The sequence below is a fragment of the Methylorubrum rhodesianum genome, assembly GCF_014199985.1.
Lineage (GTDB): Bacteria > Pseudomonadota > Alphaproteobacteria > Rhizobiales > Beijerinckiaceae > Methylobacterium > Methylobacterium rhodesianum.
In genome coordinates this window covers 56,831-112,997 of record NZ_JACHOS010000019.1, presented here as the reverse complement: position 1 = coordinate 112,997, position 56,167 = coordinate 56,831, and the positions used below count along the sequence as shown (strand labels likewise).

52 protein-coding genes (2 of these 52 cut by a window edge) are annotated in these 56,167 nt (G+C 70.8%); 26 read left to right on the top strand and 26 right to left on the bottom strand.

Going from position 1 to position 56,167, the window contains the following annotated elements; all coding sequences use genetic code 11:
* The 3 genes from HNR01_RS23040 to HNR01_RS23030 all read right to left on the bottom strand — a co-directional run.
* On the bottom strand, positions 1–937 hold the 5' portion of the coding sequence (locus HNR01_RS23040) for a lipid A biosynthesis lauroyl acyltransferase (RefSeq protein ID WP_183670112.1). 38 nt of this gene lie to the left of the window's left edge; 937 of the gene's 975 nt are visible here — the first part of the coding sequence; the start codon lies at positions 935–937; its stop codon lies beyond the left edge, outside the window.
* A 256-nt stretch (positions 938–1,193) separates the two neighbouring features.
* Positions 1,194–1,922, bottom strand: a complete 729-nt coding sequence (gene phbB / locus HNR01_RS23035) for an acetoacetyl-CoA reductase (RefSeq protein ID WP_012455532.1) — start codon at positions 1,920–1,922, stop codon at positions 1,194–1,196.
* Positions 1,923–2,189: 267 nt separating this feature from the next.
* Positions 2,190–3,374: an acetyl-CoA C-acetyltransferase gene (locus HNR01_RS23030; RefSeq protein ID WP_183670100.1), complete on the bottom strand. Its 1,185-nt coding sequence runs from the start codon at positions 3,372–3,374 to the stop codon at positions 2,190–2,192.
* Between the two features lie 323 nt (positions 3,375–3,697).
* On the opposite strand from HNR01_RS23030, the gene phaR reads away from it, so the two are divergent.
* Together phaR and HNR01_RS23020 are read left to right on the top strand one after the other, a co-directional pair.
* Positions 3,698–4,306 (top strand): polyhydroxyalkanoate synthesis repressor PhaR, encoded by a 609-nt coding sequence (gene phaR / locus HNR01_RS23025; protein WP_183670098.1) that lies wholly within the window; start codon positions 3,698–3,700, stop codon positions 4,304–4,306.
* A gap of 231 nt (positions 4,307–4,537) precedes the next feature.
* Positions 4,538–4,786, top strand: a complete 249-nt coding sequence (locus tag HNR01_RS23020; RefSeq protein ID WP_017487515.1) for a hypothetical protein — start codon at positions 4,538–4,540, stop codon at positions 4,784–4,786.
* Positions 4,787–4,829: 43 nt separating this feature from the next.
* Here the strand turns inward: HNR01_RS23020 and rpmF are convergent, their stop codons facing one another.
* From rpmF to HNR01_RS23000, 4 genes are all read right to left on the bottom strand, one after another.
* The gene (gene rpmF, locus HNR01_RS23015) at positions 4,830–5,018 is read right to left on the bottom strand and encodes a 50S ribosomal protein L32 (RefSeq protein WP_003601373.1); all 189 of its coding nucleotides are present in this window, start codon (positions 5,016–5,018) and stop codon (positions 4,830–4,832) included.
* Positions 5,019–5,189: 171 nt separating this feature from the next.
* The gene (locus HNR01_RS23010) at positions 5,190–6,110 is read right to left on the bottom strand and encodes a transglycosylase SLT domain-containing protein (RefSeq protein ID WP_183670096.1); all 921 of its coding nucleotides are present in this window, start codon (positions 6,108–6,110) and stop codon (positions 5,190–5,192) included.
* A gap of 248 nt (positions 6,111–6,358) precedes the next feature.
* Entirely contained in the window at positions 6,359–7,162 is an 804-nt protein-coding gene (locus HNR01_RS23005; RefSeq protein WP_183670094.1) for a Cof-type HAD-IIB family hydrolase, read from the bottom strand.
* A 20-nt stretch (positions 7,163–7,182) separates the two neighbouring features.
* Positions 7,183–7,725 (bottom strand): gluconokinase, encoded by a 543-nt coding sequence (locus HNR01_RS23000; protein WP_183670092.1) that lies wholly within the window; start codon positions 7,723–7,725, stop codon positions 7,183–7,185.
* A 358-nt stretch (positions 7,726–8,083) separates the two neighbouring features.
* On the opposite strand from HNR01_RS23000, the gene HNR01_RS22995 reads away from it, so the two are divergent.
* Both HNR01_RS22995 and HNR01_RS22990 read left to right on the top strand, forming a co-directional pair.
* Entirely contained in the window at positions 8,084–9,250 is a 1,167-nt protein-coding gene (locus HNR01_RS22995; RefSeq protein ID WP_183670090.1) for a polysaccharide biosynthesis/export family protein, read from the top strand.
* A gap of 32 nt (positions 9,251–9,282) precedes the next feature.
* Entirely contained in the window at positions 9,283–9,960 is a 678-nt protein-coding gene (locus tag HNR01_RS22990) for a phosphorylase (RefSeq protein WP_183670088.1), read from the top strand.
* A gap of 98 nt (positions 9,961–10,058) precedes the next feature.
* Here HNR01_RS22990 and hpnH read toward each other — a convergent pair whose 3' ends face one another.
* Positions 10,059–11,222 (bottom strand): adenosyl-hopene transferase HpnH, encoded by a 1,164-nt coding sequence (gene hpnH, locus HNR01_RS22985; RefSeq protein ID WP_153875460.1) that lies wholly within the window; start codon positions 11,220–11,222, stop codon positions 10,059–10,061.
* A gap of 788 nt (positions 11,223–12,010) precedes the next feature.
* Here hpnH and HNR01_RS22980 point away from each other — a divergent pair.
* The gene (locus HNR01_RS22980) at positions 12,011–14,659 is read left to right on the top strand and encodes an MMPL family transporter (RefSeq protein WP_017486660.1); all 2,649 of its coding nucleotides are present in this window, start codon (positions 12,011–12,013) and stop codon (positions 14,657–14,659) included.
* A gap of 16 nt (positions 14,660–14,675) precedes the next feature.
* Here the strand turns inward: HNR01_RS22980 and HNR01_RS27710 are convergent, their stop codons facing one another.
* The 6 genes from HNR01_RS27710 to HNR01_RS22950 form a co-directional block, all read right to left on the bottom strand.
* Positions 14,676–14,939, bottom strand: coding sequence for a hypothetical protein (locus HNR01_RS27710; protein ID WP_246417613.1), 264 nt, complete (start codon positions 14,937–14,939; stop codon positions 14,676–14,678).
* A gap of 533 nt (positions 14,940–15,472) precedes the next feature.
* Positions 15,473–16,315, bottom strand: coding sequence for a hopanoid biosynthesis-associated protein HpnK (gene hpnK, locus HNR01_RS22970; protein ID WP_026105844.1), 843 nt, complete (start codon positions 16,313–16,315; stop codon positions 15,473–15,475).
* 125 nt (positions 16,316–16,440) lie between these two features.
* Positions 16,441–17,865 carry a hopanoid biosynthesis associated radical SAM protein HpnJ gene (gene hpnJ, locus HNR01_RS22965; protein ID WP_183670086.1) on the bottom strand — a complete coding sequence of 475 codons (1,425 nt, stop codon included), beginning with the start codon at positions 17,863–17,865 and terminating at the stop codon, positions 16,441–16,443.
* Between the two features lie 52 nt (positions 17,866–17,917).
* On the bottom strand, positions 17,918–19,114 hold the full coding sequence (gene hpnI / locus HNR01_RS22960) for a bacteriohopanetetrol glucosamine biosynthesis glycosyltransferase HpnI (RefSeq protein WP_183670084.1): 1,197 nt from the start codon (positions 19,112–19,114) through the stop codon (positions 17,918–17,920).
* A gap of 176 nt (positions 19,115–19,290) precedes the next feature.
* Complete coding sequence (locus HNR01_RS22955) at positions 19,291–19,914, bottom strand: MlaC/ttg2D family ABC transporter substrate-binding protein (RefSeq protein WP_183670082.1); 624 nt, start codon at positions 19,912–19,914, stop codon at positions 19,291–19,293.
* Positions 19,905–21,038 (bottom strand): HpnL family protein, encoded by a 1,134-nt coding sequence (locus HNR01_RS22950; RefSeq protein WP_183670080.1) that lies wholly within the window; start codon positions 21,036–21,038, stop codon positions 19,905–19,907. The genes HNR01_RS22955 and HNR01_RS22950 overlap by 10 nt, the downstream gene beginning before the upstream one ends.
* A gap of 211 nt (positions 21,039–21,249) precedes the next feature.
* Here HNR01_RS22950 and HNR01_RS22945 point away from each other — a divergent pair, with 211 nt between their 5' ends.
* Positions 21,250–22,443, top strand: a complete 1,194-nt coding sequence (locus HNR01_RS22945) for an amidinotransferase (RefSeq protein WP_183670079.1) — start codon at positions 21,250–21,252, stop codon at positions 22,441–22,443.
* A 215-nt stretch (positions 22,444–22,658) separates the two neighbouring features.
* On the opposite strand, the gene HNR01_RS22940 is transcribed toward HNR01_RS22945, so the two are convergent.
* From HNR01_RS22940 to HNR01_RS22915, 6 genes are all read right to left on the bottom strand, one after another.
* Positions 22,659–22,871 (bottom strand): hypothetical protein, encoded by a 213-nt coding sequence (locus HNR01_RS22940; protein ID WP_183670077.1) that lies wholly within the window; start codon positions 22,869–22,871, stop codon positions 22,659–22,661.
* A 67-nt stretch (positions 22,872–22,938) separates the two neighbouring features.
* Positions 22,939–23,550 carry a glutathione S-transferase gene (locus tag HNR01_RS22935; RefSeq protein WP_183670075.1) on the bottom strand — a complete coding sequence of 204 codons (612 nt, stop codon included), beginning with the start codon at positions 23,548–23,550 and terminating at the stop codon, positions 22,939–22,941.
* A gap of 42 nt (positions 23,551–23,592) precedes the next feature.
* Positions 23,593–24,735 carry a dienelactone hydrolase family protein gene (locus HNR01_RS22930; protein ID WP_017486649.1) on the bottom strand — a complete coding sequence of 381 codons (1,143 nt, stop codon included), beginning with the start codon at positions 24,733–24,735 and terminating at the stop codon, positions 23,593–23,595.
* A gap of 136 nt (positions 24,736–24,871) precedes the next feature.
* Positions 24,872–25,093: a hypothetical protein gene (locus HNR01_RS22925; RefSeq protein ID WP_017486648.1), complete on the bottom strand. Its 222-nt coding sequence runs from the start codon at positions 25,091–25,093 to the stop codon at positions 24,872–24,874.
* 93 nt (positions 25,094–25,186) lie between these two features.
* Entirely contained in the window at positions 25,187–26,035 is an 849-nt protein-coding gene (locus HNR01_RS22920) for a metallophosphoesterase (RefSeq protein ID WP_183670073.1), read from the bottom strand.
* A 32-nt stretch (positions 26,036–26,067) separates the two neighbouring features.
* Complete coding sequence (locus tag HNR01_RS22915; protein WP_183670071.1) at positions 26,068–26,688, bottom strand: cation efflux transmembrane domain-containing protein; 621 nt, start codon at positions 26,686–26,688, stop codon at positions 26,068–26,070.
* A gap of 201 nt (positions 26,689–26,889) precedes the next feature.
* Here HNR01_RS22915 and croR point away from each other — a divergent pair, with 201 nt between their 5' ends.
* From croR to HNR01_RS22845, 14 genes are all read left to right on the top strand, one after another.
* Positions 26,890–27,363, top strand: coding sequence for a 3-hydroxybutyryl-CoA dehydratase (gene croR / locus HNR01_RS22910; RefSeq protein WP_017486645.1), 474 nt, complete (start codon positions 26,890–26,892; stop codon positions 27,361–27,363).
* 147 nt (positions 27,364–27,510) lie between these two features.
* Complete coding sequence (locus HNR01_RS22905) at positions 27,511–28,320, top strand: TrmH family RNA methyltransferase (RefSeq protein WP_183670069.1); 810 nt, start codon at positions 27,511–27,513, stop codon at positions 28,318–28,320.
* Between the two features lie 112 nt (positions 28,321–28,432).
* Complete coding sequence (locus tag HNR01_RS22900) at positions 28,433–29,935, top strand: helicase HerA domain-containing protein (protein ID WP_096486307.1); 1,503 nt, start codon at positions 28,433–28,435, stop codon at positions 29,933–29,935.
* A 172-nt stretch (positions 29,936–30,107) separates the two neighbouring features.
* Complete coding sequence (crtI, locus tag HNR01_RS22895; protein ID WP_183670067.1) at positions 30,108–31,700, top strand: phytoene desaturase family protein; 1,593 nt, start codon at positions 30,108–30,110, stop codon at positions 31,698–31,700.
* Entirely contained in the window at positions 31,700–32,128 is a 429-nt protein-coding gene (locus HNR01_RS22890) for a DUF2141 domain-containing protein (protein WP_017486641.1), read from the top strand. The genes crtI and HNR01_RS22890 overlap by 1 nt, the downstream gene beginning before the upstream one ends.
* 7 nt (positions 32,129–32,135) lie before the next feature.
* The gene (locus HNR01_RS22885) at positions 32,136–33,104 is read left to right on the top strand and encodes an ABC transporter ATP-binding protein (RefSeq protein WP_183670065.1); all 969 of its coding nucleotides are present in this window, start codon (positions 32,136–32,138) and stop codon (positions 33,102–33,104) included.
* Positions 33,101–34,312: an ABC transporter permease gene (locus HNR01_RS22880; protein ID WP_183670063.1), complete on the top strand. Its 1,212-nt coding sequence runs from the start codon at positions 33,101–33,103 to the stop codon at positions 34,310–34,312. Before HNR01_RS22885 ends, HNR01_RS22880 begins: the two co-directional genes overlap by 4 nt.
* A gap of 99 nt (positions 34,313–34,411) precedes the next feature.
* Entirely contained in the window at positions 34,412–35,254 is an 843-nt protein-coding gene (locus HNR01_RS22875; RefSeq protein WP_183670061.1) for a type 1 glutamine amidotransferase, read from the top strand.
* 144 nt (positions 35,255–35,398) lie between these two features.
* On the top strand, positions 35,399–36,937 hold the full coding sequence (locus tag HNR01_RS22870) for a phytoene desaturase family protein (protein ID WP_183670059.1): 1,539 nt from the start codon (positions 35,399–35,401) through the stop codon (positions 36,935–36,937).
* A gap of 12 nt (positions 36,938–36,949) precedes the next feature.
* Positions 36,950–37,762 (top strand): lysophospholipid acyltransferase family protein, encoded by an 813-nt coding sequence (locus HNR01_RS22865; protein WP_183670057.1) that lies wholly within the window; start codon positions 36,950–36,952, stop codon positions 37,760–37,762.
* Positions 37,759–38,967 carry a glycosyltransferase family 2 protein gene (locus tag HNR01_RS22860; protein ID WP_183670055.1) on the top strand — a complete coding sequence of 403 codons (1,209 nt, stop codon included), beginning with the start codon at positions 37,759–37,761 and terminating at the stop codon, positions 38,965–38,967. Before HNR01_RS22865 ends, HNR01_RS22860 begins: the two co-directional genes overlap by 4 nt.
* 147 nt (positions 38,968–39,114) lie before the next feature.
* Positions 39,115–40,242, top strand: a complete 1,128-nt coding sequence (locus HNR01_RS22855) for a Ppx/GppA phosphatase family protein (protein ID WP_183670054.1) — start codon at positions 39,115–39,117, stop codon at positions 40,240–40,242.
* A 120-nt stretch (positions 40,243–40,362) separates the two neighbouring features.
* Positions 40,363–41,079, top strand: coding sequence for an RlmE family RNA methyltransferase (locus HNR01_RS22850; RefSeq protein WP_183670052.1), 717 nt, complete (start codon positions 40,363–40,365; stop codon positions 41,077–41,079).
* A gap of 195 nt (positions 41,080–41,274) precedes the next feature.
* Positions 41,275–43,080 (top strand): adenine deaminase C-terminal domain-containing protein, encoded by a 1,806-nt coding sequence (locus HNR01_RS22845; RefSeq protein ID WP_183670050.1) that lies wholly within the window; start codon positions 41,275–41,277, stop codon positions 43,078–43,080.
* Between the two features lie 78 nt (positions 43,081–43,158).
* Here HNR01_RS22845 and HNR01_RS22840 read toward each other — a convergent pair whose 3' ends face one another.
* Complete coding sequence (locus HNR01_RS22840; protein WP_183670048.1) at positions 43,159–44,046, bottom strand: DUF3313 domain-containing protein; 888 nt, start codon at positions 44,044–44,046, stop codon at positions 43,159–43,161.
* A gap of 287 nt (positions 44,047–44,333) precedes the next feature.
* Between HNR01_RS22840 and HNR01_RS22835 the strand changes: the two genes are divergently transcribed.
* Entirely contained in the window at positions 44,334–45,818 is a 1,485-nt protein-coding gene (locus HNR01_RS22835; RefSeq protein WP_183670046.1) for an MFS transporter, read from the top strand.
* Here the strand turns inward: HNR01_RS22835 and HNR01_RS22830 are convergent.
* Positions 45,772–46,296 (bottom strand): DoxX family protein, encoded by a 525-nt coding sequence (locus tag HNR01_RS22830; protein ID WP_183670043.1) that lies wholly within the window; start codon positions 46,294–46,296, stop codon positions 45,772–45,774. The two genes, HNR01_RS22835 and HNR01_RS22830, sit on opposite strands and share 47 nt — an antisense overlap.
* A gap of 231 nt (positions 46,297–46,527) precedes the next feature.
* Between HNR01_RS22830 and HNR01_RS22825 the strand changes: the two genes are divergently transcribed.
* From HNR01_RS22825 to HNR01_RS22815, 3 genes are read left to right on the top strand one after another with little or no spacing between them, the layout of a single operon-like run.
* The gene (locus HNR01_RS22825) at positions 46,528–46,779 is read left to right on the top strand and encodes an acyl carrier protein (protein WP_017486628.1); all 252 of its coding nucleotides are present in this window, start codon (positions 46,528–46,530) and stop codon (positions 46,777–46,779) included.
* A 19-nt stretch (positions 46,780–46,798) separates the two neighbouring features.
* The gene (locus HNR01_RS22820) at positions 46,799–48,334 is read left to right on the top strand and encodes an AMP-binding protein (RefSeq protein ID WP_183670041.1); all 1,536 of its coding nucleotides are present in this window, start codon (positions 46,799–46,801) and stop codon (positions 48,332–48,334) included.
* A 4-nt stretch (positions 48,335–48,338) separates the two neighbouring features.
* Positions 48,339–49,628, top strand: coding sequence for a type III PLP-dependent enzyme (locus tag HNR01_RS22815; RefSeq protein ID WP_183670039.1), 1,290 nt, complete (start codon positions 48,339–48,341; stop codon positions 49,626–49,628).
* Between the two features lie 57 nt (positions 49,629–49,685).
* Here the strand turns inward: HNR01_RS22815 and HNR01_RS22810 are convergent, their stop codons facing one another.
* The gene (locus tag HNR01_RS22810; protein ID WP_183670036.1) at positions 49,686–50,594 is read right to left on the bottom strand and encodes a LysR family transcriptional regulator; all 909 of its coding nucleotides are present in this window, start codon (positions 50,592–50,594) and stop codon (positions 49,686–49,688) included.
* Between the two features lie 95 nt (positions 50,595–50,689).
* On the opposite strand from HNR01_RS22810, the gene HNR01_RS22805 reads away from it, so the two are divergent.
* A complete protein-coding gene (locus HNR01_RS22805; RefSeq protein WP_183670034.1) occupies positions 50,690–51,571 on the top strand; it encodes an aldo/keto reductase family oxidoreductase in 882 nt (293 codons plus the stop codon).
* 96 nt (positions 51,572–51,667) lie between these two features.
* Here HNR01_RS22805 and HNR01_RS22800 read toward each other — a convergent pair whose 3' ends face one another.
* Positions 51,668–52,570: a LysR family transcriptional regulator gene (locus tag HNR01_RS22800; protein ID WP_183670032.1), complete on the bottom strand. Its 903-nt coding sequence runs from the start codon at positions 52,568–52,570 to the stop codon at positions 51,668–51,670.
* A gap of 127 nt (positions 52,571–52,697) precedes the next feature.
* Between HNR01_RS22800 and HNR01_RS22795 the strand changes: the two genes are divergently transcribed.
* Positions 52,698–53,576 (top strand): NmrA/HSCARG family protein, encoded by an 879-nt coding sequence (locus tag HNR01_RS22795; protein ID WP_183670030.1) that lies wholly within the window; start codon positions 52,698–52,700, stop codon positions 53,574–53,576.
* A 175-nt stretch (positions 53,577–53,751) separates the two neighbouring features.
* On the opposite strand, the gene adh is transcribed toward HNR01_RS22795, so the two are convergent.
* Both adh and HNR01_RS22785 read right to left on the bottom strand, forming a co-directional pair.
* Positions 53,752–55,275, bottom strand: a complete 1,524-nt coding sequence (adh, locus tag HNR01_RS22790) for an aldehyde dehydrogenase (protein WP_183670027.1) — start codon at positions 55,273–55,275, stop codon at positions 53,752–53,754.
* A gap of 199 nt (positions 55,276–55,474) precedes the next feature.
* Positions 55,475–56,167, bottom strand: partial view of a serine hydrolase gene (locus HNR01_RS22785; RefSeq protein ID WP_309236233.1) — the 3' portion only. 1,140 nt of this gene lie beyond the right edge of the window; 693 of the gene's 1,833 nt are visible here — the last part of the coding sequence; its start codon lies off the right edge, out of view; its stop codon occupies positions 55,475–55,477.

Sequence of the window (56,167 nt, the reverse complement as noted above, 5' to 3'; positions counted from 1 at the left end):
GCGTCCCCTTCGGCAGCATGTTGGGGCGCCAGCGGCGGTGCATCCACAGCCATTGGCCGGGATGCTCGCGCACCCATCCCTCGACGACGCTCGTCATCGCCTGCATTGCGCCCTGAACCTCGATCAGCCCGTCGGGGCCGCGGGGAAGATCGAGGGGCGGCGTCAGTTCGAGCAGGAAGCGCCCGTTCTCCTTGCGCACCACCCGGGCTCCGTGGACCGGGCAATCGTGGTGCCGGGCGAGCTTGCCGAGCAGCGGGTTGACGAGAACCGGCCGGCCGAAGAAGCGCACCACCACGCCGCGGGTGAAGTGTTGATCGATGAGCTGGCCGAGGTGTCCGCCGCGCTCCACCACGCCCTGCATAGCGAAGACGGCACCGGGGCCGGAGGCGGCCAGCCCTCCCATGGTCTTGCGGCGCACCTCCTGCACCAGTTGGGCCGCGGCCGGGTTGTTCGGCGGCCGGAACACGGCCGTGGCCTCCAGCCCGAACTTTTCGGCGCAGATCGCCGGCAGTTCCCAGTTTCCGAGGTGGGCCGAAAAGATCAGCCCCGGCCGGCCGTCGTCGCGGATCGCGAAGAACTGCTCCAGCCCCCGCACCTCCATGCGCTGGGTGGCGAGGTTCTCGGGGTCGTAATCGAAGATCGTGTCGAGATGAGCGTATTCGGCGCCGGTGCGCCCGAGATTGTCCCACGCCTCCAGCGCGATCGCGCGCAGCCGCCGTTCATCCTCCTTCGGGTAGGCCGCGCGGAGGTTCGCCATCGCCGTACGGTGGGAGGGCAGGAACGGACCGACGAGACGCGCGAGCCGGCCGCCGGCCGTGCTCGCCCGGTCGGTGCCGAGCATCCGCGCCAGAAGGAACACCGCCCGGATCAGCGGGATGGTCGCGAGGCCCGCCAGCCGGGGCAGGTTTCGCCGCAGGATCAGCGCGAGGCGCAGCACAGCCAGGTCATCGAAGAGAGTGGGTCGGGGAGGGTCGAGGGCGGCATAAAGTATTTTCTCGGGGCAGGCGAGCAGGCGGGCGGTCAAACGCGCGCCCGGGTCCCGGCTCGCGGCCGGACGGCGGTGGCGCGAGGCGGTCGGTCGGGGCGGGCCGGTATCCGATCCGGTCCAGGGAGGTTGCGCGTAAAACGGCGGAGGCCGCCGATCCGTCGCGCGGACCGGCGGCCTCCGGAAGGCGGGGGAAGAGGTCCCTCGATCAGACGAAGTGCTGACCGCCGTTGATCGTCAGGGTCGAGCCGGTCACGAAGCCCGCCTCGTCGCTAGCGAGGTACTCGACCGCGTGGGCGATCTCGTCGGCCTCGCCGAGGCGGCCCGTCGGAATCGTCGAGATGATCTTGTTGCGGATGTCCTCCGGCACGGCCATCACCATCTCGGTGGCGATGTAGCCCGGTGCCACCACGTTGACGGTGACGCCCTTGGAGGCGCTCTCCTGCGCCAGCGCCTTGGCGAAGCCGATCACACCGGCCTTGGCCGCCGAGTAGTTGGTCTGACCGGCCTGGCCCTTCTGGCCGTTGATCGACGAAATGATGATGATGCGCCCGAAGTTGCGCGAGCGCATTCCCTCGATCAGCGGACGGGTGCAGGTGAACATCGAGTCGAGATTGGTCTTGATGACCGCCTGCCATTTCTCGAAGGTCATCTTGTGGAAGGCGCCGTCGCGGGTGATGCCGGCGTTGTTCACCAGGATGTCGATCGGACCGACTTCCGCCTCGATCGCCTTGATGCCGGCCTCGCAGCTTGCCAGATCGCCGACGTCGAACTTGAACACCGGGATACCGGTCTCGGCCTTGAAGGCGTTGGCGGCCTCGTCGTTGCCGCCGTAATTCGCGGCGACCTTGTAGCCCTTGTCCTTCAGGCGCTTCGAGATCGCGGCGCCGATGCCGCGCGTTCCGCCCGTGACGAGGGCGACGCGTTCCTGAGCCATGCTTTCCTCCGTTTTCCCGTATCGGGTTATTGTTAAGACGCTTTGCAAAACACCCGCTAGGCTCGTGACCGACAGGTCAACGATCCTGTCACGGCGCTTCCGGGGCGCGATCCGTCATCTCCGCCTGTGTAGCCGGACGGTGACGGGCTCGCATCGCATTTAAATTTCACAAACTCTCAAGCTGATTTCGTCAAATTCAGCTTGAGGTCAGGAAGAGGGAGGGCATGTGACCCTCCCCTCCGAGTCCACTCGCTCAGACCCGCTCGCTCAGACCCGCTCGACGCACATCGCGACGCCCATGCCGCCGCCGATGCAGAGCGTGGCGAGGCCCTTCTTGGCATCGCGGCGCTTGAGTTCGTGCAGCAGCGTGATGAGGACGCGGGCGCCCGAGGCGCCGATCGGGTGGCCGATGGCGATGGCGCCGCCGTTGACGTTCACCTTCTCTTCGTCCCAGCCCATGTCCTTGTTCACGGCCAGGGCCTGGGCGGCGAAGGCCTCGTTGGCCTCGATCAGGTCGAGGTCGGCGGGCTTCCAGCCGGCCTTGTCCAGCGCCTTGCGCGAGGCCGGGATCGGGCCCGTGCCCATCACCTTCGGGTCGACGCCCGCGGTCGCCCAGGAGACGATCCGGGCCAGCGGCTTGATGCCCCGGCGCTCGGCTTCGGATGCCGACATCAGCACCAGCGCGGCGGCGCCGTCGTTGAGGCCCGAGGCGTTGGCGGCGGTCACCGTGCCGTCCTTGGTGAAGGCGGGCTTCAGCTTGGCCATCGCCTCGACGGTGGCGCCGTCACGGATGTACTCGTCGGTGTCGACGACGGTGTCGCCCTTCCGGCCCTTCACCGTGACGGGGACGATCTCCTCCTTGAACCGGCCCTCCTTGCGAGCGGCCTCGGCCTTGTTCTGCGAGCGGACGGCGAACTGGTCCTGCTGGTCGCGGGTAAGCTGAAAGGCCTGGGCCACGTTCTCGGCGGTCTGGCCCATGTGGTAGCCGTTGAAGGCGTCCCACAGGCCGTCCTTGATCATGGTGTCGACGAGCTTGAGGTCGCCCATCTTCTGGCCGCCGCGCAGATACTGCGCGTGGGGCGCGAGCGACATCGATTCCTGGCCGCCCGCCACGATCACCTTGGCGTCGCCGTTGGCGATCTGCTGCATGCCGACGGCGACGGTACGAAGCCCGGAGCCGCAGACCTGGTTGAGACCCCAGGCGGTGGCCTTTTCCGGGATGCCGGCGGCGATGGCGGCCTGGCGCGCGGGGTTCTGCCCGGCGGCCGCCGTGAGCACCTGGCCGAAGATCACCTCGTCCACGTCGTCGGGCGAGACGCCCGCGCGCTCCAGCGCGGCCTTGATCGCCACGGCGCCGAGTTCGTGCGCCGGCACGGAGCCGAAGGCGCCGGCGAACGAACCCACCGGTGTGCGCGCCGCCCCGACAATGACGATATCTTCGCTGGCTGCCATCGTGACGTTCTCCTCGTTCGGCGGCGCGATATTTGGTAGACCAGAATGTCCAGTGCGCGACCTGCCGTTCACCGGATGAAGAGCGCAGGACTGGCGAAGTCAAGCGTGCTTTCGGACAAGATGGCTCGAACGTCGCGTTGGCGTCGCACTGGCACAGCCGGATTCTGCGGGGACAGAGATAAATTGCTGTTTTCGCCGCGTCGCGAAAGCCTTAAGGTCGGCTCTGAAGAATGCAGAACCCGGCCTGCGCAGGCGGGCAGCCGATCATGGCGGGGCGTTGAGCTTTGCGCAGACTCATGACCGAAGCGGGAGGTGTCGCAACGATGGCCGAGAACGGCAGGGCGCATCAGACCGTCATCAAGAAGTACGCCAATCGCCGGCTCTACCACACCGGCACATCCACCTACGTCACGCTCGAAGACCTCGCGACGATGGTGCAGAACGGCGAGGACTTCATCGTCTACGATGCGCGCTCGGGCGACGACATCACACGCTCGGTCCTGACGCAGATCATCTTCGAGCAGGAGAACAAGGCCGGCGAGGACAACCTGCTTCCGGTCGCCTTCCTGCGGCAGCTGATCCGCTTCTACGGCGACAGCATGCGCACGATGGTGCCGAGCTTCCTCGAATTCTCCATGGCGAACTTCGCCAAGGACCAGGACGGCCTGCGCGAGAAGCTCGCCCAGAGCTTCGGCCCCTCCGCCTTCCAGCAGGCGCTGCAGGAGCAGGTGCGGGCCAACATGACCTTCTTCGGCGACGCGATGAAGATGTTCACCGGCGGCTTCGGGCCCCCTGCCCCGCCGTCGAGCGCGGTACCGGCGTCGCCACCCGCCCCAACGCCCGTCGCCTCCGCCGGAGCGAGCGACCTCGACGAGTTGAAGAAGCAGATGGCGGAGATGCAGGCCCGTCTGGAATCGCTGGCGCGCAAGTAGCTCTCGAGCCGCGTGGCCGTTCTTCCCCAGGGTCATCGCTCGCGGGCGATGACCCTGTTTTTGTTGGGCTTCGAGCACCGGCGGCCGCCGAGCAGCGCTTCCGGCCGAGCGGATGCGCTCCCCGTGTCCTGGCGGCCGCGCCGGATGGCCCGAGACAGATCGTTAAGATCCGGTTAACGTCGGCCCCGGCCTTGCACGCGAACCCGTGCGAGGCCGGAGGCGTGGTGCGAGATGGACCGTTCCGAGACCGATTGTGCCGATCAGGGCCGCGTCGCCGGCCCGGAGGCGTCCTCGCGCGCCCTCGTGGCCGGATCCTGCAACGGCGCCGGGCCCCGCCTCCGGGGCGGCCGCCCGATGGCGGGCTTCCTGACACAGCTGATCGTCAGCGCCGATCCCACACTACGCCCGGCCCGCCCTGAACGCACGAAGGCCGCGGCCGCACTCTACGCACGGGCCGCGGCCTCCGGACGACGGTTCTGACCGTCAGATGGCGACCGCCGGACGCGCCGGCGGCCCACAATCATCACGCCTCGGCGGACTTCACCTTCAACACCTGACGGCCGCGGTACATGCCGGTCTTCAGGTCGATGTGGTGCGGGCGGCGCAGCTCGCCCGAGTCCTTGTCCTCGACATAGGTCGGGGCCTTGAGGGCGTCGGCGGAGCGGCGCATGCCGCGGCGGGAGGGGGAGGTCTTTCGCTTCGGAACGGCCATGGGAGTGTACCTCAGGCAAAAAGGGCGCCCAAGGCCCATCCTCCTGATCGGAGGATCGCCGATGGCACCGCGTTGAGTAACGGAGATTCGAGGCGGGCTGTATAACCGCAGGAAAGGCGACTGGCTAGAGTGCCGGTCTGGCTATGGACAGGCGGCTGATGCACGCTGGATTCACGGCGTGCCGGGAGCGGCCGAAGCCTCCAGGATCGGAGCGGGCTCGGCGGTCCTGCGGGCCACAGCGACAGGCGGGCGGGCGATCGCCGCGAGCACGGTTTCGGAGGGGCGGCGCGGCGGCAGCGGCACCTCGACGGCGTCGGACATGGCGGCGGCCACCTGCGGCGCGGCCGTGCCTTGCGGAGCGGGCTGAGCCTGGGCGGCGGCCTGAACCGCGGCCTGCGGCTGCGCTGAAATCGGCTGCGCGAGGCTCGCCACCTGAACCGGTTCGGCGCCGCCGGAAAGGGCGGCGGGGCGGCGGGGCGGCAGCGGGACTTCCACGGCGTCGGTCGGCCCCGGGCCCGGCGCGGCGTAGGCCAGCGCCTGCTGAACCCCTCCCGCCGGAGCGTTGCCCGAAGTGGTCCCGGTCGAGCTGCCGCGCAGCGCGAACAGGCCGTCGAAGCCGTTGGCGGAGCGGGCGGTCGCGTTGGCGGGCGGCGCGGCGGCGACGGTCGTCGTGCCCGCGTCGTCGGGCGGCGTGGCATCGATCCCGAGGCGCTTGGCGGCGTAGTAGTAGCCGCGGTTGTAGTAGCGATAGGCCTGCTCCAGATCGCCTTTGGCGGCGCGATAGGCGCCGGCGAGATAGGCGATGCCGTATTTCAGGTTGGTCTCGGGATCGAACAGCCCGGCGGCGTCGCCGGTATAGCCGAGGCCCCGCGCCGTGGCGTGCTTGATCTGCATCAGGCCGAGTGCCGAGCCGCCCTTGGCGCGGGCGTTGTAGTTGCTCTCGCGCTTGACCACGCGATGGACGAATGCCTCGGGCACCTTGTTGGCCCGGGCCTGCTCGGCGATCAGCGCATCGATGTTGTCCCGCGCCGCCTCTTGAGCGAAGGCCGACGCCGGAGCGGCGGCAAGCAGGGCGGCGAGGAGAAGGCGCATGGGAGACCCGGTCGTTTTGGGCGCCTCGCTCGGGTCTCCGGCTGACCGGCCGCACGCTCCGATCGGAGGGCGGCGATCGCGGAGCCTCGCGAGGATCGCTCGTTACGGCTCAGTTTGTCTCGCCTCGGTCGGGGCCAAATGAGGCGGGAACGTGGAGCCCGGGGAAATCCCTGAGGATGCCGGAGCGCGCGGACCCGCCCCTGTCGCAGAAGGGGCACAGGTGGCCGCGGCGGCGGCGGGCGCGAACCTCAGGTGTCGCCGAACACGAACCGGTTGATCGCGCGGGCGAATCCGTCCTCGTTGTTGCCCAGCGTCACCCTTGAGGCCGCCCGCTGCACGGCGGGACCGGCGTTGCCCATGGCGATCGACAACCCGCTCTCCCGGAACAGGGCGATGTCGTTGGCCGCGTCTCCCAGCGTGGCGATTCGCTCCCGCGGAAGACCGAGGCGCCGTCTGAGATCGGCGACGAAGCTGCCCTTGTCGATGCCGGGCGGCGTCACGTCGAGGTAGTAGGGCTGCGAGCAATGCACGGCGGCCCGCCCAGCCAGATCCGCCGCGAGCGCCTTCTCCAGTCGCGCGAGCCCGGCATCGTCGCGGCTCACGCCGACGATCTTGGCCGCACGCCCGAGCAGCGGCGACAGATCCGGTACGACCTTCGGCTCGGTCCGCAGGGTGCGGCGTTCGAGGTCGGTGTAGGGGGCCTGGTCGTCGCGCAGGTTCCAGACCCCGTCGGCGAAGACCCAGAGATCGATGCCGCCCGCGTCGAGGCGCGCGGCCGCCTCGCGGGCGACCGCCTCGGGGATCAGCCGCTCCGAAAGCGGCCGGAGATCGGGCGTGCACACGGTGCTGCCGTTGAACGCGCCCATCGGCAGCTTGAGGTCGAGCGCTGCCGCCAGGTGGCGCAGCCCGACCGGCGGCCGGCTGGAGGCCACGGTGAAGCCGATGCCCGCCGCGCCGAGTCGCCGCACCGCCTCGACGGCGGCCGGTGTGAGCTGCTTGTCGTCGGTGACGAGCGTTCCGTCGACGTCGGAGACGACGAGGGCGATATCCATGAGCTCTCCTGTGGGCTCCCCTATCCGCAGACGTCGTCTGCCGGGATGTCGAGCTGCGCCGCGACCGCCGCGACGATGGCGTCGGGGCTCTCCTCGATGCCGACGGTGATCGGGGCCTCGTCCGGTCCCGGCGGTTCGAGGGCGGCGAACTGGCTGTCGAGCAGGGTCGCCGGCATGAAGTGACCGTGGCGCGCCCGGACCCGGCTCTGGATGATGTCCCGGCTCCCCTCCAGGAAGACGAGGCGGACTCGAGCGGTCCCGTCGATCAGGGTCCGACGGTAGGCGCGCTTGAGAGCGGAGCAGGCGATGACGGCATTCTCTCCGGCCGCGAGCCGCCCGTCGATCCAGGTGCGGATGCGTTCGAGCCAGGGCTGACGCGCCGCATCGTCGAGGGGATGGCCGCCGCGCATGCGGGCGATGCTGTCCGCCGTGTGGAAATCGTCCCCGTCGGCGAAGGTCCAGCCGAGCCTCTCGGCCAGCAGCGCGGCCACCGTGCTCTTGCCGGAGCCGGAGACGCCCATCACGACGAGGACGGTCGGGGCGGCGGGACGAGGGTCAGTCATTCGGCCTCATGGCGGTTTCTCGCAGGAGCGATGAGGGGCCGTGCCGGGCGCCTCGACCCATCCACGGACCGGACGGCGACGGCTTGGTGGAGACTGGGCCGAAACCTGGACGAGGCTCGGCCTGGGCTTGACCGGCACTTGGCCGAAACCGGACAGCTAGCGGACGGAGGCCGCAGGACCATCCTCGCAGGGCGGCGTCGCTTCCGGGAGGCGCCGTATGCAGAGCGCGGGACAAGTGTGAGCACCGGGGAAAGACCGACCCGTTCCGTGCTCCCTCGCCCGGTGTGGCGGCCTCGCCACGGACAGCTTGGCCGCTTTCGGCTACCCACCCGATGAGAGAAACCGCCAGGCGATCTGAATGCGCGCTCTAGCCATTGCCCTCCTCGCCGCCACGGCGGTGTCGGGGTGCTCGATCCTGCCGGCGGCGGGGCCGACCACCTCGGCGATCGAGAGCGGCGCCGACATCGCCACCGCCGAGGGCCTGTTCGCCCGCTACGAGATCATCGACGTCACCCCCGCCATCGTCGAGTCCCTGCGGACCCGCCCCCTCGACAGCCTCCTCGTCACCTTCGGCGACAACCGGCCGGCCCTGGAGCCGGTGATCGGCGTCGGCGACTTCGTGGCGGTCCAGGTCTGGGAAGCCGGGGCCGGCGGCCTGTTCTCCGGCCCGCTCGTCGCCGACCGCTTCTCCGCCGGATCCAAGTCCGCCACGATCCCCGAACAGGTGGTCGGGCCCGACGGCGGCATCACCGTCCCCTATGCCGGCCGCATCAAGGTCGTCGGCCGCCGCACCCAGGACGTCCAGGCGCTGATCGAGACCGAGCTCGCCGGCAAGGCGATCCAGCCGCAGGTGCTCGTCTACGTCACCAAACCGGTCTCGCAATCGGCCACCGTCACCGGCGAGGCGGCCATGGGCATGCGCGTGCCGCTCTCGGGCCGCGGCGACCGCCTGCTCGATGTCATCGCCCAGGCCGGCGGCGTGCGCACGCCGGTGGCCGAGACCTTCGTGCGGCTGTCGCGCGGCAACCGCACCGTCACCGTGCCGATGAGCACCGTGGTTGCCAACCCGCGCGAGAACATCTTCGTGCGCCCGAACGACACGCTGACGCTGGTGCGCGATCCGCAGACCTTCCTGGCGGTCGGCGCGCTCGGCTCGACCACCGAGGTGCCGTTCTCGGCCGAAGGGCTGACGCTGTCGCAGGCGCTGGCCCGCGCCGCGGGCCTGCGCGAGGCCCAGGCCGATCCGGAAGGCGTGTTCATCTTCCGCTACGAGCCGGCGGCGGTGGTGCGGCGGCTGCGGCCGAACTCGCCGCTGCTGGCCTCGCCTCAGGTGCCGGTGGTGTACCGGGTGAACCTGCGCGATCCGCAGGGTCTGTTCCTGTCGCAGAGCTTCCGCATGCGCAACCGCGACCTCGTCTACGTGTCGAGCGCGCCGTTCGCGGAGCTGGGCAAGGTTCTGGGCGTGTTCTCGACCGTGACGGCGCCCGTCGCCGCCGGCGCCTCGCTCTACACCGTCACGCGCTGATCCGGCGCGCGGCGCAGTCCGGGGACGCGGCGATGGAAGGCGGCACGGTTCTGGCGGTCATGGGCCTTGCCCGCGAGGCTCGCATCGCCGCAGGGCCGGGTGTCGAGACGATCCAGGCCGGCGGCAACCCCGCCCGGCTGGGCCTCGCCCTCGACGGGCGTTCCTCGCGCAGCCTGCGCGCGGTCGTCAGCTTCGGGATCGCCGGCGGCCTCGATCCCGCCCTGCGGCCGGGGGACGTCGTCGTCGCGACGCATGTCGAGGCCGGGACGCATTATCCGGTCGATCCCGAGATCAGCCGCCGCCTGTCCGCGGCCTTGAGCGGCGTGCCGGGCCGCGTCGCCGCCGGCGGCCTTGCGGGATCCGACGTCGCGGTCATGACCGTTTCCGACAAGGCGGAGCTTCATGCGCGGACCGGCGCCCTGGCGGTCGATATGGAGTCGCACGTGGCCGCCGCCTTCGCCGCCCGTCACGCCCTGCCCTTCGCGGCCATCAGGGTCGTCTGCGATCCCGCGGAACGCGCCCTCCCCGCCTTCGCCGCCGCAGCCCTGACGCCGGAGGGTGAGCCCGACATCCGCGCCGTGCTCGGCGCCCTGCTGCGCGGCCGCGCCCGGCTCGGCGATCTGATTCGACTGGGCCGCGATTCTTCGGCGGCCTTCGCGGTGCTCGCCCGCTGTCGCGCCCGGCTCGGGCCCGGTCTCGGGGTGGCCTAAGCGGCCGCCCGGTCGCTGCGCGGCGTCGATCCCGGAACGAGAAGACCCGCGCGGCCGGAGCCGCGCGGGTCTTCGCATTCAGAGCGTGGAAGCCGGGTTCAGGCGGCGGTGCGCTTGCGGGCTTCCTGCTTGGTGTCGACGCCCGAGGCTTTGATCTCGGACAGCTTCTGGGCGACGTTGCGCGAGAACACGAACTCGGCGGGGCGCTGGTTCTCGAGCGAGATCTCCGGCGCCATGTCGCCCTCCGTCCGGATGCCGCGGATCGCGTGCACCAGCGGCTTCCACGGCTTCTTGACCGAGTCGACCACCGAGGAGGCCTCGTAGCCCGAGTGGACCATGCAGTCGGCGCACTTCTCGTAGTTGCCGGTGCCGTAGGCGTCCCAGTCGGTCTCCTCCATCAGCTCCTTGAAGGTCGCCGCGTAGCCCTCGCCGAGCAGGTAGCAGGGCTTCTGCCAGCCGAACACGGTGCGGGTCGGGTTGCCCCAAGGGGTGCAGTGGTAGGTCTGGTTGCCGGCCAGGAAGTCGAGGAACAGGCCCGACTGCTGGAAGGTCCACTTCTCGCGGCCCTTCTCCTTGCCGTGCCGGAACACGCCGCGGAACAGGTCCTTGGTCGCCTTGCGGTTGAGGAAGTGCTTCTGGTCCGGGGCGCGCTCGTAGGCGTAGCCGGGCGAGACGGTGATGCCGTCGATGCCCATGCGGGTCACCGAGTCGAAGAAGTCGGCGATCTTATCGGCGGACGAGTTGTTGAAGAAGGTGCAGTTGATGGTGACCCGGAAGCCCATCTCCTTGGCCTTGGCGATGGCCGCGACCGCCTTGTCGTAGACGCCGCGCTGGCACACCGACTGGTCGTGCATCTCCTTGTCGCCGTCCAGGTGGATCGACCACGTGAAGTAGGGGCTCGGCTTGTAGTCCTTGATCTTCTTCTCGAGCAGCAGCGCGTTGGTGCAGACGATCGCGAATTTCTTCTGCGCGATGATGCCCTGCACGATCTGCGGCAGATCCTTGTGGAGCAGCGGCTCGCCGCCGGCGATCACGACCACGGGGGCGCCGCACTCGCGCACGGATTCCAGCGCCTCGTCCACCGGCAGGCGCTTGTTCAGGATCTCGTCGGGGTAATCGATCTTTCCGCAGCCGGCACAGGCGAGATTGCAGCGGAACAGCGGCTCCATCATCATGACGAGCGGATAGCGCTTCCGCCCCGTGATGTGCTGCTTGAGGATGTAGCCGCCGATCTTCGCGACGTACCGTATGGGGATTCCCAAGACGCGGCTCCTTAGATGCTGTGGTTCCGGACTTAGCCGGGCTGCTTAGCGTGAGAAGGACAGAAATTCCAGCGCATTAGGCTGGAACCGTTCCGAGAGGGCGCTTGTCAGGCGCGATTTCGAGGGAGTGTGTCGTGCCGGTGTCGCAGCCGGCTGCCGGCCTCTGGGAGGAAGCCGGCGATCGTGCGATCCGGAACGGAATGATCTCCTGATTTCCGCCTTCTGCGGCGGATTTTTGACCTTTTCCCGTACAGGGCAAACCGCAGGGGACGGAACGAGTTCACGATTTCTCGTGCACGGTCCGTGCCGGTTTCCCAGGACTCGTTTGCCCTACGACCCGTTGCCGCCTGGCCTGACCCGTCGTCAGAGCGTCGCCTCGAGACGATATCCGCCGGCACGCTTGTGCGAAGCGATATCCCCGCGCAATCGGGTTGCAGTGCGCAATCGCACGATCGTCGCCGGAGTGGGCCGGTTTGCCGGGGCGCGTTGCATTCCCTCGCCGGGACAAGTAGGTAGCGCGCCAACGACACGGATGATCGGCGTGGAGTCTGTTCGCGTCTCCCCGCGCATCCGGTGTCCGCTGGACAAGGGGCTGCCGACCGACGGCGTCCCATCCGGGTTTCTTGCTCGCGAGGGTCACGTCCCGCGGGTCATGACGAGGATCGATTCGGCGCGTCGCCGCCTGCTGAGGACGCCGCGTCCTGTGTCGCGGGTGAAGGACGGGACAGGACGTCCCGGCCCGTCGTCACGCGGGGACAGGCCGGATCGTTAGGCAGGCAGGGTTTTACGTGATCGAACGTCTCGTCGCGTTTTCCGTCAGGCGCCGCTGGCTGGTACTGGTGGCCGCGGCGCTCCTCACGGTCGCTGGCGCGGGCGCTGCCGCCCACCTGTTCCGCATCAACACCGATGTCGAGCGGCTGATCGAGCCGAGCGTTCCCTGGCGCCAGGACGAGATCGCCTTCGAGAAAGCGTTCCCGCAGCGCACGAACCTCGTCGCCGCCGTCATCGACGGGCAGACGCCGGAGATCGCCGAGGAGGCGGCCGTGCGCTTCGCCGAGGCCCTCAAATCGCACCGCTCCGAGATCGAGACCGTCTACCGGCCCGACGGCGGGCCGTTCTTCGACCGCAACGGCCTCCTGCTGATGTCGCAGGAGGAGCTGGAGCAGACGACCCAGCGCCTGATCGAGCAGCAGGGTCTCCTCGGGCCGCTCGCCGCCGACCCGTCGCTGCGCGGCGTGATGCGGGTGCTCAGTCTCGGCGTGAAGGGCGTGAAGAGCGGCGACGCCAAGCTCGAAGATCTCGCGCAGCCGATGACGCAGATCGACGACACCCTGCGCAAGGTGCTCGACGGCCAGCGCGCGCGCATGTCGTGGCAGACCCTGCTCGCGGGCGGGCGCAGCGAGACCACGGACACGCGCAAGTTCGTGATGATCCAGCCGGTGCTCGACTACAACGCCCTGGAACCGGGCCGCGAGGCGACCAAGCTGATCCGGCGGGTCGCCGCCGAGCAGAACATCGACGCCGCCCACGGTCTGCGCATCCGCTTGACCGGTCCGGTGGCGGTGGCCGACGACGAGTTCGCCACCCTCGCCGACGACGCCTTCCTGAACTACTCGCTGACGACCGCCGCCATCGTCCTGTTCCTGTGGCTGGCCCTGCGCTCCGGTCCGCTCGTCGTGGCGGTGCTGATCACCACCTTCTCGGGCCTCGTCGTCACGGCGGCGCTGGGGCTCCTCATGGTGGGCGAGCTGAACCCGATCTCGGTGGCCTTCGCCGCCCTGTTCGTGGGCCTCGGCATCGATTTCGGCATCCAGTTCGCCGTGCGCTACCGCGCCGACCGGTACGAGCTCGGCAATGTCGAGGCCGCCTTGCGCGGCGCGGCGCGGGGCGTCGGCTGGTCGCTGACCCTGGCGGCGGTCTCGCTGCTCGCCGGCTTCTTCGCGTTCCTGCCGACGAAGTTCCGCGGCGTGTCCGAGCTCGGCCTCATCGCCGGCGTCGGCATGATCGTGGCCTACCTGTTCTCCCTTACCCTGCTTCCGGCCCTGATCGCGGTGTTCAACCCCCGCGGCGAGAAGCGGGCGGTCGAAACGACGTGGATGGCGGGCGTCGATCACTGGATCATCGAGCACCGCAAATGGGTGCTGATCTTCGTCGGCCTGATCACGGTGGCCGGCATCCCGCTGCTGCTGAAGCTGCCGTTCGACTCCAACCCGATGCATCTTCGCAGCCCGAAGGTGGAATCGATCGCGACCTATCTCGACCTGATCAAGGACCCGGCCACCAGCCCCAACTCGATCGACGTGCTGGCTCCGAACGTCGATGCGGTTCCCGAGCTGACCAAGCGCCTAGAGGGGCTCGACGCGGTCGCCAAGGTGATCTCGATCGACACCTTCGTGCCCCGCGATCAGGACCAGAAGCTCGCCACCATCCAGGAGACGGCGCAGCTCCTCGCCCCCGCCCTCAACCCGGCCCGCAAGCCGCCGCCGCCGACGGATGCCGAGAACGTCAAGGCGCTCAAGGACACGGCCGCAGCCCTGAAGACCATCGCCAACGGCGATTCGGCGGGCGCCAAGGCGGCGGATCGCCTGTCGGGCACCCTCGATACCCTCGCCGCCGCCCCGGCGGAGAAGCGCGAGGCGGCCAGCGTCGCGCTCACCACCGACCTGAAGACGCTGATGAGCCGCCTGTCCGGGCTGCTCGATCCGAAGAAGATCACCCTCGACAACCTGCCCAAGCCCCTCAAGGCCGAGTGGGTGACGAGCGACGGCCGTGCCCGCATCGAGGTGCATCCGAAGGGCGATTCGAACAACGACGAGGTGCTGCGCCGCTTCGCCAAGGAGGTGCAGACAATCGATCCGCACGCCACCGGCGCGCCGGTGGCCACGACGGAGTCGAGCTACACCATCCTGGGCGCCTTCGTTCAGGCGGGCCTGACGGCGCTGGCGCTGATCTTCATCCTGCTCTCGGTCGCGCTGCGCAAACCCTGGGACGTGGCGATGACCCTGGGCCCGCTGGTGCTGGCGACGCTGTGGACCCTGATGGCGCTCAAGGTCATCGGCATGCCGCTGAACTTCGCCAACATCATCGCGCTGCCGCTGATGCTGGCGGTGGGCGTGGCCTTCCACATCTACTACGTCATCGCGTGGCGCGCCGGCGTCGTCGACATGCTGGCCTCCAGCCTGACGCGGGCGATCTTCTTCTCGGCGATGACCACCGGAACGGCCTTCGGTTCGCTGATTCTGTCGAGCCATCCGGGCACGGCGAGCATGGGCGAGTTGCTCGCCCTGTCGCTGTTCTTCACGCTGATCGCGGCGTTCTTCGTGGTGCCGGCCTTCCTCGGGCCGCCGCCGAAGCAGCCGGATGCGGATCGCCCCGAGGGCACCGAAGCCGCCCGCCCGCCGGGCGAGGTCGTCCGCGAGCCCGCTGCGGTGAAGTAGCCCCCGCTCCGGGGGCTCAGTCGCCCGCCAATCGGGCCTGGATCGCCTCCAGGATCCAGGCGTCGCGGGTCTTGCCCGCCTTGGCCGCGGCGGCATCGATCTGCAGCGACAGCGCCGGCTTGACCGGCAGGCTGAGGATGAACGCGGTCTCGCCCTGCGTCGGATCGGGGGGATCGTAGACGAGGCTCGTCAGGGTGGAGGCGAAGCGGCGGACCGCCTCGCGCTGGCGATCGAGTGTCAGGCTCCCGTCGCGGGCGACCAGCGGGCAATAGGCGGCCACCGCGTGATCGACGATGACCGCGCGGCACGCCCTCGCTCCTGAGACGCCGGACGGCGGAAGCGAACGCCGTGCCGGCATTCGTGTCGAGTTGCGGCGAAACGATCGCCTGCGTCAGGACGGCATCGGCTTCCGGGTGCGGTGCCGGCGGCGGGCCGCAATCGAGCCCGGCGGACGAGGCGGGGGTGCCGGCCAGGGCGCCGGCCAAGCCCGCCGCGATACCGAGCCCCTTGAGGGTGACGCGTCGTCTCATGGATCTGCGTGCCTCTCGGATGGGGAGCGGCCGGCCTCCGTCCGGTCGATTGCAGGCGGAGTTCGAGCGACGGCTCCCTTCGGAATCGTCTCCCTTCGGAACATGCCCTTCGACGCCTCGCCCGGCGTTGATTTCGATCAGCGTGCGATCCGCAGCCGCATCGGCCCCGGCATGATGGATCGGGTCCGATCGCACCGTCTGCCGGACCGTCTGCGGACGACGCGCGAGGCCGTCATGCAGGTTCTCGCGCGGCTAAGCCGGGGGCATCCCGCCGCGAAGAGGCTCAGGAGAGGAAATCCGAGAATCCGCCCCGCGCCGCCCCGCTCCGGTCGGCGGCCTGCCGCGCCTGCGGTGCGACCAGTGCGTCCCGCTCGGCCGCGTACAGGTAGCCGGGCGCTTCGCCGGGGAAACCGCCCGCTGTCGCAGGATGGGTGTAGAGCTCGGTCAACCCGTCCGGCAGATGGCGCAGCAGGGCGGTGACGCGCTCCGGAGTCATGGCCCCCGACCATGCGAGGCCCAGTGTCCGGGTCGGGATCAGCAGGCCGGCCTGGCGCGCGCGGACGGCGAGGAGGGCGGCCCAGGGGGCGGTGTCGAGGGCGGGCCTGGGCTCGAAGCCGGGCTCGGCGCGGCGCAGCAGGTCGCGCGGCTCGCGCGGGACCCGAAGCGCCCGCATTCCGTACTCACGGCCGATCCGCAGCACCATGCCGGCGATCAGCGGGTGAATGTGAAAGTGCTTGTGGGCGTTGACGTGGTCGAGGGGGAGGCCGGTCGCGCGGAACGCCTCGAACTGGGCTCGGATCTCGGCGGCGAGCTGGCGCCGGGCGCTCGCCTTCAGCGCGAGATCGAGGCCGAGCCGCTCCATGTCGCGCCGCATCAGACCTTGCGCGTCGGTGAGATCCGGCAATTGAGCGGCGGGCAGCGTCGGCCAAGCCTCGACCAGAACGAGGTGCAGCCCAACCCGCAAGGACGGCACGCGACGTGCGCGCTCGACGGCGTCGGCGGCGTCGGGCGCCGAGACCATCAGGCTGGCGGCGGTGAGGATGCCGTCCCGATGCGCCTGCTCGACGGCCTCGTTGACCGCGCGGCTCAGGCCGAAATCGTCGGCGGTGACGACCAGTCGCTTCAAGCTCTGCCCCATGTCTCGGGTGTCGCGAGGGCGAGGCCCCTCGCGGGTCAGGCGCGGAGCCCTGAAACAGGAATGGCCGGGCCCCGGGGCCCGGCCATTCCTGCACTCGATGCCGATGGTCGGCGTTACGCGGCGGCCTTGCGGTCCCGCAGGAAGTGCCAGAACTCGACGCCCTCGCGCAGACGGCGCTTCATCATCTCGGGCGAGCGGACCATCTCGTTGACGATCGAGGCGATCTTCGGGGCGCGGAAGTAGAACTTCCGGTAGAACTCCTCCACCGCGGAGAAGATCTCCGAGTGCGACAGGTGCGGGTAGTGGAGCGGGGCGATCTGCACGCCGTTCTCGTCGACGAGCTCGGCGTTCTCGACGTCGAGCCAGCCGTTCTCCACCGCCTGCTTGTAGAGGAAGGTGCCCGGATAGGGCGCGGCCAGCGAGACCTGGATCGTGTGCGGGTTGATGCGCTTGGCAAACGCGATCGTCTCCTGGATCGTCTCCTTGGTCTCGCCGGGCAGGCCGACGATGAAGGTGCCGTGGATGGCGATGCCGAGGTCGTGGCAGTCCTTGGTGAATTTTTCCGCGACTTCGACGCGCATGCCCTTCTTGATGTTGTTGAGGATCTTCTGGTTGCCGGACTCGTAGCCGACCAGCAGAAGGCGCAGGCCGTTCTCCTTGAGGACTTTAAGGGTCTCGCGGGGCACGTTGGCCTTGGCGTTGCACGACCACGTCACGCCGAGCCTGCCGAGTTCGCGGGCGATCTCTTCGGCGCGGGGCAGGTTGTCGGTGAAGGTGTCGTCGTCGAAGAAGAATTCCTTCGTCTGAGGGAATTCCTTCATGCAGTACTTGATCTCTTCGATCACGTGGGCGACCGAACGGGTGCGGTAGGTATGCCCGCCGACGGTCTGCGGCCACAGGCAGAAGGTGCAGCGGCTCTTGCAGCCGCGGCCGGAATAGAAAGAGATGTAGGGGTGCTTCAGGTACCCGATGAAGTACTTCTCCATCTCGAGATCGCGCTTGTACACGCTCGTGACGAAGGGCAGCTGGTCCATGTCCGTCATGATCTCGCGGTCCTCGTTGTGGACCACGACGCCGTTGGCGTCACGATAGGACAGACCCTTGATCTCCGACATCGGCACGCCCTCGGCGACTTCCTTGACGGTGAAGTCGAACTCGTTGCGGGCGCAGAAATCGATGCAGGGGGCCTGGGCCATGGCGCCGGCGGCGTCCACGGCGACCTTGGCGCCGATCAGGCCGGCGATCAGGCGGGGGTTGGCGGCCTTGAGGGCCTCGACGGTCTTCACGTCGGACTTGAAGGACGGGACCGAGGTGTGGAGCACCACGAGGTCGAAGTCGTTGGCCTGGGCCACGATCTCGTCGAGCTTGATGTTGTGGGGCGGCGCGTCGATCAGCTTCGAGTTCGGCACCAGCGCCGCCGGCTGGGCCAGCCAGGTCGGATACCAGAACGACTTGATCTCGCGCTTGGCCTGGTAGCGCGAGCCGGCGCCGCCGTCGAAGCCGTCGAAGGTGGGGGCCTGCAGGAAGAGCGTGCGCATGGGGTTCAAGGCCTCAAGGCTCGGGACAGTATTCATGTGAGGTTTTGAGAGTTCAGACCGAGGTGGCGCGCGACTCGCGACCGAGGCCGTGCTCCGGAATCAGCGTACCGTCCGCAACCACACGGTAATCGTGACCTTTCCATGTCACCGCACCCGAGACGAAGCTCCAGGTGAAGTTGATGAAGGACAGCATGTCACGAATCGGCAACAGCCAGTAGGCGTGGGGGGCGAGCCCGAAGGCCCGCTCGATGCGAAGGCACAGCAGGATGCGGCAGGCGAGCGCCAGGGCGGCGACGGCCAGCGCGCCGGAGCCGGCACCGGGCATCAGCGCGGCCAGCAGGGCCAGCGGGAAGGCGTGGGTGACGACCGAGCCGGCATAGCCCTTGGGATCGACGTTGCGGATGGTGCGGTTCCAGCGCAGCTCGTGCCGCCACAGGCCGGACAGCTCGGTATCGACGCAGGCATGCCCGATGGTGAGGGCGGGGATCGCCACCGTGCCGCCCTCGGCGCGCAGGGCCTCGCCGATGGCGTAGTCGTCGGCGAGATCGTCCTTGAAGGCGCGGAAGCCGCCGATGCGGGCGAGCGACTCGGCCGTCATCGCGATGGTCGAGCCGAAGCAGGGCCGGGCCAGATCGAAGGTGGTGCCGAGGATGACGTTGGGCACGAACTGCACGTCGATGGCGAGCGCCGCGAGCTGGGCGCAGAGGCCGCGCTCACCCGGCACGCCGTGGTAGAGGCAGGTCACCCCGGCGACGTTCGGCTGCGACAGGGCGGCGACGACGCGCTCCAGATAGTCCGGCTTCACCGACATGTCGCTGTCGGCCAGCACCACGACTTCGTGGGCGATCCGCTCCGACATGTTGATGAGGTTGGAGACCTTGCGGTTCGAGCCGTGTTGGCTCGCATCCACCACGAGGTCGATCCGAAGGCGCGGATGGGCCTCGCGCAGGCGCTGCACCACACTGAGCGCCGGGTCGGCGGCGTTCTGGACGCCGAACACGACCTGCAGCGGGCCGGCGTAAGTCTGGCGGCAGAAGCTCTCGAGGTTCTCGAACAGGTCCGGCTCGAGGCCGCAGAGCGGCTTGAGGATCGTCACGCTCGGCCGCGGCGCGTCCTGTGCCAGAGCGGGTGACGGTCGGGCGGCGAAGCGGCCGACCAGGCAGGCGGCGAGCAGGGCGTAGACGCAACCGGCGAGCGCCATCAGCAGAAGCAGGGGCGCGATCCAGGCCGGCAGCTCGTTCAGGTCCATGGCGCGGCGTTGCTCGCTGCTGTCTGGGGTCGGGGCCGCGGGCGGCGTTCGGGATGGATCGAGGCCCGGATGCCGACCCGACCGGGTCGCGGCCGGCTCCGGGCCTCTTCGTCCTGAGGGACTCGTTGCTGCCGAATCGGGAAGGCGCTTCGGCAGGAGGGATCGCTTCTAAGCCCCTACTCTCGGGGCGAGACTTTGGCGGCGAGCATTCCGTCGGTGCGGTCGCGCATGAATTTCAACAGGCCGTCGGCACCACCCTTGAGTGGATCGGCGAAGCTCGCCCGCATTGAGGCGACCTCGCTGACATTGCCGTTGAGCAGGACGTCCTGCACCCGGTTGCTCGCGTTGACGACGTAATCGACATCCGATTCGTCGCCGTCCTTGTTCGAGACGCGGGTGGAGACGACGCGGTTGGGGCCGCGCTCCTCGCTCTGCGGCTTGATGTCGAACTTGCCGCCCGCCGCCTGCGAGAGGCGGTTGGCGTAGAGCGTGACGAAGTACCGACCGAAGGTTTCCGTCAGCGCCTCCTGCTGCTCGGGCTTGAAGGTCTTCCACTTCGGGCCGACGGCGGTGCGCACCATGGCCGGCGTGTCGAAGGTCGCGGCGAGGGTGTCGCCGACGATCGCCAGCCGGCTCTTGAGGTCGCCCGCGCCGTTCTTCAGCGCTTCCTCGAACTTGGCGTAGAGCCGCCGGATCGGCTCGACCGCCGGATCCTCGGCGGCGCGGACGATCTGCGGCGTTCCCGAGGCGGCGACCGTGGCGAGCGCTGCGGCGAGGAGGGTGCGGCGGTTCAGGCGCACTTCTGGAGCGCTCCAGCTTCGTTGTCGGAGGAGAGGGGGGCCGAGGGGCGGGACGCGGGAAAGCCGTAGGCCGGAGCGCGCGGGGCGGGCCCGAGGCGGCGGCCGAGCCGGGCCCGGATCGCGCCGAGTCCCTCGCGCACCGCCTCGGCGCCGTCGGGCTCGGGAGAGGCCGAAGCCTTCCGCTCCATCAGGTTCCAAAGGGCGAGGCTCGGCAGGCCGACGGCGAGGTCGGCGACGCGCTTGACCAGCGACAGGGCGAGCGCGGCCTCAGCAGGGATGCCGAACAGGGCGCCGAGCGCGATCAGGCCGCCCTCCTGGGCGCCGATGGCGCCGGGCACGACGAAGGCGGCGCCGCGCACGGCCTGGGCGAGGCTCTCGATCACCAGGGCGTCGAGGAAGCTGATCGAGTAGCCCATGGCGTTGAGGGCGACCCACACCTCGACCGTGCCGGCGACCCAGCCGGCGAGATGGATCAGCAGCGCCGCGCCGACGCGGGCCCGGTTGCCGTAGAGCCGGCGCAGGTTCTCGTACAGCACGTCGATCGCGCCGAGCGCCCGCCACTCGCGGCCGGCGGCGAAGCGGCTGAGCGCCGCCTCGATCAGACGGTGACCGCTGCGGCGCTGGATGACGTAGAAGGCGGCGAGCGCCGGAATGGCGATCAGCACGCCGCCCGAGACCGTGCGGACCAGCGGCCCGTCGCCGGTGATCTGCATCAGGAGGAGGAGCCCGACGACGGTGAAGACGAGCTGCGTCACCGCCTGGGTCATCAGGTCGACGAACATGCTGGCGCCGGCCATGCCGCCCGGCGTGCCGCGGCGGGTGAGCAGGCGCGCGCCGATGAGGTCGCCGCCGACCTGCGCCACCGGCAGCAGCGTGTTGATGCCCTCGCGCACGAAGCGCAGCGAGATGCAGTCGCGCAGGGTCGGCCCGGCGCCCCGGGGGAACACCGCGTGCCAGCCGAGGCCGGCCCACGCGACCGCCGCGAAGCGGGCGAGCACGACGGCGAGCGTCCCCCAGCCCGCGCTCACGACCGCGGCCGTGACATCGGACACGCCGGAGGACAGGAACAGCGCGAGCGCCGTGCCCAATCCAACGATCGATGCCAGTGTTGTGAGACGCTTCATCAGCCTCTTTCGAATGATCGCGAAGGCTTGTGTTGTCGAAATCCCACCCGAAGCGACCATCGAAGCTTAGCCGGTGGCGGGAAGCGTACCGGCAGGTTGCAGCTTTGCCCTGCCGTGTCTATCACCCGATTGACACACCGGGGAGCAAAGCGGCGCCCGCGGTGGACGCTGGCGACGATTGTCGCGCGATGCCGCTTCTAGGGAGCCTCAAATGGATCGCGAGCCGCAGATCACGGCGGATTCCGCCCTGATCGACGACGCCTCGGCGAACGGATTTTCGCAGGGCTACGAGAGCCGCCACGAGGTGGAAGGCCGTTCGCCCGCCCCCCACAGCCCGGTGATGGCCTGGAACGAGTGGGATCCGCTGGAGGAGGTGATCGTCGGCTCCCTCGATGGCGCCACGATCCCGACCCATCACCTGACCGTGATCTTCAACCTGCCGCGGGCAGCCCAGCCGTTCTATCGCTTCGCGTCCGGCTGGAAGTATCCGAAGTTCATGAAGAAGCTCGCCCAGGCCGAGCTCGACAACTTCATCTCGATCCTGGCCGGCGAAGGCGTGAAGGTCCGCCGCCCCGATTCGGTCGACTTCTCGAAGAAGTTCAAGGCACCGCGCTGGACCTCGCGCGGCTTCTGCGTCGCCTGCCCGCGCGACCCGTACCTCGTGATCGGCGACGAGATCATCGAGAGCCCGATGTGCTGGCGCTCGCGCTACTTCGAGGGCGACGCCTACCGCTCGCTGTTCAAGGAATATTTCCGCGCCGGCGCGCGGTGGACCTCCGCGCCGCGCCCGCAGCTCACCGACGACCTCTACAACTACGACTATCGGGTGCCGAACCTGAAGGCCGGCGAGCCGATGCAGTTCACGGTCAACGAGTTCGAGCCGGTCTTCGACGCCGCCGACTTCGTGCGCTGCGGCCGCGACCTGTTCGTGACCCGCTCGAACGTGACGAACCTGATGGGCATCGAGTGGCTGCGCCGCCACCTCGGCCCCGGCTTCCGCATCCACGAGATCGAGAGCCGCTGCCCGCAGCCGATGCACATCGATTCGTCGTTCATGCCGCTCGCGCCGGGCAAGGTGCTGGTCAACCCCGACTACATCGACGTCGAGAAGCTCCCGGCGGTGCTCAAGAAGTGGGACGTGCTGATCGCCCCGCGCCCCGACCCCGTCTCGGGCTTCATGAGTAAGATCTCGATGTGCTCGCCGTGGACCTCGATCAACGTGCTCGCCATCGATGAGAAGAAGATCGTCGTCGATGCCAGCCAGCCGACCCTGATCAAGGCCCTGAAGGATTGGGGCTTCGATCCGATCCCGGCGCCGTTCCTGTCCTACGGCCCGTTCGGCGGCTCGTTCCACTGCGCCACCCTCGACGTGCGCCGCCGCGGCGTGCTGAAGTCGTATTTCTGAGGGGCGGCCTCGCCCGCGGGGCGAGGCCCTTCACCGATCCGGAGCCTGCCGCGAACGCCTCGCGGCAGGCTTTTTTCTGCCCGGCCACGATCGCTCCTGTGAGGACGGAGACGGCCATCCAGGCCGTCATCGCGCGGCGAGGCCGAAGTCATCCCGTTGCTCAGCCGTTCAGAGCAAGGCGCTGAAACGCAAGCCTTTCTCGCGCCGGAGACGCGTCACTCGGCGGCGAACCGCTGCGGCACCCGCGTCGCCCGCCGATAGGTCGTCCCGGCGAGCAGCAGCGCGCCGCCGTATTGCAGGAACCCGTTCTCGGCGAGGCCGTCCGGCGCCAGATGGGCCTGGAGCGCGAGGCGGGTCAGCGCATTGAGCGCGATCACCCCGAGGCAGAAAACGGCGGATGCGAGCGCGGCGGCGACGAAATCGGGCATGGTGGCCTCCCGGTCGGGGCCGCCCAAGCTTAGCAAGGGCCGAGCCAGCCGGAAGGCCCCCGAAAGGCTAAGCGGCGGGCGGGCGCGTCGCCACCATGGCCGGTCGCTCCCCGAACCGGGCGAACCACGCCGCGAGCCGCGGAGCGTCGTCGCGCCACGCGATATCGGAGAAGCGCAGGTCGAGGTAACCCAGCGCGCAGGCAAGCGCGATGGTGCCGATATCGACCCGCTCGCCGAATGCCTCCGCCTGCTCCTCGAACCACGCCAGCGCGCTCTCGATCTTGGCGGTCTGCCCCTCGATCCAGGCGGCCGAGCGCTCGGATTCGGGTCGCGCCGTCAGCTCGTAGCGGATCAGCAGGGCGGCATCGAGCACGCCGTCGGCGGTGGATTGCTCGTTGAGCGCCCGCCAGCGCGCCGGCCCCTGCCCCGGGAAGAGGCGACCGCCGGCCTCGGCATCGAGATACTCGCAGATCACCCGGCTGTCGGCGAGGCTCTCGCCGGTCTCGAGAATCAGGGTCGGCACCTGGGCGAGCGGGTGCTGCGCCAGCACCGAGCGGTCGCGCTTGACCGGGTGGACGGCGCTCGGGAGCAGCTCCAGCCGCTCGGCGAGGCCGAGTTCGTGGGCAACGACCATCACCTTCCGCACGAAGGGCGAGCTGTGCGAGTGGAACAGCTTCATCGGCGTCAAGGAATCCTCTGCGGTTGTGGATGAGGCGAAGGGTCAGCGCTGCACGGCGGCGGGCGACGCCGGCAGCTTCGGCGTCTCGACGCCGAGGCGCTTCACCGGCCAGCCATCGCCCCAGCGGCGCATGTCGCTGAAGGCGGGGTCGTTCTTCAGGCTCTGGGCGTCCTTGCCGGCGAAGGCGGCGGCGGCGGCCATGTCGAAGGTGCGCCAGTAGGCGAGGAAATCGAGGCTGTCGGCGCGGGCGTTGTTGATCTGCGAGACCAGCGTGGTCTGCTCGCCCGAGAGCGCCATGTCGGCCGACCAGCGGAAGGGCGGCGGCTTCTCGCCGGGCGGGTCCGGCGGCAGCTTGATCGCCCCGCTGTCATAGGCCGCGTCGAGCCCGGCGGGCGAGGCGAGCGTCGCGGTGAGCGCCGGGAAGCCGTGGTCGTCGGAGAGCGCGCGCACGAACAGCTTGCGCTCCGGCGGCACGGAATGGGCGTCGCGCAGGATGCGGCGGGCAGCGGCGTCGGCGGCGCGCGCGTCGCGGTCGCCGATCACCGTCACCAGCAGGGTCTTGGGGGACATGCCGTCGAGGTCGCCGAGCGGGATGCCGCGGGACTTGGCATCCCGGGCGATGCCGCCGGGCATCACGACGTAGACGAGTTTCGGCGCCGGCAGGCCCTCCTTCTCGGCCTCCGCAGCGAGATGGGCGGCGAGCGGCGCGCCGGCGAGATGCCCGATCAGGGCGAGGCGACCGGTATCCGGCCGCGCATCGGCGTCGTTCGCGAGCTCGGCGAGCGCGGATTTCAGCAGGCGGGCGGCGATGGCCGGGGCGTCGGACGGCCGGGTGCGGTTCACCTCCTGGAAGCGCGGGTAGAGCACGAGCCAGCCGTGGCGCGCGAGGTGGTCGATCCAGGCTCCGTAGGCCTGCGGGTTCGGGGCGCCCCAGGCGTGCAGCAGCACCGCGACCGGACGTCCACCGTCGGGCGCCGGACCCGCCTTGTAGAAGGCGTAGGTCGCCGCGCTGGCCTTGCCGACCGCGCGCTTGGTGATGGTGGCGGACTTGTCGCCGACGCCCCCCGGTCCCTCCGTCGGCTGGGCCGGCGGCGCGGCGGCGAGGGCCGGCCCGGCGACGGACAGGGCGGCCAGCAGGCCCAGTGTGGGCCAATGCAGGGCGGCAAGTCCGGACTTCAGGCGCATCAGTCTCTCGACGATCGGCGAAAATCTGCGCCGGCCCCGTTCGCCCGAGCGAATTTCAGGGGTCGGCCGCGCCTGAATAGCAGATTCCGGCGCGGAGGCGACGCCGGAGACGCTTCGCTCTGGTTCTATTCGCGTGCTATTCGCGCTCCTTCACCCGGCGGCACTCGGTCTTGAGGTAGCTCGTCTTGCCGACCTCGTCGCGCAGGTCGGTGCGGGCGATGATCTCCTGCCAGCCGCTGGTGCAGCCGAGTTCATTCGCGACGCGGACCTTGCGCACCTCGCTCGCCCGGTCGTCGGTGCAGTCCTGCTGCGGGATGCCGTTGGCGCAGACGAGCACGACGGCGATGAAGGCGTTCACGGCGAATCTCCCGGAATTTTCGTCCATTCTATCCGCATGGAGCGGCCGGAAGGCTACGCACGATGTCGTCACCGGGTCGCGCCGGTGGGACCGTCAGCCCAGCGTCGCGATCAGATCGCTGCGAAAGGTCTTTCCTTCCACGGGGTTGGCGAGCCAACGGGTGCGCCCGATCCGCAGGTCGTGCCCGGCATGGAAGTGCCCGGAGATCCAGAGATCGGGGCGGTCCGCGTCGGGGAGATCGTCGAGGATTGTGGTGGCGTAGAAGGCTGGCACCCACCACGGCACGCCGGGAGCGTCGCGGAACGCGTCGGCGGCGAGCGGGCTCGGCGGATGGTGCGTGACGGCGACCGTCGGCCCGTCATGCGGCCGGGCCAGGGCTTCGAGCAATGCGGCCTTCTCGCGGGCATGGGCCGCCATCGCGTCCGCCGGCGACCAGGCCGCGCGGTCGGCGCGACGGATCGAGCCGCGATATTCCCGCGAGCCGGTGACGGGATCGGTCATCCGCGCGGCGGCGTAACCGACCGGGTCGTCGGGCCGGTCGGGCGTGTCGTCGGTGAGCCAGCGCCCGGCGAGCGACCAGTCGCTCCATAGCGTCGTGCCGACGAAGCGGACGCCGCCGATCACCACGGCTTGGCCGCCCTGGAGCAGGTGAATGCGGTGCCCCGACCCGTTCAGCCGGGCGACCTCGCGCTCAAGGGCGGCGAGGAGTTCGGGCGCGGTGCGCGGATCGCCGGTCGGGGCGTAATGCTCGTGGTTGCCCGGCACCAGCACCACCGGCCGCCCGCCTGCCAGCGCGAGCACCGTGGCGAGCCCGGCCTCGGGATGGCCCTCGTGCAGGTCGCCGGCGCAGACGAGCACGTCGAAGGGCGCGGCCGGCGGTGGGATCATCTCCGGCCGGCGCCGTTCGAGATGCAGATCGGAGAGAGGAAAGAGGCGCAGCACGGAATCCGCGGGTTCGAAGACGAGGGGAAGGGTCAGGCGCGGGCCTGCGATGCGGCGTCCTCGGCCGCGGCGCGCCATTCGCGGCGGGCGGCCTTGAGCACGTCGAAGGCGGAATCGGCGTTGAGGACGGCGATGCCTGCCGCCACCACGAGGTCCGGCCAGGGTGAGAGCGTCAGGGCGGTGACGAGGCCGGCGGCGATGATGGCGAGGTTGGCGGCGACGTCGTTGCGGGCGGAGAAATAGGCCGCCCGGGTCAGGCTGCCGTGGCCGTCGCGGTGGCGAGCGAGCATCAGGGCGCAGGCGAGGTTGACGAGGAGCGCGCCGAGGCCGGTCAGCGTCAGCGGGACGGGGGCCGGCGCGGTGAAGTCCGAAAACTTCTCGTAGGCGGCGTACGCCGTGGCGAGGCCCGGCACCAGCAGGATGCCGGCGAGGAGCGTCCCGAGCCGGGCCCGGTTGCGCACGCTCCAGCCGAGGCCTGCGAAGATCAGAAGGTTGATCGCGGCGTCCTCGAGGAAGTCGAGGCTGTCGGCGATGAGCGCCACCGAGCCGATGGCGAGCGCCACCGCGATCTCGACGCCGAAATAGCCGAGGTTCAGCGCCGCCACGCGGGCGACGACCGGGCGCAGGCCCGGCGAAGGCGGCAGACGAGGCACCGATGGATTCCCGGGGGTGGAGCGGAGCGGGCCGGTGATTGCCCGAGGCGCCGGGCCCTGTCGAGGGCCTTCCCGCTCGAAGCCGCTTTTGCGCCTATTGTCCGTCTGGATTTGCGCGCGCGGCTGTGCAAGGCGAAAGGACTGCCAAAGGATAGCCAAGCCGCCTTCCGAGCGGCGGTCCGGACCGGGGAGGCCTTGAGAATGTTGCCCGAACTGCGCGTGCTCTATTTCGAGGATCTCGAAGTCGGGCTCACCGAGATCCTGAGGAAGGAGATCTCCTCCTCCGACGTGGTCGGCTTTGCCGAGATCACCGGCGACCGCAACCCGATCCACCTCTCCGAGCATTTCGCCGCGCGCACGCCCTTCGGCACCCGCATCGCCCACGGCCTCTACACCGCCGGCCTGATCTCGGCGGTGCTCGGCACCCGCCTGCCGGGCCCGGGCGCGGTCTACATCTCGCAAACCCTGAACTTCCGTGCCCCCGTGCGCATCGGCGATATCGTCGAGGTGAAGGTCGAGGTGGCCGAGCTGATTCCCGAGCGCCGCCGCGCCCGGCTGGCCTGCACCTGCTCCGTCGGCGACGAGGTGGTGCTCGACGGCGAGGCCCTGGTGAAGGTGCCGAAGAAGGAAGAGGCCGACCCGCTCGCCATGCGCATGGGCGGCGGACGCGCCTAAGAGTGCCTCACAAAACTCCCGATCACCCGTCGTCTTCCCTTCCGGGCACGGCGGTGCAGCGAGAGTTTCGTGAGAGACACTCAGCATCGTCCCGAAAGGTGGCCGCCGGCTTTCGGAAAAGGACGATGCGATAGCAGGGAAGACCCCTTGTCCGAACCGATCGCCATCGAAGATCCGGACGATCCGCGGCTCACCGCCTACCGGTTCGTACGCGAGCGCGACCTCGTGGGCCGGCAGGGCCGCTTCATCGTCGAGGGTGAGGTGACCCTGCGGCTGCTGTTCTCGGACCGCGCCCGCTTCGCCGCGGAATCGGTGCTGCTGGCGCCCGAGCGCTTGCCGGGCTTTTCGGATTTGCTGAGCGGGGACGGGCCGCCGGTCTACCTCGCCGGCAAGAATGTGATGAGCGCGGTGGCGGGCTTCCCGATCCATCGCGGCGTGCTGGCGGTGGGCCTGCGCGGCGCCGAGCCCGCGCCGGAGGAGCTGATCCCGCCCGCGCCCGCACCGGCGCTCGTCGTCGGGCTCGTCGGGCTGACCAACCACGACAATGTCGGCGGCTTGTTTCGCAACGCCGCCGCCTTCGGTGCCGACGCCGTCTGGCTCGATGCCGAGACCTGCGATCCGCTCTACCGCAAGGCGATCCGCGTCTCGGCCGGCGCGGCACTGACCGTGCCCTTCGCCCGCGCTGCGAGCGGGGCGGCGCTCTTAAATCTCGCTGAGCGCCACGCCCTGACACCGCTGGCGCTGACCCCCGGTGGCTGCGAGACACTCGACCGGTTGGAGCCGCCGGCCCGCGCGCTGCTCCTGCTCGGCACCGAGGGGCCCGGCCTGCCGGAGGCGCTGATGGCGCGGGCCCGCCGCCTGCGGATCGCCATGGCGCCGGGCTTCGACTCGCTCAACGTCGCGACGGCCGGGGCGATCGCGCTGCATCATCTGGCCGGACGGCGGCTCGCCGGCTGAAGCCGCTTCCTCAAGCAGCGGCTGCGGCCTCCCGCCTGTGGACGGCTTGCGCCCTCGCGGACCCCGGCCGGTCCGCGCATGTTAGAATGCTCGGGCGCCAGCGGGGAGCGGGATGGGCTACGAGATCGATCTGGGGCGGGCCGGCGACAGGCCCGGGACGATGGACCTCACCGAGCTGCTGGCGACACGCCTGCTCGTCCAGGGCAATTCCGGCTCGGGCAAGTCGCACCTGCTGCGCCGCCTGCTGGAGCAGAGCGCCGGCCTCGTGCAGCAGGCGATCATCGATCCCGAGGGCGATTTCGTCACGCTCGCCGAGCGCTACGGCCACGTCGTGGTCGAGGCGGACGGCAACGAGGCCGAGCTGCTGCGCATCGCCGCCCGCGTGCGCGAGCACCGCGTTTCCGTCGTGCTCTCTCTCGAAGGGCTCGACGCCGAGGATCAGATGCGCGCGGCCGCCGCCTTCCTCGGCGGGCTGTTCGATGCCGACCGCTCCCTCTGGTACCCGATGCTGGTGGTGGTGGACGAGGCGCAGCTCTTCGCACCCGCTGCCGCGGGCGAGGTGTCCGACGAGGCCCGCCGCCTGTCGCTCGGGGCCATGACCAACCTGATGTGCCGCGGCCGCAAGCGCGGGCTCGCCGGCATCATCGCCACGCAGCGCCTGGCCAAGCTCGCCAAGAACGTCGCGGCGGAAGCCTCGAACTTCCTGATGGGCCGCACCTTCCTCGACATCGACATGGCCCGCGCCGCCGACCTGCTCGGCCTCGACCGCCGCCAGGCCGAGACCTTTCGCGATCTCGCCCGCGGCCATTTCGTCGGTCTCGGGCCCGCGATCTCGAAGCGTCCGCTGCCGATCGCCATCGGCCCGACGGTGACGGAGAGCCGCAACGCCGCCCCGGCCCTCTTGCCCCTGCCGACCATGGGCGAGGAGGCCCGCGCCCTCATCCTTACCGCCTCTCCCGAGGAGGAGGCGCGGCCGCTCCCCACCCCCCGGCCGAAGCCGGTGCGGGCGCCGGGGCCGGACGTTCTGGTCCAGCTCGCCAATTACCGCCCGCCGGTGCGCGAGGATCTGCCGGAGGAGGAGCCGATGGACCCGGCCGAGCGCGAGGCGGCCATGGCCGAGATCCTCGCCTCGGTGCTGGCGGATTCGGATGCCGCCGCCTGCACGCCCGCCACCCTCTATCAGGATTTCACCGTCCGCTGCCGCATCCGCCGGATCGGCGGCGAGGCGATGGGCCTGCCCGAGTTCAAGCGCCGCCTCGCCGTGGCGCGGGCCGGCGTCCAGGGCGCCACCGCCGAGGGGCCGGGCTGGGAGCGGGCGCAGGAGATCGCCGCCGGTCTGCCCGAGGATCTCGCCGGGCTGTTCCTGCTCATCGCCCGCACGGCGCTCGAAGGATCGCCCTGCCCCTCCGACGCGGCGCTGGCGGAGGCCTACGGCACCTCCTCGGCGGGCCGTGCCCGGCGCATGCTCGGCTATCTCGAAGAGCGCGGCGCCATCGTCATGCGCCGGGATCTGCGCGGTGCGCCGATCATCGCCGTGCCCGATCTCGACGCCGAGACCGGTCCGCAGATCGGCGCGGCCGCCGTGCTTCCGCTGCGGCGGCGCGGTCGCCCCTGAGGGACAAGGGGTGCGATCCCGCACGACGCTGCCTCAGGTTGATCGGGCGGTGTCGGGGATACAAGACTGGAACCTGTTGAGGGCGGCCGCACGCGACAATCCGCGCCCCTTGCCCCTGGCGCGAGTCCGGCCAAGATTGGCCGCACAATTTCAGGTCGGGAGTCCCAGAGCGTTGCTGCAGTCGCGGGAAGGTTTGCGTACCCTGTCGGGCCGCCGCGTCGTCGTCGTCGGGGCCGGCCCCGGAGGGCTCGCCACTGCACTGCTCCTGGCCAAGGCCGGTCTGCACGTCACCGTCATCGAGCGTGATACGGCGGTCGGCGGTCGCACCAAGACCGTCGAGGCGCCGGGCGGCTACCGCTTCGACATCGGCCCGACCTTCTTCCTCTACCCGCAGATCCTCGCCGACATCTTCGAATCCTGCGGCGAGCGCCTGGAGGACCACGTCCGGCTGGAGCGGCTCGATCCGCAATACAACCTCGTCTTCGAGGGCGAGGGGGGGATCTCGGGCCAGATCCAGGCCACCGGCGACGTGCCGCGGCTCAAGGCCGAGATCGCCCGGATCGCCCCCGCCGACGCGGAGAACGTGGAAAAGTTCTTCGAAGAGAACCGGGCCAAGCTGAACTACTTCAAGCCGGTGCTGGAGCAGCCCTTCGACAACTTCCTGTCGATGGCGAGTCCGTCGATGCTGGCGGCCCTGCCCCACCTCCATCCCGGCCGCAGCGTGGACCGGGATCTGAGGCGCTACTTCGCCGACCCGCGGGTGCGCCTCGCCTTCTCGTTCCAGACCAAATATCTCGGGATGAGCCCTTTCCGCTGCCCGAGCCTGTTCACGATCCTCTCGTTCCTCGAATACGAGCACGGGGTCTATCACCCGGTCGGCGGCTGCGGCGCGGTCTCGGAGGCGATGGCCGGGCTCGCCCGCCGCATGGGCGTCGATATCCGCCTCGGCCAATCGGTCGATCGGGTGCTGTTCGAGGGCAAGCGCGCCTGCGGTGTGGTCGTCGGCGGCGAGACGCTGAAGGCGGACGCGGTGGTCGTGAACGGCGACTTCGCCAAGGTGATCCGCGATCTCGTGCCGGAGGAGCGGCGCCCGCGCTGGCGCGACGCCAAGATCGCCAAGGCCCGCCTCTCCTGCTCGACCTACATGCTCTACCTCGGCATCGAGGGCAAAATGCCCGAGAGCCTCGGCCACCACACGATCCTGCTGGCCAAGGAATACGAGCGCAACATCAACGAGATCACCGGCGGCACCCTGCCGATGCAGCCGTCGATCTACGTGCAGCATGCGGGTTTCACCGATGGCGGCATGGCGCCCCCCGGCCACACCGCCCTCTACGTGCTGGTGCCGGTGCCGAACCTGAAGGCGGGCATCGATTGGGCGGCGGTCGGCCCCAGCTACCGCAAGCTGGTGCTGGAGCGCCTGAAGCTTCTGGGCCTTCCCGACATCGAGAGCCGGATCCGCTACGAGCGCGTGATCGATCCCCGCGATTGGCAGGACGAGTTCGCCGTGCACGAGGGGGCGACCTTCAACCTCGCCCACGATCTCCTGCAGATGCTGTGGTTCCGCCCGCACAACCGCTTCGGGCCGGGGCTCTACCTCGTTGGCGGCGGCACGCATCCGGGCTCGGGCCTGCCCGTGATCTACGAGGGGGCGCGCATCTCGGCCCGGCTCCTGATCGAGGATCTCGCCAAGGAGCAGGCGCCGGCCATCCTGGCGGACCTGCCGACGACCTCCCCGCTCGCCACGCAGGGCGACCCGAGCTGATGCGGGCCGCCTTTCTCCCGGGCCTTGCCGTGCTGGCCGCCCTCGCGGGCCCGGCGCGGGCCGCGGGCCTGGAGGTGGTCGTCGAAGGGGCCGATCCGGGGTTCGGCGAGGTCTACGTCACCCTGTGCCAGGGCGGGCTGAGCGAGGCCGCCTGTCCCATCGGCCGGAGCGTGCCGGCCCGCGGCGGTGCCGAGCGCTTCGTCTTCACCGACGTGCCGGCGGGCGTCTGGGCGGTCGCCGCCTTCCAGGATGAGAACGGCAACGGCCGCCTCGACCGGACGGGGCTCGGCCTGCCGCTGGAGCCCTACGGCTTTTCCGGCGCGGTGGGACGACGGGCGCGGCCGGATTTCTCCAGCGCGAGCTTCGACCTGCGTGAGCCCGGCGCCGCGGTGCGGGTTCGCCTCGCCCGTCCCCTGCCGCGGCGCTGACGGGCGGGTGATGCACGACGAGGCCCCGCTCCTCGCCGCCGTCGAGGGGGCCGCCTTCGCCTATCGCGGCCGTCCGGCCCTGCGCGGGCTCGACCTCACCCTCGTGCGCGGGACGACGCTGGCGCTGCTCGGGCCGAACGGGGCCGGCAAGACCAGCCTGATCCGCCTGCTCGCCGGGCGGCTCGCGCCGGATGCCGGTCGCGTCCGCGTCCTCGACGGCGACCCCTTCGCCGACCGGGCGACCCGGAAGCGGATCGGCTTCGTGCCGCAGGAAATCGCGCTCTATCCCCGCCTCACCGTTGCGGAGAACCTCGACGTGTTCGCCCGGCTCGCCGGCCTGAGGCGGGCGGAGCGGCGCGAGGCCGTCGCGGCCGCGGTCGGACGCTGCGCCCTCGCCGAGGTGGCCGCGCGGCTCGTGGCCACGCTCTCGGGCGGTTACCAACGCCGGGTCAACATCGCCGCGAGCCTCCTCAGCCAGCCCGACCTGATCCTGCTCGACGAGCCGACCCAGGGCGTCGATCTCGATGCACGCGCGGCGATCCATGCGGTGCTGGCGGGTTTGCGCGCGGGCGGTGCCGGCCTCGTCATCAGCACTCATGATTTTTCCGAGGCCGAGCGCCTTGCCGACCGCGTCGCGATCCTCGCGGACGGCCGGATCCGGCTCGAGGGCTCGCTCGCCGCGCTGATGCGCCCGCTCGATGCCGCTCCGCCCGAGCACGAGGCGGTGCTGGAAGGCGCTCTCGATGCCGCCGCCGAGGCAGCCCTGCGACGCTCCGGCTTCTCGCCGCTCCCCGGCGACGCGCGGTTCTGGCGCGCCGACCACGGCGCGGCGGGCGGGCTCGACGGCGCGGCGCTGCTCGCCGCCCTGCGCGCCTCCGGCGTGCCGGTGGCCGAGATCCGCGTGCGCCGCCCCGGCCTGGAGACGCTCTACCGCGACGGCCTCGCCGACCGCCCGGACCTGGAGAGCGCGGCGTGATCGCGGCGGCGTTCCGGGTGATGTGGCTCTCGCTCCTGCGCGACCGCGCGGCGCTGACCATGGCCTTCGTGCTGCCCACCGTCATCTTCGCGATCTTCGCCGCGATCTTTTCCGGCGCGATCGGGGACCGCATCCGCATCCATCTCGGGCTCGCCGATCTCGCGGGCACCGCCACCACGCAGCGCCTCGTGACCGCCCTCGAGGCCGAGCCGTCCCTGCGCGTCGAGCGCCTGGCCGTGGCGGACGAGGCTGCGGCGGTTCGGGCGGTGCGGCGCGGCGAGGTCGACGTCGCCCTGGTGCTGCGCGGAGATCTGGCGGCGCCGGGCGGCGCCGAGACGGCGAATCCGGCGCCGGGCCAGCCGGTTCTGCTGATCGAGAGCCCGTCGCGGGCGCTCGCCACGCCGATCGCGCTGGGCCAGCTCCAGCGCGCCCTCAACGACGCCCTGCCCGACGTGGTGCTGTCGCGCATCGTCGCGGACGTGGAGCGCTCCGGCAAGATCGGCCCGGACGAGCGCGCCTTCCTCGACGAGGCCTTCGCCGAGCCGCGGGCGAAGAAGGAGCCGTTCTCCTTCACCCGCTTGGTCGAGACCCGCACCACCGCGAGCGGGCGTGGCAACGAGCGGGTGAGCTACTACGCGGGCGCCATCGCCGCCGTGTTCCTGCTCTTTGCCGCGATGCAGGGGGCGCTCTCCCTGGTGGACGAGCGCGAGGGCGGCCTGGCCGACCGCCTCGCCGCCGGCCCCGGCGGCCTGCCGGTGATCGTCCTGGGAAAATTCCTGTTCCTGCTCGGGCAGGGCGTGGTCCAGGCCGGCCTCATCTTCGCCGCCGCCGCGCTGCTGCACGGCGTCGATGTCTCCGGCCACTGGATCGGCTGGCTCGTCACCTCGCTCCTCGTCTCCGCCATGGCGGCCGGCCTCGCCCTCGCCGCCTGCGCCCTCTCGGCGACCCGCCAGCAGGCGCATCTCGCCGCGACCTTCGGCGTGCTGCTGCTCTCGGCGGTGGGCGGCAGCATGGTGCCCCGCTTCCTGATGCCCCCCTGGCTGCAGCAGGCCGGCTGGCTGACCCCGAACGCCTGGGCGATCGAGGCCTATCAGACGGCTTTGGGCGAGGGCGTCTCCGCCGCCTTGCCAGCCTGGGGCGTGCTGGCGGCGTTGGCGGCGGCGGGGCTGGCGGTGGCGGTCGGCGTGGTGGGCCGCAGGCGAATCTGAGGCGGATCGCCCTGCGGCGACCTGCGCCCGCGACCCGCGGGCCCGGATCGGGCAGAGGCAGCGGCCCCGCCCTGTCTTTCCCGAGCCGCGCGAACCCTCATGACCAACGCGATGCTGCGCCTCTTGATCGCCGACGGCAACGACCGCGACGGTCGCGCCAAGCGCGCGGACGCCGTCGGCCGGACCACCTCGCAGGCCTTCGCCGCCGTGGTGGCCGACCTCGCGCCCGAGGCGGTCTGCACCCTGGTCAATCCCGCCGATGCCGATGCGGTCTCTGGAGCCGACTTCGCCGCGTTCGACGGGATGGTGCTCACCGGTTCCACCCTGCGGCTCGCCGAGGACGGGCCGTCCGTCCGGCGGCAGCTCGACCTGATGCGCGCGGCGCTGGAGGCCGGCCTGCCGGTGTTCGGCTCGTGCTGGGGCATGCAGGTCGCTGCGGCGGTTGCGGGCGGGGATGTGGGGGCCAATCCGCGCGGGCCGGAATACGGGTTCGCCCGGCGCATCGCGCCGACCGGAGACGGCGCCGCGCACCCGCTGCTGGCCGGTCGCGGCCTCGCCTGGGACGCGCCCGCGATCCATCTCGATGCGGTGGTCGGCGCCCCGCCCGGCGCGCGGGTGCTCGCCGCCAACGCCGTTCTCGACGTGCAGGCGATCGAGATCCGTTACGGTCGAGGGCTGTTCCGGGGCACGCAATACCATCCGGAGACCGATCTCGACGAACTCGCGGCGATGCTGCGGCTGAGCGCCGACGACGTCGTCGGCGCCGGTCTTGCCGCCGACCACGCCGCGGTCGACGCCTATGCGGGCGAGGTCGAGGCCCTGGCCGAGGACGACGGTTCCGCCCGCTGCCGGCGTGCCTGGCGTCTCGGGATCGGGGACGACGTGATCGAAGCCGTGCAGCGCCGCCGGGAGATCGGCAACTTCCTGACGTCTCTCTCCTGAAGTTCCCTGCCCGGGGTCTCTGTCCACAGCCCGCGGCGCGGAATGGCCGGTGCGCGACCGGGTGGCACGTTGACCCTTCCCCATCTGGATCTAGCTTCGCTTTGAGGGTCTTCTTTGTCCGGCCCCGCGGGAGACGCGTGTTCAATGAGCCAGGGTAGTTCGGTCGCGGTCGTCGGCAGCGGTCTCGGTGGGCTGGCCTCCGTCTGCGTGGCGGCGGCCCGCGGCCATCGCGTCACGGTCTACGACAAGAACGACTGGATGGGCGGCAAGGCCGCGGTGCTGCACGAGGGCGGCTTCCGCTTCGATATGGGCCCGACCATCCTCACCGTGCCCCGCGTGCTGGAGCGCATCTTCGCCGAGGCCGGGCGCTCGGTGCACGACTACATGGATCTGCGCCGCCTCGACCCGCAATGGCGCTGCTTCTTCGATGACGGCTCCCGCATCGACCTGATCGAGGATGTCGACGCCATGGCCGCCACCATGGACCGGTTCGCGCCGGGCCAGGGCATCGGCGACGGCTACAAGCGCTTCATCGCCATCTCGGAGCACCTGCACGGCGTCTCCGAGCGGTTCTTCTTCTGGAAGGCGGTGCAGGACCTGTTCGACACGATCGACCTCCGCGCCAACATGAATCCCGGCACCCTGCGCGACGTCCTGTCCCTGCGCATGCACGCCACCGTCGCGAGCACGATCCGCGGCAAGGTCAAGGATGCCCGCCTCGCGCAGATGCTCGACCACTTCGTGCAGTATGTCGGCTCCTCGCCCTACGGCGCCCCCGCCGTGCTCTGCGCCATCGCCCACATGCAGACGGCCGAAGGCGTCTGGTACCCGATGGGCGGCACCCGCGCGGTGGCCGAGGGGCTGATGCGGCTCGCCACCGAACTTGGCGCCACGTTGAAGCCCGCCGACGAGGTGCTCGGCCTCGACATCGCCGACGGCCAGCTTCGCGGCCTGCGCACCCGCGACGGGACCAGCGCCTACGACGCGGTGATCTCCAACATGGATTCGGTGCGCACCTACCGCGAACTCGTCGGCGGCGAAGTCGGCAAGGCCTACGAGAAGAAGAACTTCGAGCCGGCCTGCTCCGGCGTGGTGCTCTATCTCGGCCTGAACAAGCGCTACGACCACCTCGCCCACCACGACTTCGTCTTCTCCCGCGATCCGGAGGAGGAGTTCGACTTCATCTACCGCAAGGGCGAGCCGGCCCCCGACCCGACCGCCTATCTCGCCGCCCCCTCCTCGACCGATCCGAGCGTGGCGCCGGAGGGCGGCGAGGCGCTCTACGTGCTCGTCCACACGCCCTATCTGCGGCCGCACCACGATTGGTCGAAGATGTTCCCGGCCTATCGCCGGACGATCCTGGAGAAGCTCAAGCGCACCGGCGGGATGCCGGACATCGAGGAGCGCATCGTCGTCGAGCGCCACCTCACCCCGCAGGACATCCACGACCGCTACAAGGTCCTGAACGGCGCGATCTACGGGCTGGCCTCGCACGGGCGGATGATGGGCGCGTTCAAGCCCGGCAACCGCTCCCGCGAAGTGCGCGGTCTCTACCTCGCGGGCGGCGCCGCCCATCCGGGGCCGGGCATGCCGATGGTGATGATGTCGGGCTGGATCGCGGCCGACGCCCTCGATCAGGACCTGCGCGGAAGCCGGGAGCCGGAACTGCGCAAGAGCGCCTGAGCTTCTCCCGCCATGATGCGGTCGACAAAGCCGCCCGAGCGCTCACCGCGGCTCTGGCGGTTCATGGTTGCCTATTTCGACCGCTTCGTGCGGCGCCACCTGAACGCCCTGCGGCTCGCCCGCTGGGGCGTTCCGGCCGACGGGACGGGCATGGGCGCGCTGGTGATCTATTCCAACCATCCGGCGTGGTGGGATGCGGCGATCCTGATCGTCGCCGCCGACCGCCTGTTTCCGCAGCGCGAGAGCTTCGCGCCGTTCGATGCCGCGATGCTGGAGAAGTACGGCATCTTCCGGAAGATGGGCGCCTTCCCGGTCGATCTCGACAGCGCCCGGGGCGCCGCGCAGTTCCTCGCGGCCTCCCGCGCGATCCTGAGGGCGCCGAACCGCGCGGTCTGGATCACCGCGCAGGGACGCTTCGCCGACGTGCGCGCCCGGCCCCTCGGCCTGAAGCCCGGCGTCGCCCGGCTCGCCGAGATCGCGCCCGAGGCGACCTTCCTGCCGCTCGCCGTGGAATACGCCTTCTGGGACGAGCGCGGCGCGGAGGCCTTCCTCGCCTTCGGTGCCCCGCTCGCCGCCGCCGAGCTGCGGGCCCTGCCCCGCCCGGAGCGGCTCGCCCGGCTGGAGACGGCGCTGACCGCCACCCTCGACCGGCTCTCCGCCGACGTGGTCGCCCGCGAGCCCGAACGGTTCGAGACGCTGCTGGCGGGCCGGCGCGGCGTCGGCGGCGTCTATGACGGCTGGCGCCGGCTCGCGGCGGCGCTGACCGGCCGCCGTTTCGAGCCCGGACACCGAAGTGGCGATGCCGAGGAGATGCGATCGCGATGATGCTGGCGCTCCTCGTCCTCGCCCTCGTCGCCCTGGCGCTGGCCCTGCTCCCGGCGGGGCTGGCGGCGGTCAACCTCGCGATCCTGCGAACCCCTGCGCCCACGCCGACCGACGGCCTCGTCTCGATCCTGATCCCCGCCCGCAACGAGGCGGCGGTGATCGAGGGCACCGTGCGGGCGGCGCTGGCGAGCCGCTGCGTCCCGGTCGAGGTCCTGGTCGGCGACGATCACTCGACCGACGACACCGCCGCGATCGTCGCGCGCATCGCCGCGACCGATCCGCGCCTACGCCTCGTCGCCGTGCCCGCCCTGCCCGAGGGATGGACCGGCAAGAACCACGCCTGCGCCGCGCTCGCCGGCGCGGCGCGGGGCGAGCGCCTGCTGTTCCTCGATGCCGACGTGACCCTGGCGCCGGATGGCGCGGCGGCGCTCGCCGCGCACGCCGGCAAGAGCGGGGCCGATCTCGTCAGCGGCGTGCCGCGCCAGGTGATGGGGACGCTGGGCGAGCGCCTGACCGTGCCGATGATCGACTTCCTGATGCTCGGCTACCTGCCGATCGCCATGATGCGGGCCTCGCCCCGGACCTCGCTCGGCGCCGCCTGCGGGCAGATGATCCTGATCGCCCGCGAGGCCTACGCCGCCACCGGCGGTCACGGCGCGATCCGCACCTCGCTGCACGACGGCGTGCGCCTGCCGCGGCTGTTGCGCGAGCGCGGCTATCGCACCGATCTCGTCGCCGGCCACGCGCTCGCCGCCTGCCGGATGTACCGCGACTTCGCTCAGTCCTGGGCCGGCTTCTCGAAGAACGCGCACGAGGGCATGGCGACGCCCGCGGCGCTCCCCGTTTGGACGGTTCTGCTGTTCGGCGGCCATGTCCTGCCCTGGCTCGTCCTCGCCGCCGCGCTGGCGTTCGGCGCCGGCACCGCCGTCGCGATGGCGGGCGCGGCCGCTCTCGTCTCGCTCGCCACCCGCGCGGCGATCACCTTTCGGGTGGCCGAGCCGGCGGCGACGATCCCCCTCCACCCGCTCACCGTCTGCACGGCCCTGGCGATCCAGTGGAACGTGCTGCTGCGCCCGGCGCGTGCCGGCCGGGCGGTGTGGAAGGGCCGCAGCTACGCGGTGGGCGGATCGATGGGCGGATCGATGGGCGGACCCGTGGGTGGATCCTTGGAAGGAGCGTCGAAGCCGCAGCGGAAGCCGGGCTGATCCCTTTCAACCCAAAACAATCCGTGCGGCAAATCGTGTTAGGCGCGTCATCCAGCCTTTGCAGTTCCTGAACAACGCCTGTAGCCTTGGTGACACGACGGCCCGGCACCTTGCCGGGCCGCATCGCCAGGAAGTTCGGTCGCGTCGATGAGGGATGAGAGCGCCGCCGCCGTGTCGGCCCGCCCCACCGCCGACCCGCACACATCGCGGGAGGGATCCCGCACGGTCACGGGCGGACGTCCGATCGAGAGCTACCCCCCGCGCTACGAGACCGGCCGTCACGGGCGACGCGAGGCCTACGCCGCGCTGGATCTCGGCACCAACAATTGCCGCCTGCTGATCGCCGAGCCGACGCCCAACGGCTTCCGGGTGATCGACGCCTTCTCCCGCATCGTCCGCCTCGGCGAGGGCCTGGGCAATTCGAACCGCCTCACCGAGGCGGCAATCGAGCGCACGGTGGAGGCCCTGCGCATCTGCCGGGGCAAGATGAAGTCCCGCGCGGTGGCCCGCTCCAAGGTGATCGCCACCGAGGCCTGCCGGCTCGCCGTCAACGGCGCCGAGTTCGTGGCCCGCGTGCGCGCCGAGGTCGGGCTCGATCTCGAGATCGTCGACCGGCAGACCGAAGCCTATCTCGCGGTCACCGGATGCGCCGCGCTCGCCGACCCGCGGGCGGAATCGGTTGTGATCTTCGACATCGGCGGCGGCTCCACCGAGATCGCGTGGCTCGACGGTGCCGCGGCCAATCCCTCGACCGACCCGACCCTGCGCATCCGCGCCTGGGATTCGCTGCCCGTCGGCGTGGTGACGCTGGCCGAGCGCCATGGCGGCACCGAGGTCACCCGACGCACCTTCGAGGGCATGGTGGAGGAGGTCGGCGACCTCATCTCCCCGTTCGCGATCCGCGCGGCGGCGGCGGCCACCGCGCCCTACTTTCACCTGCTCGGCACCTCCGGCACCGTCACCACGCTCGCCGCCATGCACCTGCGGCTCGCCCGCTACGAGCGGCGCCGGGTCGACGGGCTCTGGATGAGCGACGACGAGGTCGGCGACGCCATCGAGGATCTGCTCGACACCCGCCTCGAACAGCGCGCCGACAATCCCTGCATCGGCCGCGACCGGGCCGATCTCGTGCTCGCCGGCTGCGCCATTCTGGAGGCGATCCGCCGGGTCTTCCCCTCCGACCGCCTGCGCATCGCCGACCGCGGCCTGCGCGAGGGCCTCCTGATGAACATGATGCGCGAAGACGGCGTCTGGCGCCGCGGCCGCTACCGCTGAGCATCGTCCCGAACGATGGCCTCCGGCTTTCGGAAAAGGACGACGCGAGAACAAAAGCCCCGCGCACTTCACGGGCCGGACGGACCGCGATAGGGACGGACCCGTGAAGGAATCGAGATCATGAGCGACCGGCGAGGCGGGACGGGCGGCCTGCGCGGCGACCTGAAGCAGCGGGTGAAGACCGGCCGCGGGCGCACCCTCTCCCAGAAGCGCTGGCTGGAACGCCAGCTCAACGATCCCTACGTCGCCCGCGCCAAGCGCGAGGGCTACCGCTCCCGCGCGGCGTTCAAGCTCGTCGAGATCGACGAGCGCTTCAAGCTGCTGAAGCCCGGACAGCGGATCGTCGATCTCGGCGCCGCCCCGGGCGGCTGGTCGCAGGTGGCGGCGAAGATCGTCGGCGAGAGCGGGCGCATCGTCGGCATCGACCTGCTCGACGTCGAGCCGATGGCGGGCGCCACCTTCATCACCCTCGACTTCCTCGACGACAGCGCCCCCGAGCGCCTGACCGAGCTTCTCGGCGGCAAGGCCGACCTCGTCCTGTCCGACATGGCCGCCAACACCACCGGCCACAAGAAGACCGACCACCTTCGCACCATCGGCTTGGCCGAATCCGCCGCCGCCTTCGCCGCAGAGATCCTGGCGCCGGGCGGCGCCTTCCTGGCCAAGGTGTTCCAGGGCGGCACCGAGGGAAGCCTGCTGGCCGACCTGAAGCGCGATTTCGCGGTCGTGCGCCACGTCAAGCCGGCGGCGAGCCGGGCGGATTCGAGCGAACTCTACGTGCTGGCCACCGGATTCCGCGGGCCGTCGGCCGATCCCGTGGCGGACGACGAGGGCTGAGCCTCAAGACGCGTTCCGTCGGGGTGAGGCGAAGCCATCCGGCGACGCGGCCCTTCCAGGGTTGGGCGGCGCCCTCCGATGGCCTCGCTCCGCTCGCCGTGACGAAATCGGTCGGGGCGGCTGCCCGCCGCCGCCCGGTCGTGGCACGATAGCTGCGCGTTCCATTCGAGAGCCCGCGCAAGCCTGAAGGCCCCGATGACCGTCAAGCCCCTCAACCGTTTCGCCGTCGCCCCCCTGGCCCAGATGACGCGTCGCCTCGCCGAGGTCGCCGCCGGGCGGGCCGAGCCCGATCTCGTCATCACCGGCGCGCGGGTGCTCTCCACCTATTCCGAGCGCATCCTGCCCGACCGCGAGATCTGGATCGCGGGTGGGCGCATCGCCGCGGTGAAGCCGGCGGGCCAGCATCGCGGTCATGCCCCGCGCCACGACGCGGCCGGCGGCCTGATTGCGCCGGGTCTGGTCGACCCGCATCTGCATATCGAGAGCAGCATGATCACGGCCTGCGCCTATGCGGAGGCGGCGCTGATCAACGGCACCACCACGATCGTCTGCGACAGCCACGAGATCGGCAACGTGCTCGACGTGAACGGCGTCGAGTGGATGCTGGAGGATGCCCGCGCCGCGCCGCTCAACATCTTCCTCACCGTGCCGAGCACGGTGCCCGCCACCACGTCGGAGCTCGAGACCGCGGGCGGCGACCTGACGGCGGAGAAGATCGCCGGGCTGTTCGATGCTTGGCCCGAGGCGGTCGGGCTCGGCGAGAAGATGGATTTCGTCGCGGTGGCTGCCGGGGACGAACGGGCGCACGCCATCCTCCGCGCCGCCCTGGAGCGGGGTCGCCCGGTCTCGGGCCACGTCTACGGCCGCGATTTCGTGGCGGCCTATGCCGCGAGCGGCGTCACCGACACCCATGAGGCGGTGGATGCCGACATCGCCGACGACCTCCTGGAGGCCGGCCTCTGGATTTTCCTGCGCGGCGGCCCGCCGACCACTCCCTGGCACTCGCTGCCCAAGGCGATCGGCACGGTGACCGAGTACGGCGCCGCCTGGAAACGCGTCTGCGCCTGCACCGACGACCGCGACGCCGACGACCTGCTCGCCTTCGGCCTCGACTGGGTGGTGCGCGAGGCGGTGGCGCGCGGCATCCCGAAGCCCGCGGCCTGGGCCATGGGCTCGCTGCACGGGGCCACCCGCTACGGCCTCGACGGGGAGATCGGCGGCCTCGGCGGCGGGCGCCGGGCCGACCTCGTGCTCTTGAACGACGATCTCGTGCCGCAGGCGACGTGGTACGGCGGCGAACGGGTGGTGGCGGACCGCAAGCCGACGCCGCGGCTGGAGGAAGCCCTCGCCCGTCCCTACCGCTACCCGGCGCCGGCCTACGCCACGGTGCGCCTGCCCGATCCCCTCCCCGCCCTGATCCCGCCGCTGCCCGCCGGGCCCTGCACGGTCAACGCGATCCGCACGACGCTGCCGGGGATCGAACTGAGTCATGAGCGTGTCGCGCTGACACCCGGCGCCGATTGGCCGGCGACGCTCGCTGCGCATGATCTCTGCCACGTCGCGGTGATCGAGCGGCACGGCCGCTCCGGCGGGATCGCCCACGGGCTGCTCTCCGCCTTCGGCCTGAAGCGCGGCGCGGTGGCGAGCAGCGTCGGTCACGACTCGCACAACCTCATCGTCGCCGGACGGAACGAGGCCGATATGCGGGTGGCGCTCGACGCCATCGCCGCCGGTCAGGGCGGGGTCTGCGTCGTCGAGGAGGGGCAGGTCGTCGCGATGGTGCCGCTGCCGGTGGCGGGGCTCCTCTCCGACAAGCGCGTCGGCGCGGTCGCGGAGGAGGTGAGAACCCTGAAACGGGCCTGGGACCGGGCCGGCTGCAGCATCCCCTATATGGGCTTCAACCTGATCCCGCTCTCGGTGATCCCGCAGATCCGCATCACCGACAAGGGCCTGGTGCTGGTGCCGGAGATGCGACAGGTGCCGCTGTTCGAGGCCGCTTGAGCGCGGCGACCGGCTTTCCCTCTCCCCGCAGGCGCGGAGAGGGGATGTCCGGCCGGTTTGAGGGGACGCGGCCGCGGCTCAGCGCGCCGTGGAAATGCCGGGTCCCTTATCGGTCCATTCCGGCGGCAGACCGAACATGTCGCCGATGATGCCGTCCACGCCCGGAGCGCGGCCGAAGGCCTCGCAGTCGGGATCGAGCGGGGCCTCGCCCAGCGTGGTGATGCGGATGCGGTCGTAGGTCGGGAGCTGCAGCTCGCCCTTGAACGGGTCCTTGCCGGTGGCGAGGTAGGAGCCGAAATCCTGGCCGAACTCGCCCGCGAGGTCGTAGGCGTCGCCGGCCGCGGAGAAGCGGGCCTGGTTGGTGAAGGAATTGGCCGCGCCGGCCCAGATCATCGCCGCGCGCTGGCGGTTGCGGGCGTCGAGCGCCTCGGCCTCGATGGTCAGGCTGCCCAGCCCGATCGGCACCCGCGGCACCGGCACCTTGCCGATCGTGTTGGCGAATCCGACGCCGACCTGCGCGGCGACGGAAATCGCCGCCGAGGCGCCGATGGTCGCGCTCGCCCCCGGAACGTTGGTGACATCGACCCGCGTGATCGCCGAGCGCACCGTGAGGTCGGCGCGCCCCGAGGACACGATGTCGTAGCGCAGCGACAGGTCGTAGCAGAGCGCCCGGTCGGCGGCGTTGGCGATCACGCGCCGCTCGGCCGGCGTCAGGCCGGGGCCGGAGACGGCTTCGGTGAACACGGTCGGCACGATCCGCACGGTGCGCACGGTCTGCGGCAAGGTCGGGTCGATGAACAGCTTCGACTCGGAGGCGACCGCGTCGCTGGTCACGAACTGGTCGCGGCGCGAGAGGGAGCCGCCGTCGGTGAGAACCACGTCGCCGCAGCCGGCGAGGCCGGCGAGCAGGGCCGCGGCGAGCGCGAGGCGGGACAAGCCGGAACGAGGATACGACCGCAGGGGCATCAGGCTCTTTCGCGGGATGGGAGGCCGGCGCCGTCGGGCGCGCGGGGTACGGATCCGACCGAGGCCGGACAGCGCCGCTTTTCGGGCGGAAGCCTAGCGGTAAGGTGGCGGTCCCGGAAGGATTTCGCAGGCCCCTGCGCGCGGATCTCGCGGGTCTGTGACCGTTCAGCCACGTTGTTTCATCCCGCAACACTCCGGTAGTCGATCCCGCCGCCCCACCGAAACGATGGGGCGCCCCCGCTCCCCGTGGCGCAACCCTTCGGCGCGTTGCACGCTTCTTCCTGCCGATGCGTCCCGCCCAGATCGTTCCCCTCGTCGTCGCCACCGCCCTGTTCATGGAGAACACCGACTCGACGGTGATCGCCACGGCGCTGCCGGCAATCGCGGCGAGCCTCGGCGTCGATCCGATTGCCCTCAAGCTGGCGCTGACCGCCTATCTCGTCAGCCTCGCAATCTTCATCCCCATCTCGGGCTGGGCCGCCGACCGCTACGGCGCCCGCAACGTCTTCCGCGCCGCGCTCTGCGTCTTCATGGCGGGCTCGCTGGCCTGCGCCGCCGCGAATTCGCTCGCCGGCTTCGTCGCCGCCCGCTTCGTGCAGGGGATCGGGGGAGCGATGATGGTGCCGGTCGGCCGCCTCGTGATCCTGCGCTCTGTACCGAAATCCGAACTCGTCGGGGCCCTGGCCTACCTCACGATTCCCGCGCTGATCGGCCCGATCCTCGGGCCGCCGCTCGGCGGCTTCATCACCACCTACGCCGACTGGCGCTGGATCTTCTTCATCAACATCCCGATCGGGCTCGCCGGCATCGTCCTGGCGACCCTGTATTTCGGCGATATCCGCGAGGAGACCCGCCCGCCGCTGGATGTGACGGGCTTCCTGCTCTCGGGGGGCGGACTCGCCCTCCTGATGCTCGGCTTCGCCTCGACCGGGCGCCATCTCCTGCCGGACGGCGTGTCCTGGGCCTGCATGGCCGGCGGGATCGTCCTCGTCGGGCTCTATCTGCGCCACGCCAAGCGGACCGAGCACCCGCTCCTCCGGCTCGACCTTCTCAGGCACGACACCTTCCGCGCGGCGGTGACGGGCGGAAGCCTGTTCCGGATCGGGACCGGAGCGATCCCGTTCCTGCTGCCGCTGATGCTGCAGATCGGCTTCGGCCTCGATCCGCTGCATTCGGGCCTGATCACCTTCGCCGCGGCCGCCGGCGCGCTTCTCATCAAGATCGTCGGCCCCCGCATCCTGCGCGCCCACGGCTTCCGCCGGGTGATGGTGACGAACGCGCTGGTCGCCTCCGCCTTCCTTGCCGCCAACGGGCTGTTCACGGCGCAGACGCCGCATTGGATCATCGTCAGCGTGCTGCTGCTCGGCGGCTGCGTGCGCTCGCTGCAATTCACCTGCGTCAACGCCATCGCCTATGCCGACCTCGAATCGCGCGAGATGAGCGCGGCGACGAGTCTCGCCAGCGTGGCCCAGCAGCTCTCCCTGAGCCTGGGCGTCTCCATCGGCGCCCTCGCCTTGGAGGGCGCCGCCGCGTGGCACGGCCACGGGGGAATCGCGGCGGACGACTTCCCCCTCGCCTTCCTCGGGGTGGCGGTGGTCTCGGCGGGCTCGTTCTTCGTGTTCCGGAGGCTGGCACCGGATGCCGGGGCCGAGGTCTCGGGTCAGCGCCGCCTGCGCGACGCCGTGCCGAGACCCGCCGACGGATCGCCTCAGAGCCTCGCCCCGGTCACGCCGCAGCACGCGCCGGAGCCCGGCCGCCCGTCGTCCGCTTGACGCCGCCCGTCTTGGCGCGCGCCGGTGCCTTGGCCGGTGCCTTGGCCGATGCCCGTGCCGGCGCGTCGCCCGCCTGGAAAAAACCTCGCCAGCTCCAGGCGCCGGGCCCCGTCATCGCGTACATCAGGAAGGCGCCGGCGAGCCCGAGATCGGCGAGGAGGAAGCTGCGCTCGGTCACCGCGGCGGCCCCGGCATGGAGCCAGAACGGGTGGAGAAGGGCCGCCATGCCGGCGACGAAGCCGGCCATGGCGAGCCCCGTGAGCCGCGGCATCACGCCGAGAACCACCGCCAGCGGCCCGAACACCTGCACGATCACCGCCGCGGTCGCGACCGCGTTCGGCGCGGGGCAGCCGGCGCCCGCCAGCGTCACCGCGAAGCCGGAGACGTTGAGCGCCCGCGCGACGCCGGTCGGCAGCAGGGCCGAGGCCATGAGGAGACGGGCGGCGAGAAGCACGCCGTTCTGGGCTGAACCGAACACGGGCCGAGGACTCCGGGAGAGAGGAATGCCGGGAAGCCTCGGGGGGCGGCGTGAATCGCCGGTTAAGCGGATCGCCCGAAGGCGCGGATGGCTGGGGATCGTCCGTCAACCATCGGCGAACCATCGACCAACTATGGGCCCACCATGGACTTGCCCGTGCGATGGGCTTAAGCCCGCAACCCGAGACCAGCGCAGGACGGTTCGAGGGGTCGAGAAGCCGTGGTTCAGTCGATGGCCGACGTGCGGGAGGCGATCTTCGCCTTCATCGCGGCCCGCAACCCGGGCCTTCCCTCCGGCGCCGTCACCGGGGACACCTCCCTCGTGACCAGCGACGCGCTCGATTCGATCGGCATTCTCGACCTGATGATGCATCTCGGCGACCGCTTCGGCGTCGAGATCGACGAGGACAGCTTCGACCTCGCCAACTTCGCCAGCGTCGACACGCTGGCCCATTTCATCGACGACCGGCGTTCCGACGTCTGATCCCCGCCTGATCCGTTCCATGGCCCCGACGCTGCTGCACCACCTGCTCGATGGAGCCGGCGCGGACGATTGCCCCGCGATCGTCGAGGAGGCCGAGCGCCTCACCTACGGCGGCTTCCGCGCCCGCGTCGCCGCGCTGGCGCGGCGCTTGAGAGATCTCGGGCTCGCGCCGGGCGACCGGGTCGCGATCCTTCTGCCGAAATCGGTCCGCGAATGCGTCGCGATCTTCGCCGTCAGCGCGGCGGGCGGCGTGTTCGTGCCGATCCATCCGTCCTTACGCCCGCGCCAGGTCCACCATATCGTCGCCGACAGCGGCGCGCGGGTGCTGCTGACCGATGCGGCCCACGCCGCCGGGCTGGAGGGCGCGCTCGACGATTGTCCGGGTTTGCGCGTCCTTGCCGAAGAAGTCGGTCCGCCCGAGGAAACCGGTGAGGACGCCGCCGCCCTCCCGCCCGGCGAGCCGGCGCCCGACGGGCTGGCGGCGATCCTCTACACCTCGGGCTCGACCGGCCTGCCCAAGGGCGTGATGCTCTCCCACGCCAACCTGATCGCCGGCACCCGCATCGTGCGGACCTATCTCGGCATCGGCCCGGGGGACCGCATCCTCTCGGTGCTGCCGTTCTCGTTCGATTACGGGCTGAACCAGCTTCTCACCAGCGTGGAGCAGGGCGCGCGGATCGTGCTGCTGACGCCGCGGCTCGGCGACGACGTGGTGCGGGCGCTGGAGGCCCACCGCATCACCGTGCTCGCCGGCGTGCCGACGCTGTGGACCCTGCTGACGCGGGCCGCGCCGCATCTGGCCAAGGCCGATCTTTCGGCCCTGCGGACGATCACCAATTCCGGCGGCAGCCTCGCCCTGCCGACGATCGAGCGCCTGCGCGCCCGGCTGCCGCACACCGCCATCGTGCTGATGTACGGCCTGACGGAAGCCTTCCGCTCGACCTACCTGCCTCCGCACGAGATCGACCGGCGGCCGGATTCGATCGGCCGCGCCATCCCCGAGACCGACATCTTCGCGCTCACCCCCGAGGGGCGGCGGGCCCGGCCGGGCGAGCCCGGCATCCTGCACCACCGCGGCCCCACCGTCTCGATGGGCTACTGGAAGCGGCCGGAGGACACCGCCCGCGTGCTGGTGCCCGACCCGTTCCCGCCGCCGGGGACCGAGCCGGGGCTCGTCTGCCGCTCCGGCGACCTCGTGATGGAGGACGCGGACGGCTTCTTCCGGTTCATCGGCCGCGAGGACACGATGATCAAGACGCAAGGGTTCCGCGTCAGCCCGACCGAGGTCGAGGCGGCGCTGATGGAGACCGGCGCCTTCCGCGCCGCCGCCGTGATCGGCCTGCCGGATCCGAGCCTCGGCCAGCGCATCCACGCGGTCACCGTTCCCGCCGAGGGCGCGCCGGGCACGGCGGACGTGCTGCAGCGCCTGCGCACGGCCCTGGCGCCCCACCTCGTGCCCCGCACCATCGAGGCGGTGGCGGCGCTCCCGACCACGCCCAACGGCAAGGTCGATTACAAGCGCCTGACCGCCGAGCGCGCGGCGGCGGAGATCTAGGCCGATGGCGGTCCCTCCCGATCTCGCCGCCGCCCTGATCGCCGAGAATTTTTCGCGCGACGCGGGGGGCGTTCTCCGTGTCGGCGGCCTGTCGGTGATCGACCTGACGAAGGAATTCGGCACGCCGCTCTTCGTCTACGATGCCGGGACGATGCGCCGGACCTACCGCGCCCTGTGCGCGGCGGTGACCGGTTTCGCCGAGGTCGACTTCTCCGTGAAGGCGAACCCGAATCCGGCGGTCATCCGCGTCTTCCACGAGGAGGGCGCGGGTGCCGAGATCGCCTCCGGCGCCGAGTTCGACGCGGCACGCGCGGCCGGTGTCCCGCCCGAGCGGATCCTGTTCGCGGGGCCGGGCAAGGGCGCGGCCGATCTCGACCGGGTGATCGCCGGCGGCATCGGCGAGATCCACCTCGAGAACCGCGAGGAGATGGTTCGGGTCGCAGCGGCAGCGGAGCGTCACGGTGCGACCGTGCGGGTGGCCCTGCGGATCAACCCGGGCGCCGCTGCGCAGGGCGGGGCGATGCGGATGGGCGGCAAGCCCTCGCCCTTCGGCTTCGACGAGGAGGCGATGGACGCCGCCATCGACGCGGTGGAGGCGCAGGCCGCGCTTCGCCTCGTCGGGCTTCATCTGTTCGCGGGCACGCAGGGGCTGAAGGCGGAGACCCTGCTCGGCCAGTGGGCCTACGGCCTCGGCCTCGCCGCGCGGATCGCCCGCCGGACCGGTCGCCCGCTGGAGACGATCGACCTCGGCGGCGGCCTCGGCATCCCGTATTTTTCCGGTGACGCCGCCCTCGACCTCGGCGCGCTCCGCGCCGGGCTGCCCGACCTGATCGCGACACTGCGGGCCGATCCCGGTCTGGCCTCGGCCCGCGTGGTGCTGGAGCCGGGCCGCTATCTCGCCGGGCCGGCGGGACTCTACGTGGCGCGGGTGCTGGCGGTGAAGGAATCCCGCGGCAGCCGCTTCGTCATCACCGACGGCGGCATGCATCACCACCTCGCCGCGAGCGGCAATCTCGGTCAGGTGGTCAAGCGCGACTTTCCCCTCGCGGCCGTCATGGACGGCGGCGGTACGGAGCGCGGGGCCACGGCCGTCGTCGGCCCGCTCTGCACGCCGCTCGACATGCTGGCCCGTGCCGCGCCGCTGCCGCCGCTCGCCGAGGGCGACCTCGTCGCCGTGCTGCAGTCGGGTGCCTACGGGCTGACCGCGAGCCCGACGGGTTTTCTCAGCCACCCGCTGCCGGCCGAGGTGCTGGTGGAGGACGGACGGGCGACCGCGATCCGGGGTCGGGGCTGATCCCGCGCGTCGGCGCTCGCCGCATGCGCAGCCGGGAGCGGCCCCGCATCGGCGGCGTCAGGGCGCGCGCCGCGGCCGGCCGATGAAGTCGATGAAGGCCCGGAGCGGCGCGGGAAGATAGCGGCGTCCGGGATAGTACAGGAACGGGCCGGAAAAGCGTGGCCACCACGGCTCCAGAATGGGCTCCAAGGCTCCGCTGTCGAGATGCGGCCGCAGCCAGTCCTCGAACAGGGTGAGGATGCCGACCCCGGCGACCGCCGCCTCGACCGCGAGGTCGGTGGCGGCGCCGACGCGTACGGTGAGCGGCCCGCTCGGATCGACGCGCAGGATCTCTCCGTCCCGCTCGAACTCCCATTCCGTCGTCCGGCCGCTCGCGAAGCGGCCGCCGATGCAGGCATGGTGCAGAAGGTCGCGCGGGTGCTCCGGACGGCCGCGCCGGTCGAGATAGGCCGGCGCCGCGACCGTGGCGAAGCGTTGCTCGCGCGGGCCGATCGGGACGGCGATCATGTCCTGTTCGAGTCGCTCGTCGTAGCGGATGCCGGCATCGCAGCCCGCGGCCAGCACATCGACGAAGCTGTCCTCGGCGATCACGTCGAGACGGATGTCCGGATAGGCGGCCAGGAACGGCGGCACGATTCTGGGCAGGACCAGTCGGGCCGCGCTGACCGGCACATTGAGCCGGAGCGTGCCGGCCGGCCGGTCGCGGAAGCCGTTGACGACGTCGAGCGCCGCCTCGACCTCGCCCAGGGCCGGCATCAGGCGTTCCAGGAGCCGCATGCCCGCCTCGGTCGGGGCGACGCTGCGTGTCGTGCGGTGGAGCAGGCGCACGCCGAGCCGCCGCTCCAGCCGGCGGACGGCCTCGCTCAGCCCGGACGCGCTCATGCCGGAGGCCCGCGCGCCGTCGCGAAAGCCGCCGGCCTCCGCCACCGCGACGAAGGCGGCGAGGTCGCCGAGATCCGCCGGCATTGTTCGTTTTTCCGCACAGCCCGTGCCGATATATCCGTATTATCGCGCGGTCCGGCAGGGTCTAGAGCCGCGGGTGTCACACAGGAGAGACCCCGATGAACGATCTCGAACGAGCCGGCACCTACGCCTTGGGCGATCGCACGGTGAAGCGCCTGGGCTACGGCGCGATGCAACTCGCCGGGCCGCACGTCTTCGGTCCGCCGAAGGACCGGGACGGCGCCGTCGCGGTGCTGCGCGAGGCGGTGGCTCGGGGCGTGAACCACATCGACACGAGCGACTTCTACGGCCCGCACGTCACCAACCAGATCATCCGCGAGGCTCTGCACCCCTATCCGGACGATCTCGTCATCGTCACGAAGGTGGGTGCGAAGCGGGGATCGGACGCCTCGTGGAACCCGGCCTTCTCGGCCGAGGACCTCACCCGGGCGGTCCACGACAACCTGCGCAATCTCGGCCTGGACGCGCTCGATGTCGTCAACCTGCGGATCATGTTCGACGTGTCGGGGCCGGCCGAGGGCTCCATCGAGGCGCCGCTCGCCGTCCTGGCGGATCTCCAGCGCCAGGGTCTGGTGCGCCGGATCGGCCTCAGCAACGTGACGCAGCGGCAGGTGGCCGAGGGGCGGAGGATCGCGGAGATCGTCTGCGTCCAGAACGCGTACAACCTCGCACACCGGGCGGATGACGGGCTCGTCGACGACCTCGCGGCGGCGGGGATCGCCTACGTGCCGTTCTTCCCGCTCGGAGGCTTCAGCCCGCTGCAATCGACGACGCTGTCCGGAGTCGCCGAGCGGCTCGGCGCCACGCCGATGCAGGTCGCGCTCGCCTGGCTCCTGCGCCGCGCGCCCAACATCCTGCTGATCCCCGGCACGTCGTCGGTGGCGCATCTGCGCGAGAACCTGGCCGCCGCCGATCTCACCCTGCCGGACGCGGTGATGGCGGAGCTGGACCGGATCGCGGCCCCGGCCGAAATGGCCTGATCCTTCCAAACGCAATCGAAGCGGCGACCCGGATCGTCACGCCCCGCGCGGAGCCCGGGCGGGGTCCGAACCCGCAGTTCGGAGGGATCGCTCGGATCAGGTCCGGGGCGCGGTGGGAGGCGCTTCGGAAGGCTGAAGCGCCTCCGCCAGATACGATACGAAGGCCGACACCTTCGGGCTGACCAGCCGGCGCGAGGTGTGCAACGCCCAGACCTCGTTCGGCGGTCCTTCGAGCCCACCCCACAGCGCCAGCCGGCCCGCCGCCACGTCGCCGCCGACGAGGGAGCGCGGGAGCACTGCGGCGCCGGCACCCGCGACGACCGCGTCGCGCAGCATCGGCAGCGAGGACAGCCGCAGAACCGGCACGGGCGCGTAGGCGGTGCGCGAGGAGCCGTCGCGCACGGTCCAGACCTCGCCCGGCCGCGGTTCCGCGCGCACCACGCAGGAGAGCGGGGGCGGCCCGCCATCTGCCCTCGGATCCGGGCGGACTGCGTCGCCTGCGGCTACGAGCCAGGGCGCGTCGCGCAGCACGCAGCGCCCGACTAGGCGCGCGTCCGGCCTCGGATTCACCCGGATGACGACGTCGAAATCCTCCTCGACCGGATCGACGAGGCGGTCCTCCGATCGGATCGTCAGATCAACCTCGGGATAGGCGCGCACGAAGCGGGCGGCGATGCGACCGAGCGCGGTATCGGAGAGAAGCAGCGGCGCGCTCACCCGCAGGCGCCCGCGCGGCCGGTCCATGCCCCCACGCACCGCCGCGCCGGCCTCGGCAATCTCGCCGAGCAGCGGCCCGGTGCGGGCGTGCAGGAGGGTCCCCGCCTCGGTCAGGCGCAGGCTGCGCTCGCCCCGCTCGATCAGCCGCGCGCCCAGGCTCGCCTCGAGCTCCGCGACGCGGCGCGACAGCGTCGCCTTCGGCCGGCCGCTCGCCCGGGCGGCGCGGCCGAACCCGCCGTGGCTGGCGACGAGAAGAAAGTCCGAGAGCGCCGAGAGGTCCATGCCCGTTCCAATTTCGAGACACCCAGTCCCGATCTTGCCGTCTATGGCCCAGGAGGGGAACGGCACATTTTCCGGTCATCGGCGGCGGCCCACAGCGGACCGCCCCGCTTCAACCCGGAGAACGACCATGACTATCCTCGTGACAGGCGCCACCGGCCGCATCGGCTCCAGCGTCGTCGATCACCTCGCCGGGGCCGGCGCTTCCGTCCGCGCCCTGACCCGCTCGCCGGACACGGCACGCTTCCCCGCCGGCGTCGAGGCCGTTCGCGGCGACCTCACCGACATCGATGCCCTGCGCGCGGCGCTCGTCGGCATCGACACCCTGTTCCTGCTGGTCGCCAACGTTCCGGACGAGCTGACGCAGGCGATCACGGCCCTCAACCTCGCCCGCGATGCGGGTGTCCGCGGCATCGTCTACCTCTCCGTCTACCGCGGCGAGGCCTATGTCGACGCGCCCCATTTCACCGGCAAGCACGCCGTCGAGCGGATGATCGCGGCCCTCGATCTGCCGGCCACGGTGCTGCGGCCGGCCTACTTCATGCAGAACGACCTCGCCCATAAGGATCCGCTCCTCGGCGCCGGCCTGTATGGGTCGCCGATCGGCGAGCGCGGGATCTCGATGGTCGACGCGCGCGACATCGCCGAGGCCGCGGCCCGCGAACTCCTGCGCCGCGATCGGTCTCCCGCGCCACTTCCGGCCGAGACCTACGAACTCGTCGGGCCGGATGCCCTCACCGGTCCGATGATCGCCGCGGTCTGGGCGGAGGTGCTGGGCCGCGACGTGCGCTACGGCGGCGACGACCTCGACGGGCTGGAGGGCCGCCTGCGCGCCTTCGCTCCCGCCTGGCTCGCCTACGACCTGCGCGTGATGATGCGCCGCTACCAAGAGGACGGCGCCTCGGCGAGCGCCGCCGAGGTCGCACGCTTCGCGGCCCTGCTCGGCCGTTCCCCGCGCCGCTATCGCGATTTCGCGGCCGAGGCGGCGCAGTCCTGGCGGGGGGCCTGACCGGTCTGCCGGCCGAGCCGGTGCGGGCTGAAGCGCCCGTCCATTCCCGCATCGGGAGCGGTCCGTGAGTCGGGCGCCCGATGCCGGGCATGCCGCGCCGCCGATGCGGCCCCGACAACAAAAGACCCCGGCCTTTCGGCCGGGGCTGAAGTTGGTCTCGAACGCTTTGAGGCTCTTAGAAGAAGCCGAGCTTCTTCGAGGAGTAGCTGACCAGCATGTTCTTGGTCTGCTGGTAGTGGTCGAGCATCATCTTGTGGGTCTCGCGGCCGATGCCGGACTGCTTGTAGCCGCCGAAGGCCGCGTGCGCCGGGTAGGCGTGGTAGCAGTTCGTCCAGACGCGGCCGGCCTGGATCGCGCGGCCGAAGCGGTAGGCACGGGTTCCGTCGCGGGTCCAGACGCCGGCGCCGAGGCCGTAGAGCGTGTCGTTGGCGATCGAGAGCGCCTCCTCGTCGTCCTTGAAGGTCGTGACCGAGAGGACGGGCCCGAAGATCTCCTCCTGGAAGATCCGCATCTTGTTGTGGCCCTTGAACACCGTCGGCTGCATGTAGAAGCCGTCGGCGAGATCGCCCTCGCGGTTGCCGCGGGCGCCGCCCGTGAGGCACTCCGCACCTTCCTGCTTGCCGATATCGACGTAGCTCAGGATCTTCTCGAGCTGCTCCGAGGAGGCCTGGGCGCCGATCATGGTCGCCGGATCCAGCGGCGAGCCCTGGGTGATCGCCTCGACGCGCTTGATCGCGCGCTCGATGAAGCGGTCGTAGATCGACTCGTGCACCAGCGCGCGGCTCGGGCAGGTGCAGACCTCGCCCTGGTTGAGGGCGAACATGGTGAAGCCTTCGAGCGCCTTGTCGAAGAAGTCGTCATCCTCGTTGGCGACGTCCGCGAAGAAGATGTTCGGCGACTTGCCGCCGAGCTCCAGCGTCACGGGAATCAGGTTCTGCGAGGCGTACTGCATGATGAGGCGGCCGGTGGTCGTCTCACCGGTGAAGGCGATCTTGGCGATCCGCGGGCTCGAGGCGAGCGGCTTGCCGGCCTCGAGGCCGAAGCCGTTGACCACGTTGATCACGCCCGGCGGCAGCAGGTCGCCGATCAGCTCCATCACCACGAGGATCGAGGCTGGGGTCTGCTCGGCGGGCTTGAGCACGACGCAGTTGCCGGCGGCCAGAGCCGGGGCCAGCTTCCACACCGCCATCAGGATCGGGAAGTTCCACGGGATGATCTGGCCGACGACGCCGAGGGGCTCGTGGAAGTGGTAGGCCACCGTGTCGTGGTCGATCTCGGAGATCGCGCCTTCCTGGGCGCGCACGCAACTGGCGAAGTAGCGCCAGTGGTCGATGGCGAGCGGGATGTCGGCGGCGGTGGTCTCGCGGATCGGCTTGCCGTTGTCCCAGGTCTCGGCCAGCGCGATCAGATCGAGGTTCTCCTCCATCCGGTCGGCGATCTTGTTGAGGATGCGGGCGCGCTCGGCCGGGGCGGTGCGGCCCCAGGCGTCCTTGGCGGCGTGCGCGGCGTCCAGCGCCTTGTCGATGTCCTGCACGTCGGAGCGGGCGACCTCGCAGATCACCTTGCCGGTGATGGGGGAGGTGTTCTCGAAGTAGCGGCCGCCGACGGGAGCGACCCACTGGCCGCCGATGAAGTTGTCGTAGCGCGCCGAGAACGGGGACTTGGTCTTGGCGTCGGCCAGGAATTCGGGCTTGTTCATCGCGTTTCCTCCATTGCGCTCGTTCGGCGACCGCTCTTCCGCGTTGTGGCGGGAGACAAGAGCAGTGGCCCCGTCTGATCAAGGTGGACTTTTGGCCAACGCGGCTTCTGGCGGCCGCCGACTTGATGGATGTCGCAACTGTTTTCGGCGGTCGCAGGGGGCGGCGAGGCCACCGCCGATGCGACCGGCGACAGGTCTATCAGTTAGACCCTTTCGGATCCTGTGGCGACCCCGCCCTTGGTCCAAGGCGCATCGTCGGCTCGCCTCCGTCGGGGAGGCGGGGCGCATCGGTTTCGAGGCCGTTCTGGTACAGGATCAGGCCGGTGACGCGGCCCGCCTCGTCGACGGTGAAGGTGATCTGCGCATCGACCGCGCGGAGGAAGAAGGTGCGCTCGGCCTCGGGGACGAGTTCGTTGCGCGGCTGCCGGGGCGCCTGCGCGAAGATCCGCCCGTCCTCGACGGTGACCGCGATCTCGAAACCCGGCGACAGGACGTAGCGGCCGGCGAGCGCCGTCAGGCCGGAGCGATCGATGGCGACCTCGCGGTGCTCCCGCGGCGGCTGGGCGAGCACGGCGCCCGCCTCCGCCTCGCTCACCCGCGGCCCGGTCCGGTCGCGGTGCTCGCGATGCAGGATCACCCCGGTGGGGCTGCCGTCCGGCTCGGTCTCGAAAGTAAGCCGCATGTCGGCGACGGGGCTGACGAAGGTGCGGTCGCTCTCGGGCACGAAGGGAAAGGCCGGCTCGCGCAGGCCGGGCCCGTCCAGCCGCGCCGTCAGGCCCCTGCCCTCGCGGGCGACGGTGAGGACGGCGCGCGGGCCGAGGCGGTAGGTGCCGGGATAACGGTCGAGGATCACGTCCTCCAGCACGATCTCTTCCGGCGCCTCGTAATGGCC

Excerpts from the sequence above, each read along its gene's own strand:
- HNR01_RS22825 (WP_017486628.1), top strand. The coding sequence starts at position 46,528 with ATGGCCGACGTGCGGGAGGCGATCTTCGCCTTCATCGCGGCCCGCAAC.
- HNR01_RS22855 (WP_183670054.1), top strand. The coding sequence starts at position 39,115 with ATGAGGGATGAGAGCGCCGCCGCCGTGTCGGCCCGCCCCACCGCCGAC.
- HNR01_RS22940 (WP_183670077.1), bottom strand. The coding sequence starts at position 22,871 with ATGCCCGATTTCGTCGCCGCCGCGCTCGCATCCGCCGTTTTCTGCCTC.
- croR (WP_017486645.1), top strand. The coding sequence starts at position 26,890 with ATGTTGCCCGAACTGCGCGTGCTCTATTTCGAGGATCTCGAAGTCGGG.
- HNR01_RS22795 (WP_183670030.1), top strand. The coding sequence starts at position 52,698 with ATGACTATCCTCGTGACAGGCGCCACCGGCCGCATCGGCTCCAGCGTC.
- HNR01_RS22800 (WP_183670032.1), bottom strand. The coding sequence starts at position 52,570 with ATGGACCTCTCGGCGCTCTCGGACTTTCTTCTCGTCGCCAGCCACGGC.
- hpnI (WP_183670084.1), bottom strand. The coding sequence starts at position 19,114 with ATGGACCTGAACGAGCTGCCGGCCTGGATCGCGCCCCTGCTTCTGCTG.
- HNR01_RS22950 (WP_183670080.1), bottom strand. The coding sequence starts at position 21,038 with ATGAAGCGTCTCACAACACTGGCATCGATCGTTGGATTGGGCACGGCG.
- HNR01_RS22990 (WP_183670088.1), top strand. The coding sequence starts at position 9,283 with ATGGAAGGCGGCACGGTTCTGGCGGTCATGGGCCTTGCCCGCGAGGCT.
- HNR01_RS23005 (WP_183670094.1), bottom strand. The coding sequence starts at position 7,162 with ATGGATATCGCCCTCGTCGTCTCCGACGTCGACGGAACGCTCGTCACC.
- HNR01_RS23010 (WP_183670096.1), bottom strand. The coding sequence starts at position 6,110 with ATGCGCCTTCTCCTCGCCGCCCTGCTTGCCGCCGCTCCGGCGTCGGCC.
- HNR01_RS22890 (WP_017486641.1), top strand. The coding sequence starts at position 31,700 with ATGCGGGCCGCCTTTCTCCCGGGCCTTGCCGTGCTGGCCGCCCTCGCG.
- HNR01_RS22995 (WP_183670090.1), top strand. The coding sequence starts at position 8,084 with ATGCGCGCTCTAGCCATTGCCCTCCTCGCCGCCACGGCGGTGTCGGGG.
- HNR01_RS23020 (WP_017487515.1), top strand. The coding sequence starts at position 4,538 with ATGGACCGTTCCGAGACCGATTGTGCCGATCAGGGCCGCGTCGCCGGC.
- HNR01_RS22840 (WP_183670048.1), bottom strand. The coding sequence starts at position 44,046 with ATGCCCCTGCGGTCGTATCCTCGTTCCGGCTTGTCCCGCCTCGCGCTC.
- HNR01_RS22810 (WP_183670036.1), bottom strand. The coding sequence starts at position 50,594 with ATGCCGGCGGATCTCGGCGACCTCGCCGCCTTCGTCGCGGTGGCGGAG.
- HNR01_RS22930 (WP_017486649.1), bottom strand. The coding sequence starts at position 24,735 with ATGCGCCTGAAGTCCGGACTTGCCGCCCTGCATTGGCCCACACTGGGC.
- HNR01_RS22935 (WP_183670075.1), bottom strand. The coding sequence starts at position 23,550 with ATGAAGCTGTTCCACTCGCACAGCTCGCCCTTCGTGCGGAAGGTGATG.
- HNR01_RS22870 (WP_183670059.1), top strand. The coding sequence starts at position 35,399 with ATGAGCCAGGGTAGTTCGGTCGCGGTCGTCGGCAGCGGTCTCGGTGGG.
- HNR01_RS23030 (WP_183670100.1), bottom strand. The coding sequence starts at position 3,374 with ATGGCAGCCAGCGAAGATATCGTCATTGTCGGGGCGGCGCGCACACCG.
- HNR01_RS22945 (WP_183670079.1), top strand. The coding sequence starts at position 21,250 with ATGGATCGCGAGCCGCAGATCACGGCGGATTCCGCCCTGATCGACGAC.
- adh (WP_183670027.1), bottom strand. The coding sequence starts at position 55,275 with ATGAACAAGCCCGAATTCCTGGCCGACGCCAAGACCAAGTCCCCGTTC.
- HNR01_RS22845 (WP_183670050.1), top strand. The coding sequence starts at position 41,275 with ATGACCGTCAAGCCCCTCAACCGTTTCGCCGTCGCCCCCCTGGCCCAG.
- HNR01_RS22860 (WP_183670055.1), top strand. The coding sequence starts at position 37,759 with ATGATGCTGGCGCTCCTCGTCCTCGCCCTCGTCGCCCTGGCGCTGGCC.
- HNR01_RS22815 (WP_183670039.1), top strand. The coding sequence starts at position 48,339 with ATGGCGGTCCCTCCCGATCTCGCCGCCGCCCTGATCGCCGAGAATTTT.
- HNR01_RS22875 (WP_183670061.1), top strand. The coding sequence starts at position 34,412 with ATGACCAACGCGATGCTGCGCCTCTTGATCGCCGACGGCAACGACCGC.
- HNR01_RS22900 (WP_096486307.1), top strand. The coding sequence starts at position 28,433 with ATGGGCTACGAGATCGATCTGGGGCGGGCCGGCGACAGGCCCGGGACG.
- hpnJ (WP_183670086.1), bottom strand. The coding sequence starts at position 17,865 with ATGCGCACGCTCTTCCTGCAGGCCCCCACCTTCGACGGCTTCGACGGC.
- HNR01_RS22865 (WP_183670057.1), top strand. The coding sequence starts at position 36,950 with ATGATGCGGTCGACAAAGCCGCCCGAGCGCTCACCGCGGCTCTGGCGG.
- HNR01_RS22820 (WP_183670041.1), top strand. The coding sequence starts at position 46,799 with ATGGCCCCGACGCTGCTGCACCACCTGCTCGATGGAGCCGGCGCGGAC.
- HNR01_RS22850 (WP_183670052.1), top strand. The coding sequence starts at position 40,363 with ATGAGCGACCGGCGAGGCGGGACGGGCGGCCTGCGCGGCGACCTGAAG.
- HNR01_RS23000 (WP_183670092.1), bottom strand. The coding sequence starts at position 7,725 with ATGACTGACCCTCGTCCCGCCGCCCCGACCGTCCTCGTCGTGATGGGC.
- rpmF (WP_003601373.1), bottom strand. The coding sequence starts at position 5,018 with ATGGCCGTTCCGAAGCGAAAGACCTCCCCCTCCCGCCGCGGCATGCGC.
- HNR01_RS22835 (WP_183670046.1), top strand. The coding sequence starts at position 44,334 with ATGCGTCCCGCCCAGATCGTTCCCCTCGTCGTCGCCACCGCCCTGTTC.
- HNR01_RS22805 (WP_183670034.1), top strand. The coding sequence starts at position 50,690 with ATGAACGATCTCGAACGAGCCGGCACCTACGCCTTGGGCGATCGCACG.
- phaR (WP_183670098.1), top strand. The coding sequence starts at position 3,698 with ATGGCCGAGAACGGCAGGGCGCATCAGACCGTCATCAAGAAGTACGCC.
- phbB (WP_012455532.1), bottom strand. The coding sequence starts at position 1,922 with ATGGCTCAGGAACGCGTCGCCCTCGTCACGGGCGGAACGCGCGGCATC.